Genomic DNA, 57671 nt, shown 5'->3' on the forward strand with positions numbered 1-57671 from the left:
CAAAGCTGAAAATCTAGAATAGCTGGATCAAAATATAAACGTGTCTCTTTCTGACCTAAACTGACCGGACAGCCATATACTCGGAAATATTCATCCTCAGAAGCACCTTCACTAAAATTAAAATCGATGAAGATGGGATGAAATTGCCCTTCGGTAATAAATTTAAAAAATCTAAGGATGCCCGAAATTGCACATTCGGAGAAGTGACGATTAACAAGATTATCAGCACCGATCTGTTGGCCATTGGTTAAATAACAACGCCCTTCTTCAATGACTAGTTTTGCATCAAAAGCATCACTAATGAGTCGCTGATAAGCCAAAGCCCGTTTTAGCCCTTCACCAAAAGTTTCACTACTAATAAATAGATGTTCAATGACCTGACCACGGTACAAAGGCAAATGCTCGCCTAAATGCAAACCGATATCTGGATCTTTACTGACTTCCTGAGCGGCAGTCCAAAAGGCGTACTGTGCACTTAACGGTGTACGTGCATTTGTATCAACCTGATTTAAAGCAACTCCCGCTTTGGTTAATATTTCTTCTGTTGGCAAACCCGCACGACGAATCGCTTGATAGCCAAAGCGTAATACAACTGATGCATCTGTTAGCTGACCCACGCAGTGCCCTTCCATGTAGATACTTCATTGATATTTAGGGCTGTTGACCTTTACGCAATTAACAGTCCCTAATAACTATGATTTTAGATTAGCGTTGATTGACCAAACTGACAACAGAATTACACTTCTTTTGTGAAAAAAATTACATCTTTTTTTATTAGTCATACTTTAACCAGATGCTTGAGTAGAAGTATGTGTATCTTGTTTTTTTTAAATAAATTGACTATAATTTGCGCCTTCCCAATTTGATCATCAGGTAGGCTATGGCCAATAAAGAGGAACTCATTGAGTTCGAAGGCGTTGTCACCGAAACGCTTCCTAATACGATGTTCCGTGTACGTCTTGAAAACGGTCACGAAGTTATTGCACACATTTCTGGTAAAATGCGTAAACACTATATTCGCATCCTTACTGGCGACAGTGTAAAAGTCGAAATGACTCCATATGACCTCACTAAAGGTCGTATTACGTACCGTGCTCGCTAATTAGTGAATGCAAAAAAGCCACTTTATGATGTGGCTTTTTTATTGCGTTGTTTATTCACTTAAGCGACTGGTTTTACATCCCACCGTTTGGCATTCACGCAATCTTTCTTGCAGCCAATGGTTTCTTTCCTGCGTTGTCTGTAAACGACATTGCACGTCTACGCTATTCCTATTTGAATCTGTACAATCTGCATCACGTTGACGTATCCACGCGAGCTGAGATTTCTTAAGAATATTTTTCTGCGTGGTATTTAACTTTACTCGTAGTGCTTGATAGTTTTTATTCAGATCTACATCCGCACTCGCATAAATTTTATTTGTACAGTAAATATCATCATAAGTATTACGCGCGCTATCACAGTTATCTGCATAGACCGCAGTCACTCCAAAGCTGCATAAAAAAGCAAAAACTATTTTTCTCATACTTTTCTTCCTTAAGTTTTCTATGAAATTATTATTAATAACGATTTGAATGTAATGATAAATCGCAAGACAAATTTACCTTCTATTTATCATAATCTTCCTTTTTTACTTTACAAGCATTCAAATCCAACCTATTGTTCTTTAATAATAAATATTTTTATTGAGATAAAAATGAATATAGATATCCGATATCAGATCGGCCTACTTTGTTTAATCATGATGAACGTGAGCGGTTGTACGAGCCATCCCCGCCAATCTATAGATTTACAAGAATATTTAAAGGGCTTTCTAGGCAAATCTTCTGCAACCATTCGGCAAGATATCAATCTACGAAGTCTTGGTTTTCAAGTCGCAAATACTCCACAGAAAACATCCAATCAACTCATCTATACCATTTTACGTCCATTAAATATTCCAATCCCGATGGTGACTAATGTCGACATGAGAGGAAATTCTGTCGCTATACAATCAGGTAATTTGGGTGGCAATTCTTACGATTTAAATTTTAACTGCAAAGTTATTTTTCAGCTTAAAAATGATATTGCCGAGTCTATTCAATATGAAGGCAAAGCCTGCTAAAGCATAAGCACAAAAAAACGCAGCGTTGAGCTGCGTTTTTTTAGCGAATAAGTTTTAAGCAAGCACGGCTACAACTGCTTCACCCATCTCGGCTGTACCAACTTTTGTCATACCTTCAGACATAATATCTGCTGTACGCAAGCCTTGATCAAGTACTTGACCTACAGCATCTTCAATTGCTTTTGCAGCAGCTTCTTCACGGAATGTATAACGAAGCATCATTGCAACAGAAAGAATTGTTGCCAATGGGTTCGCTACATTTTGACCAGCGATATCAGGTGCAGAACCATGACAAGGCTCATACATACCTTTGCCATTTTCATCTAACGATGCAGATGGCAACATACCGATTGAACCTGTAAGCATTGCCGCTTCATCAGATAAAATATCGCCAAACAAGTTACCCGTTACAATCACGTCAAACTGTTTTGGTGCACGTACAAGTTGCATTGCAGCATTGTCGACATACATATGTGAAAGCTGAATGTTCGAATAACTCGCTTGCTGCAAATCAGTAACTGTTTGCTTCCAAAGTTCTGTAACTTCTAAAACGTTCGCTTTATCAACCGAACAAACTTTACCACCACGCAAACCTGCAAGCTCAAAAGCAACTTTTGCAATACGCTTAATTTCACTTTCAGAATAAACGTCTGTGTTATAGCCTTGTTTTTCGCCGTTTTCGAGTTCACGAATACCACGTGGCTGACCGAAATAGATACCACCAGTAAGTTCACGAACGATCAGAATATCTAAGCCAGCAACAATTTCAGGCTTTAAGCTAGAAGCATCTGCTAATTGCGGATATAAAATCGCTGGGCGTAAGTTAGCAAACAAGTTGAGTTCACTACGAATTTTTAGAAGCCCACGTTCAGGACGAATAGAACGCTCGATCGCATCCCATTTTGGTCCGCCTACTGCACCTAATAAAATTGCATCAGCTTTTTTTGCTTGTTCACTCGTTACAGCTGGATACGGTTCACCATGCACATCAATTGCTGCGCCGCCCAATAAGCCATGTTCCCAAGTTAGCGATAAATTAAATTTTTCATTTACTGTATTTAATACTTTTTCTGCTGCCCCAACAATTTCAGGACCAATACCATCACCAGCTAAAATTAAAATCTGTTTAGACATGAACTTTTTCCATTTTCCAAAAAACAAGCAGTGTTATGACTACCGCGGTGTTAGTTTTTTCTGTTCAAGGAATTCGCCTAGCCCTGTTGTTACATCAAATGGTCGACAAAAACGGCGAATTACACGCCCATCTTGATCTAAATCGACACATAATGGATCTGGCACAGAAACATTCAACAAACTACCTGAACGATTAGTTTTGTCTCGGTACATTTTAAATGTATAGCGATGGTTGGCATTAAACTGGTGAATCACATGGATTGTTTCAGCCCGATCTGGAGAAATCGGATAGAAACGGATCACCACTTCATATTGTTTAGCGGGCACAGATAAATATAAGCTGTTAGTTTGACCAAGCACTGAACCGTGCAATCGTACAATTCCTTGATGAATTGCCTGATTACTAATTCGTCGTGTTTGCGCATCCACTACAGTAATATCATTTAGTCGTTCAAATTCACAACTCTTCGCGCCCGAACAATATATTGCTGCATTCTGCCCCAAATTTTCTTGTTCAGCCTGCTTAATACGGACAGTATCCACTACATTGTACGTGCTCTGACAAGCACTGAGTGTTATTGCGCACAGGCTCAACAAAAAGCTATGAGTAACGTTCCTCTTCATTGTTCAAGCCCAATCCTCATCTAGTGCATAATTTTAAGGTGTTTTTATGCTTTAGCATGTTAGCAAGAGTTTGAACACTACGCCATGGCTATGTTTAAAATGTACCAAAAGGTTAATTTAACTCTTGGAATACCCAAGGACGAACTTTTTTAGTTTTTTCTTCATAAGCACGAATTGCGTCGGCATTTTGAAGAGTTAAACCAATATCATCCAAGCCATTTAACAAGCAATGCTTGCGAAATGGGTCAACTTCAAATTTAAAAGCTTCACCTGTTGGCGTACGTACTTCCTGAGCAGCTAAATCAATTGTTAATTGATATCCTTCATTTGCCGCACATTCTTTAAATAACTGATCAACAATTTCTTCTGACAAAATGACAGGTAACATGCCATTTTTAAAACAGTTATTAAAGAAAATATCAGCAAAGCTTGGTGCAATAACAGTACGGAAACCGTATTCATTTAATGCCCAAGGCGCATGCTCACGGCTTGAACCACAACCAAAGTTAGTACGAGCAATTAAAACATTTGCGCCTTGATAACGTGGCTGGTTCAAAACGAAATCCGGATTTTTTGGACGAACTGAATTATCTTGTCCTGGATAGCCTTCATCTAAATAACGAAGTTCATCAAATAAGTTATCGCCAAAACCAGTACGTTTGATCGATTTCAAAAACTGTTTTGGAATAATTAAATCTGTATCAACATTGGCACGATCTAATGGTGCAACGATACCTTGTTCAACTGTATAAGCTTTCATGGTTTGCTCCAGACCGAATTAAAATGAACGAACATCAACAAAGTGACCTGCGATTGCAGCCGCCGCCGCCATTGCCGGACTCACCAAGTGAGTGCGACCACCATTGCCTTGACGACCTTCAAAGTTACGGTTAGACGTCGATGCACAGTGCTCACCCGGTTGTAACTTATCTGCATTCATTGCTAAACACATTGAACAACCCGGTTCACGCCATTCAAAACCAGCTTCCAAGAAGATTTTATCCAAGCCTTCTTTTTCTGCCTGCTGTTTAACTAAACCAGAACCCGGAACAATCATGGCTTGCTTAATGCTAGACGCCACTTTACGCCCCTTAACCACCTCAGCCGCAGCACGAATATCTTCAATACGAGAGTTAGTGCAAGAACCAATAAAGACACGGTCAAGTTGAATATCAGCTAATGCTTGACCTGCATTTAAGCCCATATATTGATAAGCACGCGTCCAGTCATTACGTTGAACGTCATCTTTCGCTTGTTCTAAAGTTGGAACAGCTTCTGTGACTGGAATAACCATCTCAGGTGAAGTTCCCCAAGACACTTGTGGCTCGATCTCTGCACCATTTAATTCAACGACTGCATCAAACACCGCGTCTTCATCTGAATGCAAAGTGTCCCAGTAAACAACTGCTTGTTCCCATTGCTCGCCTTTTGGTGCATAGCTACGACCTTTCACGTATTCAACAGTTTTGTCATCGACTGCAACCATACCGACACGAGCACCTGCTTCAATCGCCATGTTACATACCGTCATACGTCCTTCAATCGACATATCACGGAAAACTTGACCACCGAACTCAATTGCATAGCCTGTACCACCAGCAGTACCAATTTTAGCAATGATTGCCAACACAACATCTTTTGATGTTACGCCTTTGCCTAATACGCCATCTACACGTACTAACATGTTTTTAGATTTTTTCTGGATCAAACATTGTGTTGCTAACACATGTTCAACTTCAGATGTTCCAATACCATGCGCCAAGCAACCGAAAGCACCGTGAGTAGCTGTATGTGAATCACCACATACGACTGTCATGCCCGGCAAAGTTAAGCCCTGTTCAGGCCCAACGACATGCACGATCCCCTGACGGATATCATTAATATTAAATTCAACAATATTAAAGGCTTTGCAATTGTCATCTAAGGTTTGAACCTGAATACGAGACGTCTCATCTTCAATACCTGCGATACCTTGGTCACGTTCTTTTTTAGACGTTGGAACGTTATGGTCCGGCGTAGCAACGTTTGCACTTAAACGCCATGGTTGACGACCTGCAAGTTGCAAACCTTCAAATGCTTGTGGACTAGTCACTTCATGCAATAAATGACGGTCAATATAAAGTAAACATGAGCCATCATCACGCTGTGAAACAACGTGGTCATCCCACAATTTGTCATATAAAGTTTTGCCTGCCATGTCGTCTTGCTCCATTGGACTGGGTAATTCTAATCTTTCTTCGATTATAGCCAGAGTTTCACATAAATCTAATTTATCATTTTTATAAATTAGAAAACTTTTTGGAATCAATTGTAATCCCGTTTATAACTATCAAATTTAATAAATCGTTTTTTGTTAATGATTATCATTTGCATAATCAATTTTTAATCTTATACTCTCATCTCTATACTAAAAATATCTAAAGTGGCTAAAGAGAATGATCATGGCTAATATTCAAAAATTTGTTGTAAATAATCAACGTACATTAAAGAAAACCTTCAGTTATTACATTATGCATATTAGCGTAGCGATGATAGTTGCATACTTTGTAACAGGTAATATCTGGATGGCTTTAACCCTAAGTATGCTCGAACCAACCGTACAAGCATTTGCTTTTTTCTTCCATGAAAAAGTATGGGCAGCTAAAGATCGCCGCATAACTGCCTTAGCAGAAGAGGAAACAACAGCTTAGGCTAAGATTAGTGCGGTAATTCACAACTTTCTCACTGGTTTTGCTGCAAGCATGATACGATTTTGGCTCGGCAACTTTAGCCCCTCGATTTTTCTATTCCAAGTTGAGTTGTATTATGAATCTTGCAGCCTTTGAAGCTTTTGTGAAAGTTATGGAAACAGGGTCTATCTCTGTGGCAGCAGATCAATTATTTATTACTCAACCTGCTGTAACCAAACGGATTCACAGCTTAGAAGAATATTTTGGTGTAAAACTATTTGAGTCCGCAGGCCGAGGTGTTCAGGCAACTCATGCTGCACATTCATTACTACCTAAAGTTAAAAACTGGCTAAATGAGCTTGGAGACATCCATCACACCCTCAGTCATGAACAAACTCAGATACAAGGTCGTTTAAAAATTGGAACGAGTCATCACATCGGCTTGCACCATTTACCCGCGCCCCTTAAACACTTTGTTCAGCAATTTCCACAGGTCACCTTAGATGTGCATTTTGTTGACTCAGAGCAAGCGCATGAAAAAGTGCTGGCTGGTGATTTAGAGTTAGCATTTTTAACCCTTCCTCCTTCAGGTGACGAGCGCCTTAACTACATTACTATCTGGAATGATCCTTTAGTTTTTGTTGCTGCTCCATTTCATCCACTTGCACAAAAAGAGCATCTGACCTTACAAGACCTTATTGAATATCCAAGTTTGTTACCTGCTGCACAAACTTATACTGCTCAAATCACGTTAGCCGAGTTTGAAAAACAAGGACTTAAACCAAAAATCACCATGAGCAATAACCCTCTTGAGTCTATTCGCATGTTGGTGTCGATTGGTTTGGGTTGGTCAGTTTTACCAAAAACTTTGCTGAACCAAGATATGCAGCAACTTGATTTAGATGTCGAAATGAATCGTCAATTAGGCATGGTGTGGCATCCTGCACGTACTCAATCTAGAGCTATGCAAGAACTAATTAAAATGATGCAGGAATAATTGAATTAACGATTATATTTTTTTAAAAAGGATATAAATCAAAAAAGCAAAAGGCAGTAGTAAAAATAGAACGCCCCAACCGAAGAAAATCGCGGCAACGACAATGCCAATTAAAGTACCTGAAAATAATAGAAAAACAATGTAAATAAAAAGTTCACCAAGAAGTGTGAGGAAACCATTAATCAGTTCTTCACCCATTTGTTCAAAAAAATTACCTCTACGGGTTTTCTTTTCTTCAGCCTCATTCTGATTATCCATCATATCCTCACTCATCATCATGACCAATTTAAATCGCCCTTGCTCTCAATGCCACAAAAGCGATTCAAATCTTGAGGAATATCATGCCTGTGAAATTGACCAGTCCTGGATATCCCAATTATTTTCTTGAGCCAGTTTTTCAAGGCGATCATCAGGATTTACTGCAATCGCATGCGTTGCATATTCAAGTAAAAAACGATCGTTGATTGAATCTGAATAAGCCCAAGACTCAGACACGCTACGACCTTCCAACCACCCATCTAGACGTGCAAGCTTGCCCTTTTGATAACACGCTAAACCAGCAACTTTACCTGTATATTTCCCCTCAGCAACTTCAGCATTGGTTGCCAAAATTTCAGTAATTCCAAATTCACGGAAAATCGGCGCAGTAATAAAATCACTTGTTGCTGTAATTCCGACAATCGTATGGCCTAAATCTTGATGTTTTTTGATTGCATCAAAACCTTTAGGGCGCATTTGTGGGCGAATCACTTTTTGCATGAACAACTGATGAAGTTCAGTTAAATAATTATTGTCGTGCTTTGTTAAAAATCCAAAGACAAATTCGTTATAAGCATAAGGGTCAAGTTGCCCTGCTTTGTAATCTTCATAAAATTTATCATTCATCTGACGATGATGAACCGGATCAACCAAACCTTCATTGACTAAAAATTCACCCCACGAGTGGTCTGAATCGGTATTTAACAAGGTATGGTCTAAATCAAACAACGCCAGTTTCATGAAAATTCTCGTTTAAACTGAAATTTAAGAAAAAAAATGTAAATCTATCTCCGCTAGTCGATAGAAATTCGTTAAGATCGTAGCAATTTAAACATTTTACTTTGATCTTTTCGAGCTGGACATAAAAAAGTGTTTGTCCCCGCGATTAAAGTCAACGATATAGACAATATTTAGGTAGCCAAATGATCGATTCAGAAGGTTTCCGACCGAATGTCGGGATCATTTTGGCAAACGATGATGGACAGGTTTTATGGGCAAAGCGCATTGGTCACAATGCTTGGCAATTTCCACAAGGAGGCATTCAGTTTGGAGAAACTCCTGAACAGGCACTTTTTCGAGAACTGAGAGAAGAAATCGGCTTATTGCCCGAACATGTCCAGATTATTGCGCAAACCAAAGGATGGCTGCGTTATCGTTTGCCACATCGTTACATTCGGTCAGACTCTGACCCAGTATGTATCGGACAGAAACAAAAATGGTTTTTACTGAAATTAACTGCGCATGCAAAAAATATTCAGTTAAACCTCTCCGACCCACCCGAATTCGATGAATGGCAGTGGGTTAGCTATTGGTATCCTCTTGGACAAGTGGTGAACTTCAAGCGTGATGTTTATCGTAAAGCCATGGTGGAGTTGTGTACACAGTTGCCGATGCAACAATTACCCTAAAAATCATTTATCTAGCAAATGATTTTTATTAAAAGTGCTGTTATAAATACATTCATAGTCTAAAAAAATACTGGAGTATACATCCATGTCAAACATGCAACTCGACACTCTACGGCGCATTGTCCAAGAAGTTAATGCGTCCGTCAGTTTGCATGAATCATTAGACACCATGGTCAATCAGGTTGCTGAAGCCATGAAAGTGGATGTTTGCTCTATTTATTTACTCGATGAACGCAATCAGCGCTATGTATTGATGGCCTCTAAAGGCTTAAACCAAGAATCTGTAGGCCATGTTTCACTGCAACTCGGTGAAGGTTTAGTCGGTCTGGTCGGGCAACGTGAAGAAATTGTTAACCTTGACAATGCACCAAAACATGAGCGCTTCATGTATTTACCTGAAACAGGTGAAGAAATTTATAACTCATTCCTTGGCGTACCTGTCATGTATCGCCGTAAGGTGATGGGTGTTTTGGTTGTACAAAACAAACTTCCCCAAGATTTTAGCGAAGCAGCCGAGTCATTTTTAGTCACTCTGTGTGCCCAGCTTTCTGGTGTTATTGCTCACGCTCACGCAGTTGGAAATATTGACGTATTTCGTAAACCAAGCAATGGTCCTGCCTATAAAACCTTTCAAGGTGCTTCAGGCGCGGGCGGTGTTGCTTTAGGTCGCGCTATTATTTTATATCCACCTGCTGATTTAGCTTCTGTACCTGATCGTGAAGCAGAAGATATTAGTCATGAACTTCGACTTCTAGATCAAGCCATTTCATCAGTTCGTTCAGAGATTCGTTCTTTAGATGAAAAAATGCATGATTCTTTAATGGCAGAAGAACGCGCTTTATTTAGTGTTTTCTTAAGAATGCTAGATGAAAATGCGTTACCAGCAGAAATTAAAGAACTCATTCGTGACGGGCATTGGGCACAAGGTGCAGTACGCCGTGTGATTGAAAAACATACTGCCCTATTTGCACAAATGGAAGACGACTATCTACGTGAGCGAGTTTCTGATCTTAAAGATTTAGGCCGACGTATTTTAGCCTCGTTGCAAGAAGAAGACTCTAGCCACCGTGAACTGAGCCCAGACAGTATTTTAATTGGTGAAGAAATTAGTACTGCAGCGCTAGTCGAACTACCTGTAGACAATATTGCAGCGATTGTAACTTCAGAAGGTGCAGCCAACTCACATATGGTGATTGTGGCCCGTGCATTAGGTATTCCAACCGTAGTTGGCGTAACTGAACTTCCTGTTAACACGCTCGATGATGCAGAAATGATTGTGGATGCCTATCAAGGCCGTGTTTTTATAAATCCTCCACGCCGTTTACGCCAACGTTATAAAGAAATTCAAAAAGAAGATGAGCAGATCGCAAAAGATCTCAAACAATACGAGACCAAAGAAGCGATTACGCCAGATGGTGTATCTGTTCCACTTTATGTAAACACAGGCCTCATGATTGATGTGGTTCGCGGAGTACAACGCGGCGCTCAAGGTGTTGGTCTATATCGAAGTGAAATCCCATTCATGTTACGGGAACGCTTCCCAGGTGAAGAAGAACAACGCGCAATCTATCGTCAACAGTTGAGCCACTTCGCCAACAAACCAGTGGTGATGCGAACTCTGGATATTGGTGCCGATAAAGACTTGCCTTACTTCAGTATTGAAGAAGAAAACTCGGCATTGGGCTGGCGTGGTATTCGTTTCACGCTGGATCATCCCGAGATTTTTTCGTCGCAAATTCGCGCCATGCTCAAAGCCAGTATTGGTTTAAATAATTTACATATTTTATTACCAATGGTGACTACAGTCAGTGAAGTCGAAGAAGTACTTTACTTACTTGAGCGTGACTGGATGGCGGTGCAAGAAGAAGAGCAAGTTAAAATTACCAAGCCTAAAATTGGGATTATGGTTGAGGTACCAAGCGTATTGCTACAAATTGATGAGTTTGCTGAACTCGTCGATTTCTTCTCTGTGGGTTCAAACGACTTAACTCAATATTTACTTGCGGTTGACCGTAATAATCCACATGTGGCAAACGTTTACTCGCATTTCCACCCTTCTATTTTACGTGCTTTAACTCGATTGGTTAAAGAATGTCATGAGCACAAAAAACCAATCAGTATTTGTGGTGAAATGGCAGGTGATCCATTATCGGCAATTTTACTCATGGCGATGGGCTTTAATACCCTTTCAATGAGTTCGAGTAACATTTTACGAGTACGAAAAGCAATTTGTCATGTACCTATGACAGATGCGCAAAAATTACTTGGTGATGTTATGAAAATGAATAATCCGCTCATTGTAAAAAGCTGGCTTGAGTACTATTTTAAAACTCATGGCCTAGCCGACATGGTCAAATCGAATCGAATCGTAAATGTTTAGTATCTAAAGAAAAAGGAGAGCATCGCTCTCCTTTTTTATTTTAAATAACTTAATAAAACTGAATATAAAAAATTTCTTTTCAGTCTCGGTTGCACGCTACTTTTTGAACAAAATTACAATCGGTTTTTTAAATTAATACTGATAATTTAATCCATTTGAAAAATAAGTCTTCTACTTCTACTATATTTAAAGAGCGTTATTAAAAGATCTTAAGTTGTTCCAACAATTGAAGAGGTAATTCTATGCATCGTTATTTTCAAGCTTCAACTTATTTTTCCTCTTGTTTTTTAACCTTCATACAGTAAATTGGAGGAATAACAATTAAAGGAATCTGATGCATTATTAAATAAAAAATAATGAGCCAACATCTTAGTGAAAAGAATTTTTTAAACGGTTTCTCTCACCATTTGTTCACTCATTTCTTTATTTAATAAACATGAGTTTTTAAACCAGAAGTCCAGGAAAATGAGCCCTATTACTTTATCAAGAGCTCAATAATTATTACCCAGAGAGAATATAACCATGTCAGACGAATCAAAATGTCCTTTTTCAGGTCATAAATCAAAATCAGAAGCAACGGTCGGTGGTGGCACGCCTAGTTTACATTGGTGGCCAAAACAATTACGTGTTGACTTGCTGAATCAACATTCAGAACGTTCTAATCCACTCGGTAAAGATTTTAATTATCGTCAAGAATTTCAAAAACTCGACTACTACACACTCAAAGCTGATATCAAAAATGTATTAACAGATTCCCAAGATTGGTGGCCAGCCGATTGGGGAAATTATACGGGCTTATTTATTCGTTTAGCATGGCATGCTGCCGGTACATATCGTATGGGTGATGGCCGTGGTGGTGCTGGTCGTGGTCAACAACGTTTTGCACCATTAAATAGTTGGCCTGACAATGCAAGTTTAGATAAAGCACGCCGTCTGCTCTGGCCAGTTAAACAGAAATACGGTCAAAAAATATCGTGGGCAGATTTATTTGTTCTTGCCGGCAACATTGCGCTTGAGTCTTCTGGCTTCCGCACCTTTGGTTTTGGTGCAGGTCGTGAAGATGTTTGGGAACCAGACAACGATGTAAACTGGGGCGATGAAAAAGAATGGTTAGCTCATCGCAACTCTGAAGCATTGGACGGCAGCAATCTAGCGGCAACCGAAATGGGTCTAATTTATGTGAACCCTGAAGGTCCACAAGCCAGTGGTGATCCAAAATCGGCTGCACCGTTTATTCGTGCGACTTTTGGCAACATGGCAATGGATGACGAAGAAATTGTTGCATTGATCGCAGGCGGTCATACTTTAGGTAAAACTCATGGTGCTGCCTCTGCCGACCATGTTCAGGCTGATCCTGAAGGCGCACCAATTGAACAGATGGGCTTTGGTTGGTCAAACAGCTTTGGCACAGGTGTTGGTAAAGACGCGATCACTTCAGGCTTAGAAGTCATTTGGTCACAGACTCCAACACAATGGAGTAATTACTTCTTTGAAAACCTATTCAAATACGAGTGGGTACAAGAACGCTCACCTGCTGGTGCAATTCAATGGGTAGCAGCAGATGCTGAAGCGATCATTCCTGATCCATTCGATCCATCAATTAAACGTAAGCCAACAATGCTTACTACAGATTTGACCTTACGTTTTGATCCTGAGTTTGAAAAAATCTCTCGTCGCTTCCATAACGACCCACAAGCTTTCGCCAATGCTTTTGCCCGTGCATGGTTTAAATTAACTCACCGCGATATGGGTCCAAAAGCACGTTATTTAGGTCCTGAAGTTCCAGCTGAAGATTTAATTTGGCAAGATCCATTACCTGCTGCTAGCGCTGCACCATCAGCTGCCAGCATTACTGATGCAAAAGCAAAAATTGTTGCACTAGGACTATCTGCTGGTGAGTTGGTTTCTCTTGGGTGGGCTTCAGCGTCAACTTTCCGTGGTGGAGACAAGCGTGGTGGAGCAAACGGCGCACGTATTGCCTTATCACCGCAACGTGAGTGGGAAGTAAACCAAAAAGCTGTTGAAACTTTAACTAAAATTGAAGAAATCAAAGCCTCAACTCAACTGTCATTAGCTGATTTAATTGTGCTAGCCGGTAATGTTGGTGTAGAGCAAGCTGCTCAAGCAGCAGGTTTCAACATTAGCGTTCCATTTGCCTCTGGTCGTGTTGATGCATTACAAAGTCAAACTGATGTCGAATCTTTCCAATTGCTCCGCGGCCTTGCCGATGGTTTTAGAAACTGGAAAAAAGAGGGCGTCAATACAGCAACTGAAGCATTATTAATTGATAAAGCACAGCAACTGACTTTGACTGCACCAGAGTTAACCGCATTGGTTGGTGGTCTACGCGTACTAGGCACTAACTGGGATGGTTCGCAACACGGTGTATTTACTCATCAGGTTGGTGTTCTCAGCACAGACTTCTTCACGAACCTACTCGACATGTCTACGGTATGGGCACCTGCGGATTCATCAGGTGAAGTATTTGAAGGCAAAGACCGTAAAACAGGCACTGTAAAATTTACTGCAACACGTAATGATTTGGTGTTCGGTTCAAACTCAATCTTGCGTGCACTGGTAGAAGTTTATGCTCAGGCAGATGGTAAAGAAAAATTTGTTCAAGACTTTGTAGCGGCATGGACTAAAGTCATGAATCTTGATCGTTTCGACTTAGCTTAATTTACATCAGAATCAAAAAAGCCAGTTCAAATTGAACTGGCTTTTTTACTTAAATATAAAGTGATGTCCTTTTAGACAGTCAATTTATGCCCTTCTCGAATGCAATAAAAAGGATTCGCAAGTTTCGATGAAGCTTTAATTGCTTGAGCTAACGCATGTTCAGGATCTTCTCGATCTTCGTCGGTCAACTGAAAAGTTCGATAATGAATCGCAACAGAACGATGAGCTTGCAAATCTAAATGTGCATGCACAGCATCTTGAGGATTCATATGAACATAACTCATTAACTTGCGAGGTTCATAAGCTCCGATCGGAAGTAAAGCAACACGTGGTGCACCATAGCGTGCATGAATTTGCTTAAAATGCCCCGCATAACCCGTATCACCAGCAAAGAAACAATGGCCTGTTTTCGCTACAACCGAAAAGCCGCCCCAGAGCGCTTTATTCTGGTCGCGTAGACCACGACCGGAACCATGCTGTGCAGGTGTATAGATTATTCTTAATTCGTGATATGGAATTTCTTGCCACCAATCCATCTCAATCACATGAAACTCTTTGGGTAGATAGAACCCATTCCCGAGTCCAGTATAAATCGGCATTGCGAATTTTTTATGTAGCCATTCAAGCGTAGCCAAATCCATATGATCATAATGATTATGGCTGAGTAGAACACCATGAATCGTCGGTAATTGTTCTAACGCAAAACCTGCGGGACACACACGGCGCGGTCCACGACCCTGTGAAGGGCTTGCATAATCACACCATACTGGATCGGTAATAAAGTTATAAGGCCCAATCTGAATCAATACCGTCGCATGCCCAACAAACCAAACTTGCCAATCATCTAAATCCGCCTGAGGACGATTTTGAGGCAATGCCACAGCTGTGTTTACACGGGTATCGTATTCATTTTGAATATCAACGTTCCATGTAAAAGACTCACGCGTAACTAACCAACGTAATAGCTCTTTTGAGCCTCTAGCCGGCGATTTAGGCTGTTGGTTATAAAAACGTGTATCAGATTCACGCCCTGACTCGGGATGATAAAAAGGAGGTTTTATCCATGTATGCGTCCAACAGGACTGAGTCGGCAATTGATAAGTTAATGTCGGCTTGTCTTTCATGGGCTTTTCTATGTTTTAGCATCGGCAGAATGGATGTGTTCAGGTTTCTATCTTAACAATTAAAACAAATTAAGCTATGGCACTTACACTTATTTATCATATAAATATCCCTTTTATTGTGGTCACAGCCAACATAAGTTGAATTAGATTGCCATAAAAAATACATAGATGTGTTGGGTTTATGCGTCGATAATTACCATTCTTATTAAGAGCACTTGTATAACATAACAATCATTAGTCACGTGAAATGGTCACAGAGTTAGTCAATTTTGCCTTGGGAGATCTTACTTTTCTAACTTAAAATATTTTGACAGCTTATAGAACAAAATATTTAGTAACACTTAAAGCTGATTCATCCTGACAGAATTTATATTTTACAATATTAATTTACTCTTCTTCATTTTTGCATAATATGAGAATTTCCCATATTAATATTAAGAACATTTAAATATTTCTTTGATTAAGTAAAAATAATGTATTTAATCTCTAATAATTAATATATTTTATGAATTACTAGAACTTATATTTATATATTAAATGTTTAATGAAAATTAAAATTCCATTTATTTTATAAATACCTAAAGTACCTTCACGCTATATCCCTTTATGCTTTATACTTCACACAAATCATAGTAAGACATTTTTTGGATTAGTCTTATGGAACTACGCCACCTCCGATATTTCATTACCGTTGCTGAAGAATTAAATTTTAGTAAAGCCGCTCTTAAACTTTTTACTGCACAACCCTCCCTTAGCCAACAGATTAAAGATTTAGAAGAAGATGTTGGTGTACGACTTTTAAATCGCACTAAACGTAAAGTTGAGTTAACTGAAGAAGGTGTGGTCTTTTTAGAACATGCTCGTCTCACCCTTGCTCAAGCTGAAAAAGCAGTTGCTCTGGCACGACAGGTTTCTAAGGCTAAGCAGCAACTGTTACGTATTGGTTTTGTCCCCATTGCAGAAATGAAAATTTTCCCTTACGTTCTTCCTAATCTGCGATTACAACACCCCGATCTCATCATTGAATTATCTAACCTAAATAATACTGAACAACTTAAATCCTTGAAAAAAGGTGAGTTGGACATTACCTTTACGCGAGAAAACACAGATAGTGATGAAATCCAAAGCCAATTTGTTTTGACTGAACCCCTGATTTTTTTACTTCCAAAGAATCATCCACTTACTCAGTATGAACGAATTCCTGTCCATGCCTTACAAGGTGTTGACTTTATTATTCCTGCTGCCGAGCAGTCACAAACATTACATAACACCATTTTAAACTTTGCCAAAACTCACAATATTGACCTCAATATTGTTCAAAAAGCAGATAGCATGTTGTTTAATATTAACTCTATTGGCTCTGGATTAGGTTGTACAATTTTACCAGCCTACGTTGCACCTTTAGGCATCAAAAACACAGTAATTCGCCCGCTTGATATCGAGTTACCGACACTGGATTTATTCGTGAATTACCGTAAAAACTCACAGTCCTTAGGTGTCCAAAAATTCATTGACCAACTCACTAAAGTATTTCATCTGGATAAAAACTTAAATCACACCTAATCAAGAAAGCTATATTTTATTTTAAGCCTACGATTAATAAGAACACCTTTATAAAAGGTATAAGTAAATAATATTCTTTATTTATTTTATACTTTTTATAAATATTTTAGCTCGCGCTTTGTTCTATTTTATCCAATCGGTAAAATTAAATATCTATTAAATACAATTAAAAGTATTGGAATAAAATCTATATAAAACTAGATATTATTTTCACCATTTGATAAAAAATAATATATTTACCATCTAGTAAAAGGAGATTAGGAAAATGGTTGCAGTATTTCAACATCTTGGACGTAGTGTACTAAACCGCCCTCATTTCTTTATTGCTTTATTAATGGGATTTATTACAGCAAGTATTCTGACATGGTTAACCTCATGGAAATGGTCAACTGTTTTATTAGTCAGCTGGAATACCTCCATTAGTATATATTTACTACATATTTGGCAGCTCATGAAAAGTGCTGATCATTCACAAATGCAGCAGCAAGCTAAAAAACAAGATGAAAGCAAATGGGTCATTATGCTCATTGTTTTATTAGCTTTAAGCATGTGTCTAGTTGCTATTTTAATACAGCTCTCACAGCTTCCTTCTGATCATTCTGCAAAGTTAGGACATGTCGCTTTAGCTTTACTCACTATTGTTTCGGCATGGCTTTTTATGCATACCGTTTTTGCTCTACATTATGCCCATGATTTTTACATGGCTTTATCTAGAAATGAAGAAAACGGTGGTTTAGATTTCCCAGGAACAAAACAGCCCACCTATCCTGATTTTCTATATTTTAGTTATATCATTGGGACTTCTGCTCAAACTGCCGATGTTTCGATTACCACCAAACATATGCGTCTTTTAAACTTATTTCACGCAGTGTTGTCTTTTGGGTTTAATACCACCATTTTAGCGATCTGTATTAACGTTGCTGCTGGCTTTCTGACCAACTAAAACGTGTATTTAGAAAATAAAAAAGTCACCCAAATGGGTGACTCTGAACAGTATAGGTTTACAACAATGAGCCCATAGTGCTTTGTTTTAAGCCTTCGCGTTGTTTGATGGTTTCAAGATAACGCGTAATGGCTGGATGGGATTCAATAGCACCCATCTTCAATTGCCATAACAGCATTGCGCCAACACTTACATCTGCGGCAGTAAATTGTTCACCACATACATACGGATTTGCTTCACTGAGCCCTTGTACTAAAGCTTGGTAAGCATCGTTGTAATCACCATAACCCACAAACATTTTTTGCTCAGGAGATACGTCAATTCCAAGCGCTTTATTAACACCAGCAGCTTCCCATGGACCAGCCATCACAAATAACCAGCGGTAGTAAAGGCCGCGTTTTGGATCATCGAGTGCAGGAGCTAAACCTTTATCGAAAAATTTATCAGCAAGATAAGCACAGATTGCACCTAGCTCATAAATCACCACATCGCCGTCCACCAATACTGGCACTTTTCCAAAAGGATTAATTTTTAGATATTCTGGTGTTTTCATTTCAGTCTTATATTCGACTTCAATACGTTCACAATCAACACCTAATTCGACTAAAAGCCAGTCGACCACAACACCACGTGATTCTTTGTTAGTATAAAGTTTAAGGCTCATTTTTATGGCTCCTTGTTTATCGTGGAACCTAGTCTACAAAACCTCTTTGTCAGTTTTTGTCAGTAGTCTTCGATTCTTGTGCCCACCACTTCTGAAATAATTGTTGCTTAAATGATGGATATAATTCTTGGCTTAAACTCAGCTGCTGAATACGATCAAGTCTAAAATGTCTAAAATCCTGCCTGAGTTCACACCATGCAGCCAATAAAATTTTGTCATTAAAATATCCCAAGGCAAAAGGCCACAAGGTTCGAACACTACTTCGTTGCTGCTCATCATGATAATGCAGCGAAATTTTGACTTGCTGCCGAATGGCTAAACGCACCTGTTCGACTCGATTTTCATCTACAGGCAGCCACGTATTAAACGCTCTTAAAGTCGTTTGCTGTAATAAATATTGACGATGCTCAGGCAAAACAGAATTCAATTTAGCTAATACAGATGTAGATGCCGATTGTAACGATTGATCTGGCACACTCTTCAACCAATACAATGCCAAAAAAATAGCTTCGACTTCATTTTCATTGAGTGTCATTGGCGGCAGTACAATATCTTCTTTAAGCTGAAAACCTATACCTGCCGATGCCTCAATGGCGACCCCCTGCTCACGTAAGCTATCGATGTCCCGATAGACACTCCGGACACTAATTCCCATACGCTCAGCGAGAACTTGTGCTGTGATTGGATAACGGGCTTCACGAAGTTGTTGTAAAAGATTTAATAGACGAATAGAACGACGCATTTTTCTCTTCTTATTGTTATTAGACATAGAATAAGAGGGAATAAATTCCCCCTTCTTATATTATTCTAAATTATGCAACATCTACCGTAGATAACTTTGCATACTCTCTTAAAAAGTTGTGCAGGTCAGGTACATCTTTGGCAATGGTTAAAGGCTGGAACTGTTGTAGAACTTCGATCGAATGCACGCCATAGCCCACACCAATTCGTGGCATGTTTAACCGCTGAGCCATCTCAAGGTCATAGCTACTATCACCAATCATTACCGCACGCTCAACACTCACTCCAGTGACTGTTAAGATTTCTTGCAACATGAGTGGATCTGGTTTTGATCGAGTTTCATTGGCTGCTCGAGTCACATCAAAAAGATGAGTACTCTGTGTTTTTGCGATTACACGATCTAACCCACGACGGTTTTTACCCGTCGCGACTGCAAGTTTTAAATCTTGTGCTTTTAAATCATTTAATAGCTCAGCAATACCATCGAACCATGCATCATTTGTAGAGTTCGCAATATAGTGATCGCCATATGCTTTTAAAATTGAATCATGTAACTCAGGTGCTTCTGGAAATAGGGTTTGCATAACTTCCGGCAAACCTAAACCAATAATGCTTTTTGCTGCTTCATCTGTTAAAGACAATTCATGCTGCTCTGCGGCATGTTGCAAGCTAGCAACAATCTGTCCAACAGAGTTATATAAAGTCCCATCCCAGTCGAAAATAACTAATTCAGTTTTTAAACTCATTTTGCCACTCTCAAAGCCTTTAATAACTGGATCATGTCTTCTGGCAACGGTGCTTCAATCGGTGGATAACCCGGAATATCTAAACGCATTGCGTGTAAACATAGACGGCGTGCTTCAGGACCAGTGTACGCAGTCGCGTGTCCATATTTGTCATCGCCAATCAATGGATGTCCAATGCTTAAACCATGCACACGGATCTGATGAGTACGACCTGACAAAGGTGAAGCATGGATCAATGTTGCATTTTTAAAGCGCTCTGCGACAACCCATTCAGTTTTACTTGGCTTGCCATCTTTAGTCACACGGACACGACGCTCGCCATTTGCCAGCTCATATCGCAATAAAGGCGCATCAATTAACTGCTTATCTAAGCTCACTTGACCTTTAACAATTGCAGCATAGGTTTTACGAATTTTATGCTCACGCAACATATCTTGTAATTGTTTTAATGTGCTACGTTTTTTACTAATCATGACCAGACCTGAAGTATCACGGTCAATACGATGAATAAGTTCTAAATATTTTTTGCCTGTCGCTGCACGTAGTGCCTCAATCAAACCATATGCCATACCACTGCCCCCATGGACAGCAATACCTGAAGGTTTGTTAACAACTAATAGACCTTCATCTTCATACACCACACGGCTTAATAAGCCTTGTGCTACACTATCACTGACAGGAGCGGCTGTTTCATCTTTTTGTTCGTAACGAATTGGAGCAACACGAATCTGGTCGCCAATCTCAAGTTTAGTCTCAGCTTTTACACGTTTTTTATTTACTCGAACCTGACTTTCACGAATCAAACGATAAATACGACTTTTAGGTACACCTTTTAAACGCGAGAACAGGAAATTATCAATTCGTTGTCCTGCTTGATGTTCATCCACCTCAAACCAAGTGACACTTTGCCATTGCTGTGTAGAATTCATACTAATATTTAAACCTGAATTTTTGCTAAATTTGATTAAAAAATGACCGTTTAGCTTAGTTTTTTCACAAGAAATCTAAGCTTAGCCCATAGGCAGATGCTGCAAGGTTTGATATAGTCAGCGCACGGATACCGCCGTAAGTGAACATCTAATAGGGAATTTCCCTGATTGAAACCTCAATCAAAATGATGCTTTCACCATCAGCTCGGATAGGTCCTAAAGAATTATGCCGACGCCGAAGGCTTATTATATCGGCAAAATGACAAACTGTTGCGTTTAATTCAGTTTGTTCAAAAAAATATGTTACCAACTCTAGTTGGTTATGGAACGTAAACTGATACACATCAGACAAATCGCTCCTTAATGTTGCCTTCAGGCTAAAGCGTTGATGCATTGGAACTGCCGAAAGCACCGATACGATGAACATTCCGTATCAAACTTCTAAAAAGAAGTCACTTCGCGCACAATGACAGTGAAAGTCATTAACCAATGCACCGCTCACCCGCCAGTGAAGCACTAAGGAAGTCCGATTTAAAGGTTGAAGCAGTATTGCCTACATCACAGACGAGAATCGAAGTTCAGGCTAAATGTAGCCGGTAACAGATGACTCAGACCACAAATATTTTGAGATCTGGGAAATGATCCGTCATGTTCGATGTTCGTTCAGCACCTTTAAGTTTGTGCGATATGTTTGTGTGGGTCACTATTAGGTGTCACACCCATGAAACGTATGTTGATTAATGCAACTCACGCAGAAGAAGTCCGCGTTGCACTTATCACTGGTAATCGTCTTTACGATTTTGATTTAGAAAATCGTACCCGAGAACAGAAAAAATCCAATATCTATAAAGGCCATGTAACCCGCGTAGAACCTTCTTTAGAAGCTGTGTTTGTTGAATATGGCGCAGGCCGTCAAGGCTTCTTGTCTATGCGTGAAATTGCAAATAGCTATTTCCAAGCAGACCCGCGACAAACTTCAAACATTCGTGAACTCATCACTGAAGGTACTGAATTACTTGTTCAGGTTGAAAAAGAAGAACGTGGTAATAAAGGCGCAGCCCTTTCTACATTCATCTCACTTGCAGGACGTTATTTGGTTCTTATGCCAAACAACCCGAAAGGCGGTGGTATTAGCCGTCAAATTTCAGGTTCTGTACGTGAAGAATTAAAAGAAATTTTAGCTTCTTTAAATTTACCTCGCGGCATGAGTGTTATTGTGCGTACCGCAGGTATTGGCCGTACTCAAGAAGAATTACAGTTAGATTTACAGCATTTGCTTGACCTTTGGGCACAAATCCAAGGCACAGCAAGTTCTGGTCCGTCTCCAATGCTTGTTCATCAAGAAGCTGGCGTAGTCACTCGCGCTATTCGCGATTACTTACGTGATGACGTTGCAGAAATCTTAATTGATAGCGAACAGGCCTATAACGAAGCGTATAACTTTGTTAAAGCAGTTATGCCACGTCAATTAGACAAACTTAAAACTTATACTTTAAACGAGCCATTGTTTGCTCATTTTGGTATTGAAAGCCAAATTCAAACTGCTTACGAGCGTGAAGTAAAACTTCCTTCTGGTGGTTCAATCGTAATTGACCAAACTGAAGCTTTAGTTTCAATCGACATTAACTCTGCGAAATCAACTCGTGGACATGACGTTGAAGAAACTGCGCTTAATACAAACTTAGAAGCAGCAGAAGAAATTGCTCGCCAACTTCGTCTTCGTGACATTGGCGGTTTAGTTGTGATCGACTTTATTGACATGACTAAAGAACGCAACCAACGTATGGTTGAAGCAAAACTTCGTGAAGCAACACAAAGCGATCGTGCACGCATCCAGTTTGGCCAACTCTCTCGTTTTGGCTTAATGGAAATGAGCCGTCAACGCTTACGTCCATCACTTGAAGAAGCAACTGGATATGTTTGCCCACGCTGTCATGGCACGGGTATGGTTCGTGACTTACGTTCACTTTCGCTTTCAATTATGCGTAAAGTAGAAGAAATTGCACTTCGTGAACGTCATGGTGAAGTACAAGTAGAAGTTCCTGTTGAAATTGCAGCGTTCTTACTCAATGAAAAACGCCACAGCCTTGTTTACCTAGAACAAACTTCTAGTGTTCGTGTGACTATTTTACCTCATCCGCACTTAGAAACACCTCACTATGAAATTCAGTACAATCCAGATGGTTTTGCGCCATCTAGCTATGAGCGTACTGAAGCAACTCGTTCAAGCGAGAAAGAGTTAGGTTATGAATCTTCTGAATGGCATTTAGAAGAAGCAGATCATGGCCATGCTCATGCAGCTCCTGCTGCAAACAACAATGCTGGTCAAAAGAAAGTAAATCAATCAGCTCAACCTGCTGCGGCTCAACCAAGCACTCAAAAAGCAGCAAGCCCTTGCGCATGGTTAGAAAACCTTTTTGTTCAAAAACAAGCTAAAACCGTTGATCAAGCTCGTTCGGCTCAAAATGCTGCTGCGACCATTGAACAAATGGTAAATACTGGCGCTGTAAGTCGTGGCCAGTTTGGACAAGTCGTAGTACCAGCAGTTGCTGAAGTTGTTTCAGCGCCATCTAACAATGCTTATATTTCGCAATCTCCTGCTAAACAGGACGTTCGTGAGAATGTTGAAAAAGACGATAAAGTACAACAACGTCCAAACAACAAAAAACGTAAGCACAAAGAGCAACGTGAACAACATCACCATACTCAAGAGCCACAACAACAACTGCAGCAACAACCACAGCAGCAGCCACAACAGGTTCATGAAGAAGTTGTACAGTTATCACGTCAAGAACAACGTGAGTTAAAACGTCAACAAAAACGTCCGCACTCTGATCAGCCACATCCACAACATCAAAATGATGGACAACAAACTGAAAATGCTGTGCCGCGTCGTGACCGTAATAACCAACAACGTCCGAACCGTCCAAATCGCCACCGCGATCCAAGCGTATTGAATGAAAATCAAAATGCGCCGGCGGCACCAGTAGTTGTTGATGAGAAACAAATCAAGGTTAATTTGATTGATGCTCCAAAGCATGAAGTCATGAATACAGCCTTAGTGATCAATGTTGATCAGGCACAAAGCGAAATTATTGCTTTAACTCCTGAGCAACATGTTGAACGTACTGAAACAGCACCTGTTGTTGAAGTCGCTCAAGAGTCAGCTCCAGCACCTGTTGCTATTGTAGAAGAGACTGTAACTGCTAAAGTTGTAGAAGAAACTACGACTCCTCCAGCAGACAACAAAACTCAACCGCAAATTCAACGTGCGAGTAATGACCCTCGTATGCGTCGCCGTGAACAACGCAACGCAAAACGTGCTAAAGCTGCGGTACCTTCTATTGCCCCATCGCAAATTCCAGCTTTGGCGCAATATACGATTGGTAGCTTGATTCGTCATGTTTATGGTGAAGACTGCACAGTATTGATTGAACAGTTTGGCTTAGTTCCAACATTTAATCGTGCATTGCTGAAATTTGCCGAACAATACGCAAGCACTCTAGCAACTGAAGTCGTGTCTGATGCTGAAGACAAGAAGCCTGTTACTCGTGACGCAGAGCTTCCAAGCAACAAACCGTCACAAGAAGTAGAGCCTGCGCCTGTACTTGCATTGACGCCACAAAAAGAGCAAACACCACGTGTTGCTAATGATCCACGTGAGCGTCGTCGTTTAGCAAAACTTGCTGCTGAACAAGCTTTTGAGCAAGTTAAACAACAACACTCAGCACCAGAAGAAGCTGCTCCTGTAGCTCCGGTTGTTGAAGAAACTGTTGTTGCTCCTGTTGCTGAAGCGCAAGCACCTGTTGAGTCAAAACAACAACCGCTTGAGCTTGATCAGGTGACTGAAGTAGCACAAAGTGAAACAACTGTAGAAGAAGCGCCAGCGACAACTGTTGTTGAAGCTCCTGTTGTGAAACAACCGAAAGCATCGACAAGAACAAAAGCAGCTACAGAACAAGCAGTAGCACCAGCAGAAGCTACTTCAGAGGTTGAATCAGACGATTCTAAGGCAGATCTGGACAAACCAAATCGCCCTCCTCGTCGTCCTCGTGGTCGTCCACCAAAGAAAGCAAATCCTGTAGCTGAGTAAATCATTTGCTCAATTGCAGCTAATTTAAACAAACCTAGTCATTTCGATGACTAGGTTTTTTTTGTTATTTTTAAACAATTAGGTTGATTGCACTAGAAGAAAAGTTTTAAAAGCATGGTGAACCATGAAAAATACTGTACTTTTGCCAACGCAACCTTTTTTGGATTGATCGAAAAATAAATAGGATTGATATGAGCCAGACAACACAGACCGATATCATTACGCTTGGTGATGTTGCAACAAGACTTCCTAGCTTCATCCCCAAGGTACCCCATATCCTGAATGGTCTTAAACAGGCTTACTTAAGAACAGCAAATACACCAACAGGATTGGGTGTAGCTTTTGAAAAAGCTGTTAAGCGAAATCCGCAAGGTATTGCATTACTATTTGAAGATCAAAGTTACTCATATGAAGTTTTAAACGAATGGGCTAACCAGATTTCTCATTACTATCTCTCTCTTGGGGCACGTAAAGGTGACGTAATCGCCGTAATGGTTGAGAACCGTTCTGAACTTATCGCCACGATTGTAGGCTTAGCTAAAATTGGGGTAACGATTGCGCTTGTTAATACCTCTCAAGTAGGTAAGGTCCTCGCTCATAGTATCAATCTTGTAAAACCGATTGCCGTAATTGCAGGTGAAGAAGTTCGAGCTGTAATTGATGAAATTCGTCAGGACCTCAATGTTCCCAAAGACCGTTTCCATTGGTTTGCAGATCAGGCTACACGTCAAGATGCGGGAACAGCACCTCAAGGTTATGCCAATCTTGCAATAGAAATTGATAAATTTCCAAAATTCAACCCATCAACTACGCAATCTGTTCATGGAAATGATGGCCTGTTTTATATTTATACATCAGGCACTACAGGCTTACCAAAGGCTGTTATTTTCAAACACAGTCGCTGGACGCTCGCATATGGTACCTATGGTCACATTTTAAACCTTGGCCCAGATGATGTGATGTATGTAACTTTACCGCTTTACCATGCAACAGGTGTCGTAGTTTGCTGGTGTGGTGTGATTGCAGGAAGCTCTACCCTTGCAATTCGACGTAAATATTCAACCAGTGCATTCTGGAAAGACGTTCAGAAATTTAATGCCTCTGCAATTGGCTATGTTGGAGAGCTTTGCCGTTACTTAATGGATGCCCCTACTACAGAAATTGACCGTGCCCACCGCGTAACCAAAATGATCGGTAACGGCATGCGTCCAAACATCTGGGATAAGTTCAAACAACGTTTTGGTGTGCAAGAAGTTCTTGAGCTTTATGCATCAAGTGAAGGCAATGTCGGGTTTAGTAATATTTTTAACTTTGACAACACCGTAGGTTTCTCTCCTACGCCATACGCCATTATTGAGTTTGATAAAGAGAAAAACGAACCGGTACGCGATAAAAAGGGCTGGTGTAAAAAAGTTAAAGCAGGTGAAATTGGTTTGCTAGTGGGTAAAATTACCAGTCGCTCACCTTTTGATGGCTATACGGACCCAGAAAAGAATAAATCTGTGATTATGAAAGATATCTTTAAAAAAGGTGACTCATATTTCAACACAGGTGATCTTGTTCGTAATATTGGTTTCCGTCATGCCCAATTTGTTGACCGCTTAGGCGATACCTTCCGCTGGAAAGGCGAAAATGTATCTACGACTGAAGTTGAAAACATGGTTTGTGAATATGACAAGATTGCTGAAGCGGTGGTCTATGGTGTAGAAATTCCAAATACCAACGGTCGTGCTGGGATGGCAGCAATCACACTTGCTGATGGTGCCGAGTTAAATGAGTCTGATTTAACCCAAATGGTTACTATATTTAAAAAATGCCTACCCGCTTACGCAGTACCCGTGTTTTTACGTGTGCAAGCTAAAGTTGAAACAACAGGCACTTTTAAATATCAAAAGAATAAATTGAAGGAAGATTCGTTTAATCCAGGCAAAACTTCTGAACGTTTACTCGCTTTATTACCTGGTGCGAACAGCTATTGTGACGTCACAACTGAAATTTTTGACAACATTCAGGCATATAAATACCGTTTTTAGTTCATTTTTTAGCTAAACAAGAGGAAATCGTGCTTTTTATAGGCAATCATGCAAATGTTTTTGATTTACCTCTTGTGTTAGTTGAATAACTTGCTAAAATACGCGACATCAAAACAAAGGTGGTGTTAGAAAACTTTTAGTTATCTTGCACTTCACATTCAAACAGTGTTTGAATGTTTGTTCAGGGTCGTTAGCTCAGCTGGTAGAGCAGCGGACTTTTAATCCGTTGGTCCCGCGTTCGAATCGCGGACGACCCACCACTTATCTGTTTTGAACCTATTTGGGTCGTTAGCTCAGCTGGTAGAGCAGCGGACTTTTAATCCGTTGGTCCCGCGTTCGAATCGCGGACGACCCACCAAATTCTAAAAAGCCTCTCACTGCGAGAGGCTTTTTTTATTGTTATCTTATTTTAATTTCATGACTAAAAGATGACGATGCATTTCTTATATAAAATGTCTTTAACCCAGTTCATAAAGATTTCTAAACGTTTAGGAATATAACTTCGGTTCGGATATAAAATATTGAGTGGCAAAGATTGAGGCGTATGTGCACTTAGTACTTCAATCAGGGTTCCTTGCTCTATTTTATCCTGAACATCATAGTATGGAAGTTGAATAATCCCTAAGCCAGCACAAGCCGCTGCAACATAGGCTTCTGTATTATTTACACTTAAAGCACTATCGATCATCACTGTTCCATCTTGATATAAAAATATACCCTGTTTTTCCCCCACAGCGCCCGCATAGTTAATGAGTTTGTGCTGAGATAAATCTTCCAATTGTTCAGGAACACCGTACTGTTCCAAATAATGAGGACTTGCACAGTTCACCATAATCAAGTTGCCAACAAACTTCGCGATCAAACTACTATTCTCTAGCTGCCCCACCCGAACAACGCAATCAATCCCTTTTTCAATCAAGTCAGTGATGTCATCAGAGCTATTCAGCTGTAAATGGATATCAGGATAACGATTATAAAAATCGGGAAGTTCAGGAATAACCACTTGATGTACGATTCGGCTGGGCATTGAAATTTTTAGCGTGCCACGGTAATGCTGCTTTTGTGTCTGTATTAGCTGCTCAAGCTGTTCATAGTCAAATAATAGATTTTGACATTCAGGCAATATTCTTTGCCCATCTTGAGTGAGGCTTACTTTGCGCGTAGTGCGGTGAAATAAACGTACTCCATAGTGAGTTTCTAATTGTTGAATTGCACTCGTCACTGTAGAGCGAGGTAAATCAAGCTGATTTGCTACCTCACTAAAGCTTTGTCGTTTAGCGACTTCTGAAAAAATAAAAAATTGCTGTAACCGATCCATTTTATTGTTCGTATTTTCTGAATAGTTAAACCAAACTAGCATAATTGATCAAAAATTACCGCCAATCTAGACTAAAAACACATTAGAACAAATCAGCATAGGAACATTCATCATGGCAACTCATACGCTTAAAGGTAAAGTTGTACTGATTACAGGCGGTGCAAAAAACTTAGGTGGTCTCATTAGCCGTAAATTTGCAGAACAAGGCGCAAAAATCGCAATTCACTACAATAGCGCTGAAACTCAAACAGATGCAGAACAGACTCTCGCAGAGGTAACAGCTTTGGGTGTAGATGCTGTTTTAATTCAGGCAGACTTAACGGATATTGATAATATAGAAAGACTCTTTATAGACACTAAGCAGCATTTTGGCAGAATTGATATTGCCATTAATACAGTTGGAAAGGTTTTAAAGAAATCGTTTTTAGATACCACAGAACAAGAGTTTGATAGCATGAGTGATATCAACTCAAAAATTGCCTATTTCTTTATTCAGTCGGCTGGTCGTCATTTAAATGACGGCGGAAAAATCTGTTCAATCGTTACGTCTCTTCTTGCAGCCTACACTGGGCTGTATTCAACCTATGAAGGCTTAAAAGCTCCGGTTGAGCATTACACTCGCGCTGCATCCAAAGAGTTTGGTGATCGCCAGATTTCTGTGACTGCTGTTGCACCAGGGCCTATGGATACACCATTCTTTTATGGACAGGAATCTGCAGAGGCAGTGGCTTACCATAAATCAGCTTCAGCTTTAGGTGGCCTCACCAAAATTGAAGATATTGAGCCATTAGTCCGTTTTCTGGTAACCGATGGTTGGTGGATTACCGGTCAAACAATTTTTGCAAACGGCGGCTACACCACTCGCTAAAATCAAAAAAGCCGCATTTGATAATGCGGCTTTTACATTGTTTTATTATAAAAACTCTTCTAGTACCGAGTTCAAGAAAATATGCCCCTGCTCTGTACAAGCTAAACGAGAACTATCCTCTACTAGTAGTTTTCTAGCTCGTAGTGAAGTGAGTACATCATTTAAATGATCTAAGCTTACGCCTGTACGCTGTTCATATAACTCAGCTTTTACACCGTCATTTAGACGTAAAGCATTCATCATAAATTCAAAAGGAAGCTCTTCTGCCTCAATCTTTTTCATTTGCAGATGTTCGGCTGGAACCTTAGCTAAATAGTCTTTTGGCAAACGAGTTTTTTGGAAACGATACACACCATCTGGTCGTGTCACTTTGCCATGTGCACCTGCACCAATCGCAAGATAATCACCAAATTCCCAATAATTCAAATTATGTGCTGAAGGCAGCTCTTTACGCCATGCCGAAACTTCATAATTTATAAAACCATTTGCCTTAAGATATGCCTCACCCTGCTCTTGAATATCTTCAAGCATTTCATCTTGCGGTAGAACGGGCTGGGTACGAAAGAAAACGGTATTTGGTTCAATGGTAAGCTGATACCAACTAATATGTGTTGCGCCACTTTCTACAGCAAGCTTGAGATCATAGAGCGCCTGCTCTAGCGTTTGCTCAGGCAAACCATGCATTAAGTCTACATTCACTCGCTTAAAGCCAGCCTGCTTTGCTTGTTGAATCGCTTCAATTGCATTGTTTGCAGAATGAATACGTCCAAGCTTTTGCAAATGATCAGTATCAAAGCTCTGGACACCTATCGATAAGCGGTTAATGCCTGCCTCTAAATACCCTGCAAACGGATCATGCTCTACCGTTCCCGGATTTGCCTCTAAAGTAATTTCGCAGCCATCTTCAAACTTAAGCAATGACTTAAGTTCTGCAAATAACCAAACATAACCCTGTGCCGAAATCAATGAAGGTGTCCCACCACCAATAAACACACTATGAATTGAACGCCCCTGTGCCATCTCTAGTTGAGTTTCAAAGTCAGCGACCAACGCTTTTAAATAGGTTTGCTCAAGTTCTGACGAAAGTGCTCCGTCTGGTACGGCATGCGAGTTAAAGTCACAATATGGACATTTACGTACGCACCAAGGCATATGGATATATAAAGATAACGGAACAGAAGCAGGGTTTAATACGGCCAAGGAGCAGGTCCAATTTACACAATATTTCTATTTTAACATGACTGCATCAATGGGCTTATGAAAACATACCTTAATTGCTTTAGACTAAATTTAAACATTCTTAAATACTGATAAAAATGATGAAATTCTCTAGCCAACTTTTCCTGTTTTTGCCCTTAGCTATGGGAATTGGTGTTGCCATGGCTTTTCAGACTGCAATCAATGCTCAACTGCGCGAGCAACTACATTCACCCTTACAAGCAGCTTTATTATCATTTTTCATTGGTACTATTGTTTTAGCAGTTATGGTTTTCTTTCAAAGTGCCGAGAAGCCCACTTTAAGTGAAATATCAAATATTCCATGGCTTCTTTGGACTGGAGGATTCCTTGGGGTTTATGCAATCAGCATGAGCATTTATACTGCACCTAAGCTTGGTTTTTTAACCTTTACAGGGCTAGTCGTTTTTGGGCAAATCGTTATTTCTATGTTACTTGATCATTTTGGTTGGTTGGGCACAGAAAAGACACCTGTTACATGGCAACGATTTCTTGGTGGAGTCATCATCTTTGTCGGTGTGGTACTCACTTTGCAGCGTTAGCTTCATTTTTTATATTTAAAAAGAGTACCTTTTGTGTCGAATGTCACATCTTTTCGGTCTGAATTAAAACAACTCTTCCACTTAATGCTACCGATTTTAATTACCCAGTTTGCTCAAGCAGGATTCGGGTTAATTGACACTATTATGGCTGGGCATTTATCTGCAACCGATTTAGCAGCAATTGCTGTAGGGGTCGGTTTATGGGTTCCAATCATGCTCCTGTTCAGCGGCATTATGATTGCAACTACACCCTTAGTAGCCGAAGCAAAAGGCGCAAGAAATACAGAGCAGATCCCTGTCGTTGTTCGTCAGTCATTGTGGGTTGCTGTCATTTTAGGTGTACTGGCAATGCTCATTTTGCAGCTTATGCCGTTTTTCTTACATGTTTTTGGCGTACCAGAGAGCTTACGACCTAAAGCAAGCTTGTTCTTGCATGCAATTAGTTTAGGTATGCCAGCTGTGACCATGTATGCAGCTTTACGTGGCTATTCAGAAGCATTAGGCCATCCACGCCCTGTCACAGCTATTAGCCTATTAGCTTTAGTTGTATTGGTCCCTCTTAACATGGTTTTTATGCATGGATTAGGACCAATACCTACATTAGGTAGCGCTGGCTGTGGTTTTGCAACCTCCATTTTACAATGGCTCATGCTAATTACTTTAGCTGGTTATATTTATAAAGCTTCGGCTTATCAAAACACGTCTATTTTTGGCCGATTTGATAAAATTAATATGGCTTTAGTTAAAAGAATTTTACAGCTTGGTCTACCAATCGGTTTAGCTGTGTTCTTTGAGATTAGTATTTTTAGTACAGGTGCATTGGTCCTTAGCCCACTTGGTGAAGTGTTTATTGCTGCACACCAAGTCGCAATTTCCGTTACCTCTGTGCTGTTTATGATTCCGCTTTCACTAGCCATTGCCTTAACCATCCGTGTCGGTACTTATTATGGTGAAAAAAACTGGGCTTCAATGTACCAAGTTCAAAAGATTGGTCTCAGCACAGCAATATTTTTTGCCATATTAACCATGACTTTTATTGCTCTAGGCCGTGAACAAATTATCTCGATTTATACCCAAGACTTAAACGTAGCTCCTGTTGCGATGTATTTACTCTGGTTTGCAATGGCATATCAGTTGATGGATGCATTACAAGTAAGTGCCGCAGGCTGTTTAAGAGGCATGCAAGATACTCAAGCACCAATGTGGATTACGCTCATGGCATATTGGGTGATTGCTTTTCCTATTGGGCTTTATTTAGCACGTTATACCCATTGGGGCGTGGCTGGTGTGTGGCTAGGTTTGATTATTGGTTTAAGCATCGCTTGTGTTTTATTACTTTCAAGACTTTATTTAAATACCAAACGTTTAAGCCAAACCTAATAAAAAAGCCGATGAAACATCGGCTTTTTTTTCACTATGCAGACTTTGCCCGCGGGCTTGCTCCAATTTGCCAAACAAAGGGTAAATCGGTACGGTTCACTTCCCAATCGCCAATGACCTTTTCTTTATAGATGAGCGGATTATGTGAAGATACCGTTCGTGCATTACGCCAGAAACGGTCGAGTTGTTTAACCTGACTACTTGCCGATGCACCTAAAGCGTTAAATAACTGGCTGGTTAAATCCAGTACCAAATTAGAAATCACCACCTGCCCTTGCGCCGACTCAAGCTCAGCATCTACATTAAACTGATGTTCTTTCACCTCTAACTCACTAAAGTGACTTTCATAAGCCTTCTGTAATGCTTCTGCTGTTTTAATCGTAATTGCTAGACTTCCATAGGCTTGAGCAGAGGCCTTACCTACCACCTGTAAAACTTGTGGGTCATGACGAACAAGGTCACCATTACCATGACTAAAAATACGCTTTCGCTCACGTATTTCTTGGCTAAAAGTTTCGACCGCGGCATGCGCAATCCCTGTTAGGGTTGCAAGGTGGACAACCTGATAAAAAGCGGTCTGATATTTAAAACGCTGATCAAATGGAATAAGGTGCGAAGCTGGTAAATGAACCTGATGCACTTTTAAAGTACCACTGCCCGTTGTCTTTTGACCAAAGCCATCCCAATCATCAATCACACTTACCCCAGTTTCATGGCGATAAATAGCAGCAATCACATGACGGTCATTCACTTCATCGTAAGCAAATAAATCGATCCAGTCAGCAAAGATACTTCCTGTTGAATAGTACTTTTCACCATTCACCACCAAGTTACCCGAAGCATCTTTGGTTACTCGTGTAACGACATCACCAATCTGTACATTTCCAACTTCGGTCCATGCGTTTCCAACTAAATCACCTTGTACAAAACGCTGAAACCAGACTTCTTGCGAATGCTCTTTATGGGCAACTAAACGGTCTTCAACAAAAGCAAAGTGTCCACGCAACGCTTGCACAATATTCGAGTCTGCTTGTGCTAACTCAGCTAGAAGCTGGAAAAGTTGCGGCAATGATACCCCATCTCCACCATATTTAACGGGTACCCGTACTGCACCTAATTTGAGTTCTTTTAACCACTGAATCGGTTCAAAAGGTAAGATTCGTTCTTTTTCTCGTTGAATTGCACCTTGGGCAATTTTTTCAAAAACTGGACGAAATCTACTTGCTACTTTTTCATAATCGGCGCCTACCGATAGCTCTTCTAACTCAATTTGGGTAATTGTCATCTTTATTCTCCTAATCTTATTTTTTCTTCACTTTAGCTCCATGCATGACGCGGTGGATGGATGCCATTGAGGTAGTAATTACCGACAATGTGATATTTCCAACGTACAGGATCATGCAAGGTGTGAGTACGCGCATTACGCCAATGGCGGTCCAGATTAAGCTCTGACAAAGTAGAACGTGTTCCAGACAACTCAAAAAGCTTATTCGCAGCTAAAATCGCAACTTCTGTAGTGAGTACTTTTGCTTCAGCAACCAGTAATGTCGCTTGATTTACATGTTCTTCTGTTGTGTCAGCAATCGCCTGATCAATCGCATCTCCTGCTAAATCTAATACCGCTTCTGCTGCACGCAGTTTTATTTTTAAATCACCAATGTTTGCAATCGTATAGGGATCATCACTCGCTTTTTCCAAACCTGAATCAACCCATGCACGGCTATGATTTTTGACATAGTGAATTGTTTCTTCAATTGCACCACGCGCAATGCCTGCATCGACAGCAGCTTGAATAAATTGTGAAATTGCACCTGCTGGTGTAGGACGTTCGAAAGCCTGATAAATCGGAACTAAATACTCTTCACGTACTGGAACTTGATTAAGTTCAACAGTACCGCTGGCCGTGGTTCGTTGCCCAAAACCAGACCAGTCATTAATAATATTCACCCCTGAAGTTTCCCGAGGAACGAGTGCAGCATAAGGCTGGCCTTCTTCATTCACCGCGACAATCGGAACCCAATGTGCAAGCAATGCGCCAGTTGCAAAAAACTTCTTCCCATTAATTTCATAACCGTGCTCGGTCTTTTTTAATGTGGTAGTGAGGTCAGCCACCGTTTTGCTATGTTTTTCTGAGAAGGCATTCCCAAAACGAATCCCTCTCAACACTAAGTTAAAGAAGAACTGTTGTTGTTCTGGGCCTGCATCAAGACGTAAATGTTCAATAAAAGCCAAGTGATTTTGGGGAAGCTGTGCAAGAGATGGATCAACACTCGCAATTGTTTTGATAACCTCAGCCAAAGTTCGATATTTGACTTGTGCTCCACCAAATTGCTTGGGAACCGTAATCGCCCATAAGCCGCTTTGTGAGAACTGTTGAATCTCATTTAGGGGTAAACGGCGCTCCTTGTCTCGATCGGATGCCTCTTGTGCAAACTCTTGAGCAAGATGTTTCGCAACCTCAATTGCTTCTTCATCAGAACGAATAATATGCGCATCTTTTGACTGCTCAAACACAGATAAAGGAACCGCCTGAGACCGCCCATGGGCTGAACTTAAACTTGTCATAACTTTTGTTGTCTCTATTTTTATTTAACCTGTCATTCACATTAGCACCAAAAAAACAGACACTTTATAGATATTAAAGCTTTGTTTATGAAATGGATTTTCACAAGCTTTTCATATTTTTTACTATAAAAATAACATTTTGTTTTTCGAAAATTTTCTTACATGAGATAAACAATTTCATATAGGCTTTTTAAGCTTTGTCACCTATGATCAAAACTAGGCAATATTATGTTGTAGTCAATGAGGTATCGAAGACATGGCAAAGAATGCAAGTTCACCAGGCAAACGATTTATGAAACTTGCAGGAATGACCGCGAGCATTGCAACGAAAACCGTTTCTAACTCGATTCGAAACTTGACCGCAGATGAAGAACAAAAGCTGGCTTCAAAAACTAAGTTATTTCAGGATATTGGTTTGCAAATTGCCGACACCTTAGGCGAAATGAAAGGTGCCGTCATGAAAGTCGGCCAAATTGCATCGCAATATAAAGATATTTTCCCACCCGAAGTTGCTAAAGCAATTTCAAAGCTACAACGCCAAGCACCAGCCATGCCTTTTGCCGCTATTCAGCAGCAAGTTGAACGTGAGCTTGGAAAACCGCTCAATGTTGCCTTTAAATCTTTTGATCAAGAACCTTTTGCAGCTGCTTCAATTGGCCAAGTCCACAAAGCTACTCTACCTAGCGGCGAACAAGTTGTGGTTAAAGTGCAGTATCCTGGTGTTGATGAAGCCTGTGAAAGTGACTTAAAACAAGTGCGTTTAGCCCTTCGTTTAATGGGTGTACTTAAAATTGATAAAAAGCTACAAGATCAACTTTTTGCAGAGATTCAAGATAGTCTTTCAGCAGAACTTAACTATGAAATCGAGGCTCAAAACCTTGAAGTTTTCAAAACATTCCATAGCCAGTTAGATGACAAAATTATTATCCCGACTGTTTATAAAGATTACTCTTCAAGACGTATTTTAACCTTGAGCCTCGAGCAAGGTGACAGCATTGAAACTGCCAGTGCATGGCCTCTTGAAATTCGAAATACGATTGGAAACCGCTTAATACGTGCATTAGGTCAGGAAATGTTCTTTTTAAAACGTTTTCACTGTGACCCTCACCCAGGTAACTTTGCTTTCCGCCAAGACGGTAGTGTCATTATTTATGACTATGGCAGTGTTAAAACACTTTCAAATGAAATCGTGCAAAACTTTAAGCGCTTGGTGAATGCAGCTCGTCATGAAAATATCGAGCTTATTGAAACAGAATTACTTGAACTACACTCCCTTGCTGAAAAAGGTAAGTTCCCGAGTGATCTATATAAACTCTGGATTGAAGTGTTATTACGTCCGCTTAATACCACCTATGATTTTGCCGAGAACTCATCACATCATGATGGCATGTTGCTTGTGAAAAAATCTTTGAAATATTGGGATGTCTTTAAGCCTTCACCAGATACGCTTATGGTCAACAGGACCATTTCAGGACACTACTGGAACCTCATTCACTTAAAAGTTCATGACAATCTTAGTGATTTATTTGAAGAACTCGTCCCGCCTTCTAACTAATTAAATTTTAAGTCAGTGTAACCTTTATGGGGTACATTGACTTATTAATTGTTATGTTATAACATTTCTTTAATCAAAAATAATTTAGGACAATCTCTCATGCGTAAAGATATTCATCCTGCTTATCAACAAGTGTTATTTCATGACACCAATGCAGACGTGTACTTCTTAATTGGCAGTACTCTTCAGTCTAAACAAACCAAAGAATATCAAGGAAAAGTCTATCCTTATGTAACCCTTGATATTTCAAGTGCATCTCACCCTTTCTACACAGGTGAAGTACGTCAAGCAAGTAACGAAGGCCGCGTTGCAACCTTTAATAAACGCTTCGCTCGCTTTAATCGTAAGAGTTAATCTTACGTTAAGATTTGACCAATACACTTAAATCATTGGAAGCCTAAGACTATCTCCTCCACTTAGGCTTCTTTTTTTATGTGTATTTTTTCGATCTTTTTATGTTGTGTATAAAAGAGAACTTATCCACAACTTGTATAAAAACTCTTCTTATTCTGCCCACAACTCATCATTTTTTTTGCATTCACCGAGCTTTCAAAGTTGCTATTCGATGCTATGCTTGAACCCTCATTTAATAGGAAGTTTAAGATAATGGCACAAGAGTTACTTGCACAATTACAAGCAGGCACAGCAAAATTTTCAGACGTTTTAGCTCATATTGAAGCACGTTACCAACATACTCCAACGGCTTTTCAAAATGGTGCACAGCATAATGCTGCGACTGAAAATCAAGGCAGTGCAAAAGTTTTCTCTTTTGCCAAGTTACAAGGTTTAGACCAAGCACAAACTTTAAGTTTATTTGCAGAACACTACGCATCTGTATTGGCTACCCCTGAGGGCACTGACCATCAAAATATTCGTCAGTTTATGCAAAATGGTTGGGATGGTGTGAAGTTTGAAGGTCAGGCTTTGGCTGAAAAAGCTTAATCATTTTTTAGCACAGCCTCAAATTATGAGATTTTCTAAAGCCTATTAATAGGCAATACCTCACTTTTGAGGGCAAAAGTGACAAAACCCTTTGTTGCGCTGATGCTACATCCATGTAGCACAGCGAAACGACGGCATCCATGCCGTCTATCACGATAGTAAATGACTAATTATTAATGAAATTATTTGATTAATCTCTTATATTCGATACTGGGAAAGTCATCAACAGCCTGACTCAAATCAGCCATATAATGTTTTTGCGACATATTTGATAAGTGTAAACAGATAACAGGTTCTGTTGATGAAAATGGTTTTGCCTACTTTTGCCAAAACCCTTGCGAAGCCGCGCTTCTCAGGTCGAGCCGACGGCTAATCCAGACATAAAACTTTATTGAAAAGACTCAGCAGTAAACATTTCAACCAAAACAAACACTCAATGTCCTGCCACCCAATAATAAGTCGCCAACCCCAAACACGTAAAAATTAATGATCCAATTAAATGAATGGAAATCCCCAATATCGCCATTCCCAACTTACCACTTTGTAATAAAGTCACAATCTCAATCGAGAACGTTGAAAACGTAGTTAAAGCACCACAAAAACCCGTAATCACAAAGAGCTTATAGTTCGGGCTTAAATCACTTTGAGCAAAGTAGGCAATCGCAAAACCAATAATAAAGCCACCAACCAAATTAACAGTGACAGTACCGAGTGGAATTTGCGGATAGATCGGGTTCAGTTTTAAACCTAAAAACCAACGTAACCACGCCCCTAGAACTGAGCCTAAAGCAATTGAAAGTAGAGAGTAATACATAAGACCACCCCTTTAGATAGACGCTAAAAGAGCAAAAAATAATGAAGGAAAATATGACATGGCGTACTCCAAAAATAAGCAGAGTACGCAATAACCTACGTACCCAGCGATATATAAATACATGAGGGTAACGTAGGCATCATTAGCCAATACGGCGGTTTTTCAGGGGAGGAATGCCATCTCCCCGTTTTAAGTATATTAGATCATCTTGAATTTGATTTAAACATACTTTGTAAAATCATGGGCGTTCATCGTATTGCGGTAAATCGTCACAAATGCTTTCCCACTCTGCTTTTGAAGCAGCAAAAATATGCATTGTCGGCTTTTGGTCTAATGGCGTATCCAGTGACCCAATTCTTACACGATACAGTTCAGGCTGCGCATCACGCGAGCTAATCAAAGGTGAACCACATTCGCTACAGAACCAGCGGTACACACCTTCCACAGCGAATTTTTTGACTAAGTTTTCACCTTGGGTGATTTTAAAATCTGTACTTTTAACAGGAGCATTCGTGGCAAATGCTGTTCCATTGGATTTTCGGCAGCGTTGACAATGGCATTGAATAATATCTCCGATATCGCCTTTAATTTCATAGCGAATACCTTGGCACAAACAACTTCCTTGATAGACTGGTGATGCTTGAGACATGTTCTCGTAAATCCTATTATTATTGATCGCTCAAAAATAACACTTTTCACATATCAAACATAGCGCCAAATTAGTTGTTATTTTTCTAAGAATGAATGTACACCTTCACCAGCCGCTCGCCCTGTGGCAAAGCATGCAGTAAGTAAGTATCCGCCCGTAGGGGCATCCCAATCCAGCATTTCACCACAGCAAAACACACCTGAGATTTGTTTGAGGCTCAAATGTTCAGTTAATGCTTTTTGCTTAATACCACCAGCACAGCTAATCGCCTCTTCGATGGGTCTGAAGCCCTCCAACTTGATTTGAAGTGCTTTAATTTGCTGGGCCATAGTCTCTGGTTGGCTCCATAACGCTTTATCAACCACTTCTCTAATTAAGTTAATTTTGGCCGTGTCTAAACCTGCTTTACGCCAGATATTGGTGAGCGATTGTTTTTTACCACTTTCTAATTTTTTAACTAACTGTGTAAGCTCTACATCAGGCAATAAATCTAAAAACAAATTTAAGCTTTTCCCTTGTTTTTGTTGTTCTCGTAAAGCTCGTCCAAGTTTATAAATGACACCACTTTCTAAACCATAGTGAGTAATCACAATATCGCCATGAGTAACTTGGCTAGGCTCAACCCACGCATTAATACGCTTTAAAGGTTCACCAAAACAGCTTTCCATAAAAGCTGACCAAGTGTGCAATACCCCTGCATTACTTGGCTGAAAAGGTTCAATACTGAATTGATCCATCCATTGCTGCCATGCACCATCACTACCTAATTGTGACCACGACACCGCACCGCAGGCCAATACAACCGCATCGTATTGCTGGGTAAAAGTTTCAGTGCTTTGATTATTTTGGTTTTCTAAAGTCACCGAAGTACCTTGCAAATCAATACAACGATGTCGATAAAAGAATTTAACTTGTTGCTCTGCCAAACGTTTTAGCCAAGCACGCAGTAAAGGAGCCGCTTTCATTTCGACAGGAAAAATGCGACCTGAGGTGCCCACATAAGATTCAATTCCTAGACTTTTCATCCAGTTTTGAATCCAGACAGCATCCCATTTTTCAACCCATGGTTTGAGCCATTCTGCATGGTCATAACGTTCAATAAACTGTGCTAAAGGTTCAGCATGCGAGATGTTTAACCCAGTTTTACCTGCCATAAGAAACTTACGTGCGGCTGAAGGCTTTTGTTCATATACATCAATTTCATAAGCGTATTGGCTTAGCACCTCAGCAGCCATAAGACCTGCTGGGCCTGCCCCAATAATGGCAACCCGCTTATTCGCCATGTGTTTGACCTTGTAATGGCGCAAACTCATCAAATCGAGTTTTATAACCTTCAGGCTTGGTCATAATGAGCTGCTGACAAAGCTCACCGCGTTCTAAATACTTAATCTCAAAATGGGTACGTGCAGATGTTTGAGCAATTTTTTCTTTTTTGTAAGGCAGCTTCCATACATTTAATAACTGCTGCTCTGCTTCTTCAATATATTCAGGAATATTACTTGCCAGAGTAATGGTTCCATCTGTTTGCAGACGCGAGATTAAGAACTCAAAAAATGGCATATTCAACCAGCGCTGTGCTGGATTATGTGGTTCTGGATTTGGGTAGAGAATAAAGAAATGTTCAACTTGAGCAGAGTGCAAAGCATGCACTACCCAAGGTAAAGCATCTGCATGTACAGGCACCAAGTTATCTCTTGGCTCCAAACCATGCTGTTTTTGCATTGCTAAGTATTTTTCTCGGGTTCGTTCAATTGCATACAACGTGTGCTGTGGCTGTTGCCCACTAAATAGCAAAGCATGTTTACCCTTACCCGCTCCAATTTCTACACAAATCGGGGTGTTTTCAATCGGGGTAAAATCGCGAGGCGCTTGCATACGTTGTGCTTGAAATTGACGAATCGGCATAATCACATCAAACTAAATAAAAATCGGCATAAGTCTAACAAGTCACCTGACTTTTGCCTAATCTATTTCTCTTCACTTTGAGGATATCGCTTTATGCCACGTACATTTCCCTGCCCACGTTGTGGTGAACCAAGTGTTTGGGAAGGCAATGAATTTCGTCCATTTTGTTCTGAACGTTGTAAATTAATTGATTTAGGCGCTTGGGCAAACGATGAATATAAATTGCCTACCCAAGATGCTCCTCAGCAAAACAAGGGTAGTCAAAATGAAGATGATTATGAGGATTAACCTGCTTTACCCGCAACAAACGGGTTAAATTGCTTTTCATAGCCAATGGTACTCATTGGACCATGTCCAGAAATAAACTGAGTATCATCTGGCAAACTAAAACATTCACGTTTAATCGATTCAATCAACTGCTCATGGTTACCACGTGGGAAGTCTGTTCGCCCAATCGAACCTTTAAACAGAACATCGCCTGTCCAAAGTAAGCCATGGTTTTTATTATAGAAAACCACATGTCCTGGTGTATGTCCCGGTGCAAAGCGTACTTCAAACTCATCTTCACCCAGTTTTAGTACTTCACCACCTTCAAGCCATTGATCGACTTTGACAGGTTGTGGAATCGGAAAGCCATAACGTGCTGATACTTCCTGAATCATATCTAGCCAGAACTGATCTTCTTTGTGTGGACCAATAACCGGAACGCTCCATTCTTTGGCAAGCTCGCCTACCGCTCCTGCATGATCTAAATGCCCATGAGTGAGCCACAGAGCCTTCACTTTTAGACCTAAGGCTTCAACTTCTTTTTTCAAAACAGCAGCATCGCCACCTGCATCAATCAAAACTGCTTCTTTCGTTTCACTGTCCCAAACAAGGGAACAATTTTGAGCAAATGCAGTAACGGGAACAATTTTGACTTGCAGCATAAGAACCTCTGGCTAAAACGCAATTAACGGTGGGCTAAGGTATGGGTAAGGGCATCAAGATTAGCCTGAACTAAACCTGCAAGCAAATCAATATGAGCTTGATCGCTGTTTAGAGCTGGAATATAAGCATAGCTACCACCACCTGCTTCTTGAAACAATTCTGCATTTTGAATGGCTAACTCTTCAAGTGTTTCTAAACAATCGGCAGAAAAAGCTGGACTTACTACCTGAACAGACTTAACACCTTGCTTCGCCCAATCTTGTAAAAGCTGGTCTGTATAAGGCTTAACCCATTCTTGTTTTCCAAAACGTGACTGGAAGCTAATTGCCCATTCATCATCTTTTAAATGTAAGGCTTCAGCGACTAACTTTGCTGTAATACGACAACGATCTGCATAAGGGTCGCCTTTATCTGCATACGGCTGTGGAATCCCGTGAAATGACATCAACAGTTTTTCAGGTTTACCATGCTGCTCTTGGTAGGCTAAAACGCTTTCTGCCAATGCTTGAATAAACATAGGATGCTGATAATAGTCTTTAATGATGGTCAGACCCGGCAAGTTCCGCTGAGCTGGAATCCACTTGGCAAATGCATCATATAACGGCGCTGTAGACGTTGCAGAATATTGAGGAAATAAAGGCAATAAAATGACATGTTCTTGTGGGTTAACCGTCAATTTTTCTAAAACTTTATCAATACCCGGATTACCGTAAGTCATTGCGGGTAAAACGGTTAAATCAAACTGTTTATTTTCTTGTTCTAAATAAGCCTGTACACGTTTGGCTTGTTCAAACACAATTTCGCGCATTGGCGAGTCTGCTGACCATACTGAAGCATAGGCATGCGCCACTCTTTTCGGGCGAAAAGGTAAAACAAACAGATTTAAAATAATCCACCAGATCAGTTTCGGTATTTCAATCACACGTGAATCAGATAAAAACTGTTTTAAAAAACGGCGCACCGCAGGCACAGTCGCCTCATCTGGTGTGCCTAAATTCGCTAAAATGACAGTAACTTTCGGTTTTTGTTCAAACGACATGAGTAAATGCCTTTCAGTTCATCTTATGACACTAATGTAACAGTTTTCAGTGTCATATATAAATTGAATCGCTCTAAGCTTTTAATCGAACGCCTCGATGGTTCCATTTATAACTCAGCAATATCTTTTGAGCTTTGGTGGTTAGTTTCCATAGGCCATATGATTGTTCAGTTTGCGTTGGGACAATCCAGCCTTGTGATTGCATTTGATTTTTAATTCGAAACAGTGCCTTGTGATTAATCTGGGCACAAGCTACCGCATGTGCACGAGGTAATTCCTGACGGGCATCTTCTAAGCCTGCCTGATTTAAATATTCATTCAGACAAATTCCAAAATTTTCTTCTGGCACAGCTGTTTCAAAGCGCTTTGCCAGCACGCTCAACAACTGAGACCATGTCATTTGTCGTTGTCGTTTAAGCTCTTTAAAGTTGCCATCCTGAAATGCTTGAATCTGATATTCAAATGCAAAAATATCTTGTGGTTCAACTTCCTTTAACTGAGTTGATGGCTCGGTTACTCGCTGTTCTAAATGCAAAATTTTACTTCTTAAGAGTCTAATTTCATCTTCTAACTGCTGAGCTTGATGAGCAGGAACCCAGCCTTGTCCCATATGTTGCTCAACCATTAAAGGTATATTTAAACGGACAGCCAACTCCAATTCGCGTGGAGTTTTAAAGTAAAAAATATGCTTTGCTTCGTGTAATAACTTTTTTCTAAATGCGAGAAATTTATCTTTAAGTTGTGGATGTGTTTCTTGTAAATCTATTTCACGACTTTCAGGCTGTTCATGCATGAACACAATAATAGGTTTAGCCTGACTTAACGCGTATTCATATTCTAAAGACAGATAACTCACACCAGAAATCGATTGTTCTCCATACTGACTTCCTAGAAGTAAGATTACATAATCACATTCATCAATTTGTCGACGTGCAAGTGTGGTTGTTAAAGGTGTTCGATGTTCTAGTCCCCAAGCAAAGAAACCCATCCCCACCAAGGTTTGAGACAAAACCATTCTCTCTGGCTGCATATCGCGGCCAGACGTTGAAATAAAAATCTGATAGCGTGTATCGAGCATAACAATACCCTTTCGCCCCACGATCTGTATGTGACTTAAAATCAGCCAAGATCATGAACCGCCCCAAATAAAATAATAAATATAAAAAAACACTATTTTCTAAATGATGCTAAAAGATCAGTTCAGATTATGAAGTGTCCAAGTTAACTCTTGTGGAATCATATGTTGTAAAACTGGTTGCAATGCCTCGGCATTATTACCGCTGACATAACATTCAATACGTGCAACATTCTGACCTATTTGGTCACATAATAACGCATTTTTTATTAAAATACGGGCTGTTTGTCGAGCAACGGCTACCCCTGAGTCAACCAGTGTGAATTGGTTATCAAAAAGATGATGAATTGCCTCATTTAAGAAAGGATAATGCGTACAACCGAGCACTAAATAGTCTGCACCTTGCTCAGCGGCAGGCTGTAAAACCTCTTTTAATGCGTTTAAACAAGTCTCACCCATTTGCTGTCCCGCTTCTACACAAGGAACAAGTTCAAGGTTAGTTAACGTCATCACTTTAACACCCGCTGGAACAGCAAACTTCTCGACAACATCTTTAATGAGCTGCCCACGAAAAGTAGCAGGTGTTGCCAACACGGCAACCACTTTAGAACGTGTCTGTAATACGGCAGGTTTTAATGCTGGAACTAAACCAACGATTGGAAAGTGTTCGCCATAATGCTCACGTAAATGGTCAAGACTAAATGCTGAAGCTGTATTACAGGCAACCACCGCAATTTTGCAACCTTGGCGATATAACCAATCGACTGCGCGAGCCGTGAGTTCTCTAATTTCGTCATCAGAGCGTGGACCATAAGGAACGTAGGCTGTGTCGGCATAATACACAATACGTTCATTCGGCAAATATCTGGCAATTTCCGCTGCAACTGACATTCCGCCAATTCCCGAATCAAAAATACCAATTGGGGCATCTGCTGATGCTTTAGGCATAGGTTCTAGATCGGTAAATAGAGGCTGTATGGCGGTCATAGCTGTACTGAAGTGTCAGAAAATTTCACTTCCTAAAGCTTAAACCTCAAGTGCCTAATTGCAAGAGCAAATTACCACTTTTTAACTCTAAAACGGTTTCACCATTCTCTTTTTCGATGAGTGTTCCATAGTTCACTAAGTGATAAAAAGACTGGCGTTGAATAAGCGCATTAATTCCAAAACGCACATGCACATAAGGACGTAACTCCCCTGCATATTCACGCATAAAAATTGGATGTTCTGCATCAACCAAAATCACATCTTGATTGGTCGTGGTCAGTTGTAAAAATTGATCACCTGAAATTTCAACTTGATCGACCTGATTGACTAATAAAGGTTCATCTTCAACCTCAATTTCAATTTGTTCTACGGGGGTTTTCAGGTAGAATTTCCCTTCTTCTTTCCATAGGACTTTGGTAAATAGATCTAATAGGGCTTGGCGCTTAATTAATTGACCTTCGTGCCACCATTCTCCATTGGCTTTAACCGTCAAATCCATTTTGCCGCAATGCTTTGGATGCCACTGCTCTAAAGGTGGAATTGACCTTTTGTGACTTTGCTGTACACCTTTTAAGTATTGTGCAATGTTCATTAAGTTTTTATCATCAGATAACGGTATTTTTCCCATATCCGATGGGGAATTATTTTGATTTACCATAGTTTATGCCTTGCTGACGAAAAAATATGACGACTCAGCCAATTGGCTAGATCATGGTTTAAAACTATACTAGCCAAAACGATAAAAGGCACAATAGCATATTTGCGCCTATGGATTAAAACACTCACGGCAGCACCGAATTTCTGAATATGACGGTTGCCACCTTTAAGTATTGAGGAGTCCTACATGGAACACATCGAACGTGAATCGATGGAGTTTGACGTTGTCATCGTAGGTGCAGGACCTGCCGGTCTGTCTGCTGCGATTAAGATCCGTCAATTAGCGATTGAAAATAACTTACCTGATCTTTCTGTTTGTGTAGTTGAAAAAGGCTCTGAAGTAGGTGCGCATATCTTGTCTGGTGCTGTGCTTGAGCCACGTGCCATCAATGAACTTTTCCCGAACTGGAAAGAAGAAGGCGCGCCTCTTAATGTACCAGTCACTGAAGACAAAACTTTCTTCTTACTTTCAGACACTACCTCAAAAGAAGTACCTCACTGGATGGTACCGAAGACATTGCACAATGACGGCAATTATGCGGTTTCACTCGGCAATGTGGTTCGCTGGTTAGGTCAAAAAGCTGAAGAACTAGAAGTTTCTATCTTCCCTGGCTTTGCTGCATCTGAAGTGCTTTACCATGAAGACGGTACTGTAAAAGGTATTCAAACTGGCGACATGGGTATTGGTAAAGATGGCGAGCCAACGCATAACTTTACTCCGGGCTATGAACTTCACGCTAAATACACTCTCTTTGCTGAAGGTTGCCGTGGTCACTTAGGTAAACGCCTCATTGCGAAATACAACCTTGATAAAGATGTTGATCCACAACACTACGGTATCGGGATTAAAGAGCTTTGGGAAATTGACCCAGCAAAACATAAAGAAGGCTTGGTCATGCATGGTGCAGGCTGGCCATTGGCTGAAACTGGTTCTTCTGGTGGTTGGTTCTTATATCATATTGAAAATAACCAAGTTAGCTTGGGTATGATTATTGATCTATCTTATGAAAATCCACACATGTATCCATTTATGGAAATGCAGCGTTGGAAAACTCATCCACTGATTAAACAGCATTTAGAAGGTGGTAAACGTATTTCTTACGGTGCACGTGCTGTAGTGAAAGGCGGTTTCAACTCATTACCTAAATTGACATTCCCAGGCGGCTGCTTAATTGGTGATGATGCTGGCTTCCTGAATATGGCTAAAATCAAAGGCTCACACACTGCCATGAAATCAGGCATGTTATGTGGTGAAGCTGTATTTGAAGCGATTGCTGCCGGTGTAGAAAAAGGCGGTGACCTTGCGATTGCACGTGTTACTGAAGGTGAAGATTTATTCACTAAAGAATTAACTTCATACACTGAAAAATATAATAATTCTTGGTTAAAAGAAGAGTTATATAACACCCGTAACTTTGGCCCAGCAATGCATAAATTTGGTCAATGGATTGGTGGTGCATTTAACTTTATCGACCAAAACGTCTTTAAAGTGCCATTCACTTTACATGACTTGAAGCAAGACTTCGCTGCATTGAAAACTGTTGATGCAACTAGCTTTAAGCCAAACTATCCAAAACCGGATGGCAAACTTACATTTGACCGTTTATCTTCTGTATTTATCTCAAACACTGTACATGAAGAAAATCAGCCAGCTCACTTGAAGCTTACTGATCCGTCAATTCCAGTGAACGTAAACTTACCGAAATGGGATGAGCCTGCACAGCGCTACTGCCCTGCTGGTGTTTATGAAATCATGGAAGATAATGATGGCTCTAAACGCTTCCAGATTAATGCAGCAAACTGTGTTCACTGTAAGACTTGTGACATTAAAGACCCATCTCAAAACATCACATGGGTAACGCCAGAAGGCGGTGGTGGTCCAAACTACCCAAATATGTAATTCCTTAAAAAAACTCCCCTCACTTGAGGGGAGTTTTTTTATTAGAATATCTTCGATTTTTTACTAAATACCATAACTGTTGGTCCAATGGCTGTATGTGCAGCACCATAGTCCTGATGAATCTCAATTCGATAATCATCACATTGATAGATATATTTATTGTTCTTTTGCACCCAGCCTTTTTGGGGAACCTTAAATGTATTGAGAATTCTGTTTTTAAAAAGATCTAAATCCGTCTCATAACTTGCCATAGGGCCATCAAGAAAACTTAAACTGAATGAATTGATTACTTCAGTATCTAGATCATAAGCAATATGATTAACCCAACTGACGCCTGCTTTTTTGATCTGTGGATCAACTCCATCGGCAAACTCTAGTTGGTAATTATTTCCTCCTAACACCACTTGTTTCACTGTAGGGTGAAGCTTTTGAAACTCACGTATATTTTGTCCAACTCTTAAACCTGCGACATTCATGGTTTGTACAGGAATTTCACAGGGTTTTGCGCATGCAATTGAACTGAACAAAATACAAAAGGTAAACCCTAAGCATAAAGGAGTACTTTTCATCTTTATGTCCTGCAATGAGGTATGTTGATTGTTTTAGTTTTTATTAGACTCAAGCCCATGATGCTAAAGCTTTGGACATTTGCTTTAGCCCTTTTTCACCAAGTAATGAAATTCTTTATGACCATTTTCATCTAAGCGTTCTTCTTGCAAAAGCAACTCATGGCCTAAATGCATACAAAACTTAGGAATATCCCACGAAGTCGAATTGTCTGTTGCGAAGACCTCAACCACATCCCCAGATTTAGATTTACGGATGGCTTGATGCAACATCATGACAGGTTCCGGACAACGTAAACCACGCGTATTGAGTTGTACAGTAGGTGAAATGGGTTGCTCTGACATAACAAACTCGAACAAATAGAATTTTCACATTTTAGCATAAACAAATTACTGCGCTGTTAACTGTAACTGGCTTTTACATAACAATATACGTTTTGTCTTTTAGCTTGTTTTATAGATGCATAAGCATGTTTTCTTCGGTATGATTCAAAGTATTCATTTGATAGATTGAGTCTTTAGGAAAGATCATGCAAGAGGAACCAAGTCCGTCGTGGGGAATGCGCGGCTTACGAAAATGGTTAGGCACAGCACCAGAAACCCGTGATGAATTATTAAAATTAGTCCAAAATTCACGTCGCTTTTTAGAACCAGATACTGTTGCCATGCTTGAAGGTGTTCTTGACCTTCCAGCTACAAAAATTCGTGAAGTCATGACACCACGAACAGCAATGATCAGTTTGCAAGAAGATGACCAGTTACTTGATATTCTTGATGTACTGGTCGAGTCTGCTCACTCACGCTTTCCAGTCTTTTCTTCTGATCAGCCTGATAATGTTGTCGGGATTTTGCTCGCAAAAGATTTACTGCCATTTCTAACCGAACCGAATACCAAAGTCGATATTCGAGTTCTTATGCGTCAACCGTTATTTGTTCCAGAAAGTGCGCGTTCCGATCAGGTTCTACGCATGTTGAAACATACTCAGACTCACATTGCCATTGTGATTGATGAATATGGTTCAACAGCGGGTCTTGTTACGCTCGAAGATATTCTTGAAGAAATCGTTGGCGAAATTGAAGATGAACATGACACTGCTGATGAAGATGCTCAGTACATTGTTCCTGACAATGACCACACAGTAGCAAATGCATGGATGGTGCAAGCACTTACACCAATCGAACATTTCAATACTGTTTTAGATGCTGATTTTTCTGACGATGAAGTAGAAACTGTCGGCGGTTTATTGCTTCAAGAGATTGGTCTAGTAAGTGATTTACAAGGTCAAACTGTTGAGCTTGGAAATTGGTTATTTACAATCGTTGAAGCAGATGCCCGCACTATTCATCTGATTCGAGCTGTACGTCAATGAGAGCATACTTTGAAAAGCTGTTAGATTCATCGCAACAACAAAAACAGCTTCCTTTAATTTTTCCTTTACTCATTGCTTTATTTTCAGGTGCCGTATTCAGTTTTTCACTGGCACCTTATTATTGGTGGTGGTTGGCAATTTTATCTCCAGCCCTACTCTATGCATCGCTACATAAACGTTCGGCCAAACAAGCATTTGCTATTGGCTGGAGCTATGGCTTTGGTTTATGGTTTGTGGGGGCTTTTTGGCTCTACACTTCCATCCATGTATATGGCGATACCAATGCTTTTCTAAGCGTGGGTATGATTGCTATTATGGCCCTGCTTATGGGCTTATTTACCGCACTTCAGACTTGGGTGTACCGACGTTTCTTCCCTGAAACACCCCTGACTTTTGCACCGCTCTGGATTGTTTTCGAGTGGGCAAAAACTTGGGTATTTACAGGTTTCCCATGGTTGTTTGTAGGTTACGCTTTTACTGAACGTTTACTCGATGGTTATGCACCATTATTTGGTATCTATGCAATTTCCTTCGTCGTCATTGTATTAGCATGTGCTTTAGTTGAAGTTCTGCGCAAGCGTATTTTCTGGGTTATCCCGTCTGCCCTATTAGTTTTGGGCGCATGGGGAGCATCATATATACAGTTTGTAAAACCTAAAGCCGCTAAGCCACTTAGCGTTTCGCTCATTCAAGGTAACATTCCACAAGATTTAAAATGGCTGACTGAATATCAAGTTAGAACATTAGAAATTTATGCAGGTTTGACTCAATCTGAATGGGGCCGTGACCTGATTGTATGGCCTGAATCTTCAATTCCGCTCTTCCAAACTGATATTGAACCGTTTTTGGATGCAATGGATGCACAAGCTAAAAAGAACCACACTGCATGGGTAACTGGTGTTCCTTACTGGGATGTTACCAAATCTCATGAAGTCGGTAGCCCACTGTATTACAACAGTATTATGGCTTCTGGTAGCGATTCAAGCGGTCTCTATAAAAAGCAGCGCCTTGTTCCGTTTGGTGAATATATTCCACTATCAGGCTTACTCTCATGGGTATTACCAGCCATGCAAAATGATATTAGCATGAGTGGTTTTTCACGTGGCGAGAGCAACCAGAAACCACTCATGATTAAAGGGCATGCGCTTGCTGCTGCGATTTGTTATGAAGTGGCTTATCCGAACCTTACCCGACGCAATGCAGAAGGCAGCGACTTTTTAGTGACTGTATCTAATGACGCTTGGTTTACGGGTACTGCTGGGCCGTGGCAACATTTACAAATGGTACAGATGCGCGCTAAAGAAAATGGCCGCTGGTTTATTCGTGCAACCAACACAGGCGTAACAGCGTTTATTGATCAAAATGGTCATATCACTGAACAAGCACCGCTCGATAAAGAGTTTGTCTTAAGAGGCGATTTACCTGCCATGCAAGGTCAAACCCTTTATAACCGTTTAGGTGATTATCCAGTGTTAGGATTTGCAGTATTACTGCTGATCTTAGGTTGGGTGTACCGTCCACGTAAAGTTGACGTTTCTTTTAAATCCCGCCGCTAAATTACAATAACTTTGTACCCAGAGGCACTTCAAACTCTGGGATACAAAGTGCTACATCACCCTCTGCATTATGAAACCCTGTCACCAAACATTCTGACTGGATAGGTCCGATTTGTTTTTTAGGGAAATTCACTACAGCAACAACTAACTTACCAATCAAATCTTGTGGTTCATAGAGCTTGGTAATTTGAGCACTTGATTTACGGATACCCAATTCTTCACCAAAATCTACATGCAGAATATAGGCAGGTTTACGTGCCTTTTCGAAAACTTCAGCTTCAATAATTTTACCAACGCGAAGCTCTACTTTTAAAAAATCATTCCACTCGATTTGTTCCATTTACTTTTTCTCATATTGTTAAACTCTTAAACTAAAAACATATAATATTCAAAAATAAAATATTACTTTATTTTTAGTTTGAAAATTTCATGTTAAATTAAATCCGCTGATTAAAAAGCCGTAAACGTTTACGTTAATCAACGTTCCAACATACCCCTAACAATGCATGAAGCTATTTGTTCAAAATATTTTGATACTTTGAATGGTACAGGCGTTTGTTTGTTTACGGAGTCAAAATGCAAAACCAAAAAACTTTCTATAATTTTAAGAAACTTCCAAGTCGCTATGCAGCTATTGTTTTACCCTTTCTTCTATCGATCATTATGACTTTTGTAGTGTCCATGGTCAGCACTTTAAGAAGTTTAGGATTAGAAGAATTTTCCCTTTATGTATGGATGTCTGCATGGGCAATTTCTTGGCTAATTGCTTTTCCAACGCTACTCTTAGTCTTGCCTGTCGTCCGTAAAATCACTGCACTATTGGTAGAACCTGTTTAAAACAATAAAACGTAGATATTTAGTCTACGTTTTTCTAAAAATTTAGTTTTAAAACATCATTAAAAAGCGATCGATAATTGCAAAGATAAATAAGCAACTAAACTCGATAAAAAGACCATGGGTACATAACGATAAGCTTTAAAAAGTAATTGCTCATATTGAGTAGATATTTGTTTAGCTTGCCAGACACTCGCTTTTAATGCAGTAAAAAAGCTCACCATCAACCATGCACTGACAATACTTAATGCGAAGAAACCAATCATAATTTGGCTACTTCCCTCTGTACTCAGCCATAGCTTTAAGAAAACTTCAGCGATTGGCAATAAGCCCAAAATCAACAGGACAGACTTGAGCATTACCCAATGGAACTGAGTCAGTTCATCTAATATGAGAAATGCTTTCATTTAATCTCTCCTTTTTAATGGAATAAAGTGCTTTTTATTTATTATGCAAAGCTTTCTTTTAAATATATAGCTTATTTTTCTCTACATTTTAACTTTCTTGTAACTATTAAATATGGGAATAATTCTTATTATAAATCTCAAATATGATTATTAATTTTAATTTATATTTTTCATGTATTTATTATATTTTTCTGCTTGAGAGAGATTATCAATTCGAATTTATCGGGTTGTCTTTTTAACTGAATTGATAATCTCTATTATATTTTCAATTAAGGTTGATAATAAATATCCGCGTCATTACCTTCACCACCATCTTTACCATCTGCTCCAAATGAGTACAAATCAAAAGCGCGACCATCAGCCCCTGGAATGACATATTGAACATCATTTTTCCAGCTGTCTTTAGGATAACCACCTTTTACATAGCCACCCGGCATCCAGTTTTTCGCTGTTGCAGGTTGATTAACTAAAGCATCTAGTCCACCTTCTTGCATGGTTGGGAAGTGTCCGTTATCAAGCTTGTACTGATCTAAAGCACCTGCCACACCTTTTAATGTAATTTGGGTAGTATCAATTTTAGCTTTTTCACTACGCCCCATGACATTTGGTACGATTAACGCTGCTAACACGCCTAAAATTACAATCACGACCATGACTTCAATGAGCGTAAAGCCTGAGGCACGTTTCATTCGAGCACCGCTCGAACGTGCCGCAAGTCCGAAAGCTACGCTTGAGGAGCAAACATCTGATGCAGAGCTATGCTCGGAATGGCACGTTGGCTCAAACTGATTTGAAACCGCAGATTCACTATGTTGTTCCATCGCTGTTTCGCTTTGAATATTTTTTACTTTCATCATTATCTCTAATATCAAAGTTATTAAATCATATTGTTCATATTTACGATTGGTAGCATAACCGCGATTACAATAACCAGTACGATGCTTGCCATTAGAACCAGCATAAGTGGTTCAAGTAATGCCAGTAAGGTTGAAATAAATGTTGTAACCTCACGGTCTTGCATGGTCGATGCACGTTCTAACATGCGGTCCAGTTCGCCTGATGCCTCACCACTTCGAATCATTTGTACCATCATTGGTGGAAAATAACCACTACGCTCAAGCTGTGTACTCAAGTTACCACCTTCTGTCACACGCTCAGCTGCATGGGCAATTGAATCACGTATGACCCAGTTACTAGTCACTGCTGCACCAATTTTTAAGGCATCCACCAAAGGCACGCCGGAACGCGTCAAAATAGATAAGGTACTGGCAAATCGTGCAGAATTAATACCACGTGACAGTTTACCGAATAATGGCAATTTGAGTGTTAATCGATCAAAAGCGTAATGCCCAGCAGTGGTTTTTAAAAATCTTACGAATGCGACCACTCCCACAACTGCAAAAATAATAATAAACACCCAAGCATGCCGAATAAAATCACTGGCTTTCATTAAAGCAACTGTAATCCACGGTAGAGCATCTTTACTTTGGTCAAATGTTTTTACAATCTCTGGCACAACATAAGTCATTAAGCCCATCACAATACCAAAAGACATCAGCATTAAAATGATCGGGTAAATCATTGCACCCTGAACTTTCTTTTGCATTGCAGAACGGTTTTCGGTGTAATCCGAGAGCTGATCTAAAATTAGATCTAAATGCCCCGAACGTTCACCTGCGGCGACCGTTGCAATATAGAGGTCAGGAAACCGTCCAGATTGTTGCATCCCTTGTGCGAGAGAATGCCCTTCTAAAACGCGAGAACGGACAGATAATAAAAGGTTTTGCACATGCGGTTTTTCACTTTGCCTACTCACGGCACGCAATGCTTCTTCTAGAGGAATTGCGGCTGCAACCAAAACAGAAAGCTGTCTGGTCATGAGTGCCAAATCATAAGCACTGAACTTTTTTTGAAATAACCCCTGACTCTGATGTTTATCTTTTTGTTCAACAGGGTCAACGCTAATTGGTGTCCATGCTTTATCGCGTAATTGTTGGCGAATCTGGCGTGCTGAGTCTCCCTCAAGCACTCCTTTTTGCTGCTTCCCTGAAGCATCAATGGCAGTAAATTGATATGCAGGCATGGTAATGTTCTAATTTTCCAAAAATAATAGTCGCTGCTGTTGCATCTATGCTACGCAATCATTCATATTCGTTCTATAGCCTGTGTAGAATACCCAAGTCCTCTTCACGACGCTATGCCGTTTTTTAAAATTGACGAAATGAGCCTCTATGACCATAACGCCAAAGCCTGATTCAGTTGTTTATCGTGTGCGTGTAGCCGTACCTGTGCATCTGTACGACACTTTTGACTATACACTCACCGAAGCACAATATGAACGGGCTCACGTAGGCTCACGCGTCGCCATTTCATTTGGACGCCAAAACCTGATCGGCATCATTACTGAAAAAGTAAATCCACATGAGCCATTTACGGGCAAATTTCAGCTTAAAGCCATTTCTGAACTTTTAGATGAAGAACCTATTTTAGATGAACAACTTTTAAGTTTATTGACATGGTCCGCACAATATTACCAATTTCCAATTGGTGAGGTCATGCAAACGGCTATTCCAGCTTTATTGCGTCAGGGTAAACCGATGGATGTTTTATTCCATCTATGGAAAATCACTCCCTGTGACGATGTCGAAACTCTGCTTAAACGCTCGGTGAAGCAACAAGATGCCTATCAGATTTTGAAATTACATCCTGCTGGAACTACAGAAAATATTCTAAATTTAAGTGGTGTAGAAACAGCAACGCTTAAAGCGCTTCAAAAGAAAGGGCTGGTAGATTGTACGCTCGAACCACACGACTTTAGCCCTACCCCTGTTCAATTGGCACAAATGCCGCTCACGCTAAATGAAGATCAAAAGCAAGCGACTCAACATGTCATTAAAGCCCAGCATCAATACCAAGCATTTTTGCTAGATGGTTTAACAGGTAGCGGTAAAACTGAAGTTTATTTGCACATCATGCATGAGGTACTAAAACAAGGTAAACAAGTACTGGTGTTAGTACCTGAAATTGGTCTAACCCCTCAAACTATTTCCCGTTTTAAGTCTCGTTTTAACTGCGACATTGCTTTATTACACTCTGGCTTAAATGACTCTAAACGCCTGCAAGCATGGCAACAGGCACAGACCGGAAAAGCCTCTATTATTTTAGGAACACGCTCTGCCATCTATACACCTCTGCCACGTTTGGGCCTCATCATTTTAGATGAAGAACATGATCTGTCTTATAAGCAACAAGAAGGCTTCCGCTACCATGCGCGTGATGTCGCACTGTATCGCGGCCACTTGCAAAGCTGCCCTGTTATTTTAGGGTCCGCAACACCAAGTATTGATAGTTATTATTTGGTTGAAACTGGCAAATTAACTGGACTGCAACTCAACAAACGTGCTGGACATGCACTTTTGCCTAAAATGCATTTGATAGACCTTAAAATTGTTAAAAAACAGCATGGAATTAGCCAGCCCCTTATTGAACAAATCAAACATACATTAGCTAGAAAAGAACAGGTTTTAATCTTTTTAAACCGTCGTGGCTATGCACCTGTACTGGTTTGTGAAAGCTGTGGTTGGCAAGCAAATTGTCCACATTGTGATGCACATTTTACTTTGCATACTCAGCCTTATTCTTATTTACATTGCCACCACTGCGGAACCATTCATCGCCTACCCGATCATTGCCCTGAATGTCAGCAAAAAAGCTTAAAAACTTTAGGTGCAGGAACAGCTAAAGTTGAAGAGCACTTACAAGAACTATTTCCAGATCATGATGTAATTCGGGTCGATCGTGACAGTACCAGTCGTGTCGGAAGCTGGCAAAAAATTTATGATCGTATTCATCAAAACAAACCAACAATTTTACTCGGCACTCAAATGTTGGCAAAAGGCCATCATTTTCCACATGTCACATTAGTTGCCATTTTAGATATTGATGCAGGTTTACTCAGTGTAGACATCCGTGCGCCAGAACGTACGGCGCAGCTGATTGTGCAAGTCGCTGGTCGTGCAGGTCGTGGTGAACACAAAGGCCATGTTTATTTACAAACCTTAAGGCCTGATCATCCACTACTAACCACACTCATCGAAAAAGATTATCGCGCGGTTGCCAAACAAACGCTGGCTGAACGTAAAGTTGCTTTGCTGCCGCCTTATCGCTATGCAGTACTGATACGTGCAGAATCCAAAGATCGTGACTATACCTTACAATTTTTAAATGAAGCTGCCGAGCAACTTCGTCAAGTGGCTGGTGAGATTGTGGATATTTGGGGGCCTATTCCAGCGCCGATGGAACGTAAAGCGGGACGCTACCGTGCCCACATGGTGATTTTATCTGCCGATCGTGCTCGCCTACATTTTTACTTAAGACAATGGTGGTCTCAATTGGTTCATGCCCCAAGACAGCATCAACTCAGGCTATCAATTGATGTCGATCCGCAAGAATTTAATTAGATGATTTGAATATCATGGTGTGAAGAAGCCTTTTTGGCTTTACACTTAAAAAAGACTAATACATTCGAGGCAATGAATGTCATTCCTACTGCAAGCAACAATCTTTCTTGGAGCTTCTCTGATTTTAGTCCCTCTTGGCAAACGCCTAGGGATAGCAACAGTTTTAGGTTATTTATTTACAGGCATTCTTCTAGGTCCTAGTGTTTTAAATATTGCACATGACCCTGAAGCGATTATGGAACTTGCCGAATTCGGTGTCATTTTATTGATGTTCCTGATTGGTTTAGAACTAAGACCACAGCGGTTGTGGGAAATGCGTGACTCTATTTTTGTAATGGGAAGTCTGCAAGTCCTCATTAGCGGTGGCGTACTTATGCTGATCATACTATTACTCTTTAAGCAGCAGCTTTCTGTCAGCTTTGTCATTGGTTTTGCCCTTGCGCTATCTTCTACCGCTTTTGTATTACAGCTTCTGACTGAAAAGCAGCAGCTCAACACGACTTATGGTCAGCAGTCTTTTTCGATTTTGCTCTTTCAAGATATAGCAGCGATTCCCTTACTTGCCATCATTCCATTATTGGCAGGAACAGAATCAACCCATCATGGGATTGCTTATTTTGCGGCTATTATTGCAACCTTTACGGGCCTGTTTCTGTTTAGTCGCTATGTGATGCGTCCATTCTTCCGCTTTGTTGCCAAAAGTGGCGCGACTGAACTTATTACAGCAGTAGGATTATTTATTATTCTTGCCGTTGTCTTGCTTATGGATACCTTAGGAATTAGCACCACATTAGGCGCGTTCCTTACAGGTGTATTATTAGCAGATTCAGAATTTCGTCACGAAGTTGAAGCGAGTATTGCACCATTTAAAGGTTTACTGCTTGGCTTATTCTTTATGACCGTGGGTATGACTACTCAGCTGTCACTACTCATTGAAATGCCTTGGCTCATTATTGGTGGAGCAGTCGGCTTATTACTCATCAAAACACTAATATTGACTGCCATTGCCCGCTATAAAAAATACAG

The 57671-nt window shown here is 40.2% G+C and carries 56 protein-coding genes, 2 tRNA genes and 1 riboswitch (2 of these 59 only partly in view); of the genes, 26 read left to right on the plus strand and 32 right to left on the minus strand.

Going from position 1 to position 57671, the window contains the following annotated elements; all coding sequences use genetic code 11:
- A protein-coding gene (locus F935_RS13195; RefSeq protein ID WP_005302061.1) for an AraC family transcriptional regulator crosses the window boundary here: on the minus strand, positions 1 to 617 show its 5' portion. It extends 394 nt beyond the left edge of the window; the window shows 617 of its 1011 coding nt (coding positions 1-617); its start codon is at positions 615 to 617; its stop codon lies beyond the left edge, outside the window.
- A 263-nt stretch (positions 618 to 880) separates the two neighbouring features.
- On the opposite strand from F935_RS13195, the gene infA reads away from it, so the two are divergent.
- Entirely contained in the window at positions 881 to 1102 is a 222-nt protein-coding gene (infA, locus tag F935_RS13200; RefSeq protein WP_001284370.1) for a translation initiation factor IF-1, read from the plus strand.
- A gap of 51 nt (positions 1103 to 1153) precedes the next feature.
- On the opposite strand, the gene F935_RS13205 is transcribed toward infA, so the two are convergent.
- Positions 1154 to 1525 (minus strand): lysozyme inhibitor LprI family protein, encoded by a 372-nt coding sequence (locus F935_RS13205; RefSeq protein ID WP_016139363.1) that lies wholly within the window; start codon positions 1523 to 1525, stop codon positions 1154 to 1156.
- A 171-nt stretch (positions 1526 to 1696) separates the two neighbouring features.
- Here F935_RS13205 and F935_RS13210 point away from each other — a divergent pair, with 171 nt between their 5' ends.
- The gene (locus F935_RS13210) at positions 1697 to 2104 is read left to right on the plus strand and encodes a hypothetical protein (protein WP_016139364.1); all 408 of its coding nucleotides are present in this window, start codon (positions 1697 to 1699) and stop codon (positions 2102 to 2104) included.
- Between the two features lie 54 nt (positions 2105 to 2158).
- Here the strand turns inward: F935_RS13210 and leuB are convergent, their stop codons facing one another.
- From leuB to leuC, 4 genes are all read right to left on the minus strand, one after another.
- Positions 2159 to 3238 carry a 3-isopropylmalate dehydrogenase gene (leuB, locus tag F935_RS13215; RefSeq protein WP_016139365.1) on the minus strand — a complete coding sequence of 360 codons (1080 nt, stop codon included), beginning with the start codon at positions 3236 to 3238 and terminating at the stop codon, positions 2159 to 2161.
- A gap of 39 nt (positions 3239 to 3277) precedes the next feature.
- On the minus strand, positions 3278 to 3862 hold the full coding sequence (locus F935_RS13220; RefSeq protein ID WP_016139366.1) for a hypothetical protein: 585 nt from the start codon (positions 3860 to 3862) through the stop codon (positions 3278 to 3280).
- Positions 3863 to 3974: 112 nt separating this feature from the next.
- Complete coding sequence (gene leuD, locus F935_RS13225) at positions 3975 to 4622, minus strand: 3-isopropylmalate dehydratase small subunit (RefSeq protein WP_016139367.1); 648 nt, start codon at positions 4620 to 4622, stop codon at positions 3975 to 3977.
- Between the two features lie 18 nt (positions 4623 to 4640).
- Entirely contained in the window at positions 4641 to 6059 is a 1419-nt protein-coding gene (gene leuC, locus F935_RS13230) for a 3-isopropylmalate dehydratase large subunit (RefSeq protein ID WP_035366280.1), read from the minus strand.
- 238 nt (positions 6060 to 6297) lie between these two features.
- On the opposite strand from leuC, the gene F935_RS13235 reads away from it, so the two are divergent.
- Both F935_RS13235 and F935_RS13240 read left to right on the plus strand, forming a co-directional pair.
- Complete coding sequence (locus tag F935_RS13235; protein WP_171068112.1) at positions 6298 to 6552, plus strand: DUF2061 domain-containing protein; 255 nt, start codon at positions 6298 to 6300, stop codon at positions 6550 to 6552.
- Positions 6553 to 6667: 115 nt separating this feature from the next.
- Positions 6668 to 7528, plus strand: coding sequence for a LysR family transcriptional regulator (locus F935_RS13240; protein ID WP_016139370.1), 861 nt, complete (start codon positions 6668 to 6670; stop codon positions 7526 to 7528).
- A 12-nt stretch (positions 7529 to 7540) separates the two neighbouring features.
- Here the strand turns inward: F935_RS13240 and F935_RS13245 are convergent, their stop codons facing one another.
- Both F935_RS13245 and F935_RS13250 read right to left on the minus strand, forming a co-directional pair.
- On the minus strand, positions 7541 to 7786 hold the full coding sequence (locus F935_RS13245; RefSeq protein WP_016139371.1) for a hypothetical protein: 246 nt from the start codon (positions 7784 to 7786) through the stop codon (positions 7541 to 7543).
- A gap of 81 nt (positions 7787 to 7867) precedes the next feature.
- A complete protein-coding gene (locus F935_RS13250; protein ID WP_016139372.1) occupies positions 7868 to 8527 on the minus strand; it encodes an HAD family hydrolase in 660 nt (219 codons plus the stop codon).
- A gap of 182 nt (positions 8528 to 8709) precedes the next feature.
- Between F935_RS13250 and F935_RS13255 the strand changes: the two genes are divergently transcribed.
- The 3 genes from F935_RS13255 to katG all read left to right on the plus strand — a co-directional run bounded on the left by F935_RS13255 (position 8710) and on the right by katG (position 14254).
- Positions 8710 to 9195, plus strand: a complete 486-nt coding sequence (locus F935_RS13255) for an RNA pyrophosphohydrolase (protein WP_004794866.1) — start codon at positions 8710 to 8712, stop codon at positions 9193 to 9195.
- A gap of 85 nt (positions 9196 to 9280) precedes the next feature.
- Positions 9281 to 11575 carry a phosphoenolpyruvate--protein phosphotransferase gene (ptsP, locus tag F935_RS13260; protein WP_016139373.1) on the plus strand — a complete coding sequence of 765 codons (2295 nt, stop codon included), beginning with the start codon at positions 9281 to 9283 and terminating at the stop codon, positions 11573 to 11575.
- A gap of 522 nt (positions 11576 to 12097) precedes the next feature.
- On the plus strand, positions 12098 to 14254 hold the full coding sequence (katG, locus tag F935_RS13265) for a catalase/peroxidase HPI (RefSeq protein ID WP_016139374.1): 2157 nt from the start codon (positions 12098 to 12100) through the stop codon (positions 14252 to 14254).
- A 71-nt stretch (positions 14255 to 14325) separates the two neighbouring features.
- Here the strand turns inward: katG and F935_RS13270 are convergent, their stop codons facing one another.
- Positions 14326 to 15378 (minus strand): MBL fold metallo-hydrolase, encoded by a 1053-nt coding sequence (locus F935_RS13270; RefSeq protein ID WP_016139375.1) that lies wholly within the window; start codon positions 15376 to 15378, stop codon positions 14326 to 14328.
- Between the two features lie 657 nt (positions 15379 to 16035).
- On the opposite strand from F935_RS13270, the gene hcaR reads away from it, so the two are divergent.
- Complete coding sequence (gene hcaR / locus F935_RS13275; protein ID WP_016139376.1) at positions 16036 to 16941, plus strand: DNA-binding transcriptional regulator HcaR; 906 nt, start codon at positions 16036 to 16038, stop codon at positions 16939 to 16941.
- A gap of 265 nt (positions 16942 to 17206) precedes the next feature.
- The gene (locus F935_RS13280; RefSeq protein WP_016139377.1) at positions 17207 to 17884 is read left to right on the plus strand and encodes a DUF1345 domain-containing protein; all 678 of its coding nucleotides are present in this window, start codon (positions 17207 to 17209) and stop codon (positions 17882 to 17884) included.
- Positions 17885 to 17942: 58 nt separating this feature from the next.
- Here F935_RS13280 and F935_RS13285 read toward each other — a convergent pair whose 3' ends face one another.
- The 4 genes from F935_RS13285 to F935_RS13300 all read right to left on the minus strand — a co-directional run bounded on the left by F935_RS13285 (position 17943) and on the right by F935_RS13300 (position 20964).
- Positions 17943 to 18548, minus strand: a complete 606-nt coding sequence (locus F935_RS13285; protein WP_016139378.1) for a glutathione S-transferase family protein — start codon at positions 18546 to 18548, stop codon at positions 17943 to 17945.
- Positions 18549 to 18597: 49 nt separating this feature from the next.
- Positions 18598 to 19290, minus strand: a complete 693-nt coding sequence (locus tag F935_RS13290) for a helix-turn-helix transcriptional regulator (RefSeq protein ID WP_016139379.1) — start codon at positions 19288 to 19290, stop codon at positions 18598 to 18600.
- A gap of 70 nt (positions 19291 to 19360) precedes the next feature.
- Positions 19361 to 20035, minus strand: a complete 675-nt coding sequence (locus F935_RS13295) for an HAD-IA family hydrolase (RefSeq protein ID WP_016139380.1) — start codon at positions 20033 to 20035, stop codon at positions 19361 to 19363.
- Positions 20032 to 20964: an RluA family pseudouridine synthase gene (locus F935_RS13300; RefSeq protein ID WP_016139381.1), complete on the minus strand. Its 933-nt coding sequence runs from the start codon at positions 20962 to 20964 to the stop codon at positions 20032 to 20034. The genes F935_RS13295 and F935_RS13300 overlap by 4 nt, the downstream gene beginning before the upstream one ends.
- A 721-nt stretch (positions 20965 to 21685) precedes the next feature.
- Between F935_RS13300 and F935_RS13305 the strand changes: the two genes are divergently transcribed.
- The 4 genes from F935_RS13305 to F935_RS13320 all read left to right on the plus strand — a co-directional run bounded on the left by F935_RS13305 (position 21686) and on the right by F935_RS13320 (position 27448).
- On the plus strand, positions 21686 to 25057 hold the full coding sequence (locus F935_RS13305; protein WP_016139382.1) for an Rne/Rng family ribonuclease: 3372 nt from the start codon (positions 21686 to 21688) through the stop codon (positions 25055 to 25057).
- Positions 25058 to 25248: 191 nt separating this feature from the next.
- Positions 25249 to 27090 (plus strand): long-chain-acyl-CoA synthetase, encoded by a 1842-nt coding sequence (locus tag F935_RS13310; protein ID WP_016139383.1) that lies wholly within the window; start codon positions 25249 to 25251, stop codon positions 27088 to 27090.
- A gap of 184 nt (positions 27091 to 27274) precedes the next feature.
- Positions 27275 to 27350, plus strand: a tRNA-Lys gene (locus F935_RS13315).
- A gap of 22 nt (positions 27351 to 27372) precedes the next feature.
- Positions 27373 to 27448, plus strand: a tRNA-Lys gene (locus F935_RS13320).
- 63 nt (positions 27449 to 27511) lie between these two features.
- Here the strand turns inward: F935_RS13320 and F935_RS13325 are convergent.
- A complete protein-coding gene (locus F935_RS13325; RefSeq protein WP_035366528.1) occupies positions 27512 to 28408 on the minus strand; it encodes a LysR family transcriptional regulator in 897 nt (298 codons plus the stop codon).
- A gap of 112 nt (positions 28409 to 28520) precedes the next feature.
- Here F935_RS13325 and F935_RS13330 point away from each other — a divergent pair, with 112 nt between their 5' ends.
- Complete coding sequence (locus F935_RS13330; RefSeq protein WP_016139385.1) at positions 28521 to 29276, plus strand: SDR family oxidoreductase; 756 nt, start codon at positions 28521 to 28523, stop codon at positions 29274 to 29276.
- A 45-nt stretch (positions 29277 to 29321) separates the two neighbouring features.
- On the opposite strand, the gene hemW is transcribed toward F935_RS13330, so the two are convergent.
- Positions 29322 to 30476: a radical SAM family heme chaperone HemW gene (gene hemW / locus F935_RS13335; protein ID WP_016139386.1), complete on the minus strand. Its 1155-nt coding sequence runs from the start codon at positions 30474 to 30476 to the stop codon at positions 29322 to 29324.
- A 116-nt stretch (positions 30477 to 30592) separates the two neighbouring features.
- Here hemW and F935_RS13340 point away from each other — a divergent pair, with 116 nt between their 5' ends.
- Entirely contained in the window at positions 30593 to 31054 is a 462-nt protein-coding gene (locus F935_RS13340) for a DMT family transporter (RefSeq protein WP_016139387.1), read from the plus strand.
- Positions 31055 to 31087: 33 nt separating this feature from the next.
- Positions 31088 to 32434, plus strand: coding sequence for a multidrug efflux MATE transporter AbeM (gene abeM, locus F935_RS13345; protein WP_016139388.1), 1347 nt, complete (start codon positions 31088 to 31090; stop codon positions 32432 to 32434).
- A 34-nt stretch (positions 32435 to 32468) separates the two neighbouring features.
- On the opposite strand, the gene F935_RS13350 is transcribed toward abeM, so the two are convergent.
- The gene (locus F935_RS13350; protein ID WP_005301987.1) at positions 32469 to 33719 is read right to left on the minus strand and encodes an acyl-CoA dehydrogenase family protein; all 1251 of its coding nucleotides are present in this window, start codon (positions 33717 to 33719) and stop codon (positions 32469 to 32471) included.
- 32 nt (positions 33720 to 33751) lie between these two features.
- Positions 33752 to 34999: an SfnB family sulfur acquisition oxidoreductase gene (locus tag F935_RS13355; protein WP_016139389.1), complete on the minus strand. Its 1248-nt coding sequence runs from the start codon at positions 34997 to 34999 to the stop codon at positions 33752 to 33754.
- A gap of 256 nt (positions 35000 to 35255) precedes the next feature.
- Here F935_RS13355 and F935_RS13360 point away from each other — a divergent pair, with 256 nt between their 5' ends.
- The 3 genes from F935_RS13360 to F935_RS13370 all read left to right on the plus strand — a co-directional run bounded on the left by F935_RS13360 (position 35256) and on the right by F935_RS13370 (position 37496).
- Positions 35256 to 36554 (plus strand): ABC1 kinase family protein, encoded by a 1299-nt coding sequence (locus F935_RS13360; protein ID WP_016139390.1) that lies wholly within the window; start codon positions 35256 to 35258, stop codon positions 36552 to 36554.
- 99 nt (positions 36555 to 36653) lie between these two features.
- Positions 36654 to 36908 (plus strand): type B 50S ribosomal protein L31, encoded by a 255-nt coding sequence (locus F935_RS13365; RefSeq protein ID WP_005301976.1) that lies wholly within the window; start codon positions 36654 to 36656, stop codon positions 36906 to 36908.
- 252 nt (positions 36909 to 37160) lie between these two features.
- Positions 37161 to 37496 carry a HopJ type III effector protein gene (locus F935_RS13370; protein ID WP_004794912.1) on the plus strand — a complete coding sequence of 112 codons (336 nt, stop codon included), beginning with the start codon at positions 37161 to 37163 and terminating at the stop codon, positions 37494 to 37496.
- A 433-nt stretch (positions 37497 to 37929) separates the two neighbouring features.
- On the opposite strand, the gene crcB is transcribed toward F935_RS13370, so the two are convergent.
- From crcB to F935_RS13390, 4 genes are all read right to left on the minus strand, one after another.
- Entirely contained in the window at positions 37930 to 38310 is a 381-nt protein-coding gene (gene crcB, locus F935_RS13375; RefSeq protein ID WP_016139391.1) for a fluoride efflux transporter CrcB, read from the minus strand.
- Positions 38311 to 38436: 126 nt separating this feature from the next.
- Positions 38437 to 38503, minus strand: a riboswitch (Fluoride riboswitch).
- Positions 38504 to 38548: 45 nt separating this feature from the next.
- On the minus strand, positions 38549 to 38959 hold the full coding sequence (locus F935_RS13380; RefSeq protein ID WP_016139392.1) for a GFA family protein: 411 nt from the start codon (positions 38957 to 38959) through the stop codon (positions 38549 to 38551).
- A gap of 77 nt (positions 38960 to 39036) precedes the next feature.
- A complete protein-coding gene (locus F935_RS13385) occupies positions 39037 to 40242 on the minus strand; it encodes a TIGR03862 family flavoprotein (protein WP_016139393.1) in 1206 nt (401 codons plus the stop codon).
- On the minus strand, positions 40232 to 40870 hold the full coding sequence (locus F935_RS13390; RefSeq protein WP_080645612.1) for a class I SAM-dependent methyltransferase: 639 nt from the start codon (positions 40868 to 40870) through the stop codon (positions 40232 to 40234). The genes F935_RS13385 and F935_RS13390 overlap by 11 nt, the downstream gene beginning before the upstream one ends.
- Positions 40871 to 40957: 87 nt before the next feature.
- Here F935_RS13390 and F935_RS13395 point away from each other — a divergent pair, with 87 nt between their 5' ends.
- A complete protein-coding gene (locus F935_RS13395) occupies positions 40958 to 41152 on the plus strand; it encodes a DNA gyrase inhibitor YacG (RefSeq protein WP_016139395.1) in 195 nt (64 codons plus the stop codon).
- Here the strand turns inward: F935_RS13395 and F935_RS13400 are convergent.
- The 5 genes from F935_RS13400 to F935_RS13420 all read right to left on the minus strand — a co-directional run bounded on the left by F935_RS13400 (position 41149) and on the right by F935_RS13420 (position 45553).
- Positions 41149 to 41793 carry an MBL fold metallo-hydrolase gene (locus F935_RS13400; protein ID WP_004794923.1) on the minus strand — a complete coding sequence of 215 codons (645 nt, stop codon included), beginning with the start codon at positions 41791 to 41793 and terminating at the stop codon, positions 41149 to 41151. The genes F935_RS13395 and F935_RS13400 overlap by 4 nt on opposite strands.
- Before the next feature lie 23 nt (positions 41794 to 41816).
- Entirely contained in the window at positions 41817 to 42833 is a 1017-nt protein-coding gene (gene hemH / locus F935_RS13405; protein WP_016139396.1) for a ferrochelatase, read from the minus strand.
- 73 nt (positions 42834 to 42906) lie between these two features.
- Positions 42907 to 43911, minus strand: a complete 1005-nt coding sequence (locus tag F935_RS13410) for a DUF4062 domain-containing protein (RefSeq protein WP_016139397.1) — start codon at positions 43909 to 43911, stop codon at positions 42907 to 42909.
- Between the two features lie 117 nt (positions 43912 to 44028).
- Complete coding sequence (murI, locus tag F935_RS13415) at positions 44029 to 44895, minus strand: glutamate racemase (RefSeq protein WP_016139398.1); 867 nt, start codon at positions 44893 to 44895, stop codon at positions 44029 to 44031.
- 46 nt (positions 44896 to 44941) lie between these two features.
- Positions 44942 to 45553, minus strand: coding sequence for a DUF1285 domain-containing protein (locus F935_RS13420; protein WP_004794931.1), 612 nt, complete (start codon positions 45551 to 45553; stop codon positions 44942 to 44944).
- A 186-nt stretch (positions 45554 to 45739) separates the two neighbouring features.
- Between F935_RS13420 and F935_RS13425 the strand changes: the two genes are divergently transcribed.
- On the plus strand, positions 45740 to 47452 hold the full coding sequence (locus F935_RS13425) for an electron transfer flavoprotein-ubiquinone oxidoreductase (RefSeq protein ID WP_016139399.1): 1713 nt from the start codon (positions 45740 to 45742) through the stop codon (positions 47450 to 47452).
- A 41-nt stretch (positions 47453 to 47493) separates the two neighbouring features.
- On the opposite strand, the gene F935_RS13430 is transcribed toward F935_RS13425, so the two are convergent.
- Both F935_RS13430 and tusA read right to left on the minus strand, forming a co-directional pair.
- Entirely contained in the window at positions 47494 to 48021 is a 528-nt protein-coding gene (locus F935_RS13430; protein ID WP_016139400.1) for a hypothetical protein, read from the minus strand.
- 84 nt (positions 48022 to 48105) lie between these two features.
- Positions 48106 to 48363, minus strand: coding sequence for a sulfurtransferase TusA (gene tusA / locus F935_RS13435; RefSeq protein ID WP_002053527.1), 258 nt, complete (start codon positions 48361 to 48363; stop codon positions 48106 to 48108).
- Between the two features lie 185 nt (positions 48364 to 48548).
- Here tusA and F935_RS13440 point away from each other — a divergent pair, with 185 nt between their 5' ends.
- Positions 48549 to 49388, plus strand: coding sequence for an HlyC/CorC family transporter (locus tag F935_RS13440; protein WP_004794939.1), 840 nt, complete (start codon positions 48549 to 48551; stop codon positions 49386 to 49388).
- On the plus strand, positions 49385 to 50944 hold the full coding sequence (gene lnt / locus F935_RS13445) for an apolipoprotein N-acyltransferase (RefSeq protein WP_016139401.1): 1560 nt from the start codon (positions 49385 to 49387) through the stop codon (positions 50942 to 50944). Before F935_RS13440 ends, lnt begins: the two co-directional genes overlap by 4 nt.
- 1 nt (position 50945) lies before the next feature.
- On the opposite strand, the gene F935_RS13450 is transcribed toward lnt, so the two are convergent.
- A complete protein-coding gene (locus F935_RS13450) occupies positions 50946 to 51284 on the minus strand; it encodes a tRNA-binding protein (RefSeq protein WP_016139402.1) in 339 nt (112 codons plus the stop codon).
- Positions 51285 to 51520: 236 nt separating this feature from the next.
- Between F935_RS13450 and F935_RS13455 the strand changes: the two genes are divergently transcribed.
- Positions 51521 to 51781, plus strand: a complete 261-nt coding sequence (locus F935_RS13455; protein WP_016139403.1) for a DUF2798 domain-containing protein — start codon at positions 51521 to 51523, stop codon at positions 51779 to 51781.
- A gap of 59 nt (positions 51782 to 51840) precedes the next feature.
- Here F935_RS13455 and F935_RS13460 read toward each other — a convergent pair whose 3' ends face one another.
- The 3 genes from F935_RS13460 to gspF form a co-directional block, all read right to left on the minus strand.
- Positions 51841 to 52185 carry a hypothetical protein gene (locus F935_RS13460; protein WP_016139404.1) on the minus strand — a complete coding sequence of 115 codons (345 nt, stop codon included), beginning with the start codon at positions 52183 to 52185 and terminating at the stop codon, positions 51841 to 51843.
- A 269-nt stretch (positions 52186 to 52454) separates the two neighbouring features.
- Positions 52455 to 53039: a type II secretion system major pseudopilin GspG gene (gene gspG, locus F935_RS13465; RefSeq protein ID WP_016139405.1), complete on the minus strand. Its 585-nt coding sequence runs from the start codon at positions 53037 to 53039 to the stop codon at positions 52455 to 52457.
- A 23-nt stretch (positions 53040 to 53062) separates the two neighbouring features.
- Positions 53063 to 54268, minus strand: a complete 1206-nt coding sequence (gene gspF / locus F935_RS13470) for a type II secretion system inner membrane protein GspF (protein ID WP_016139406.1) — start codon at positions 54266 to 54268, stop codon at positions 53063 to 53065.
- 148 nt (positions 54269 to 54416) lie between these two features.
- Here gspF and F935_RS13475 point away from each other — a divergent pair, with 148 nt between their 5' ends.
- Positions 54417 to 56645 (plus strand): primosomal protein N', encoded by a 2229-nt coding sequence (locus F935_RS13475; protein WP_016139407.1) that lies wholly within the window; start codon positions 54417 to 54419, stop codon positions 56643 to 56645.
- 76 nt (positions 56646 to 56721) lie between these two features.
- Positions 56722 to 57671: the 5' portion of a monovalent cation:proton antiporter-2 (CPA2) family protein gene (locus tag F935_RS13480; RefSeq protein ID WP_016139408.1), read on the plus strand. The gene runs 895 nt beyond the window's last position; 950 of the gene's 1845 nt are visible here — the first part of the coding sequence; it begins with the start codon at positions 56722 to 56724; its stop codon lies off the right edge, out of view.

The sequence above is a fragment of the Acinetobacter calcoaceticus ANC 3811 genome (assembly GCF_000399665.1).
Classification (GTDB): domain Bacteria; phylum Pseudomonadota; class Gammaproteobacteria; order Pseudomonadales; family Moraxellaceae; genus Acinetobacter; species Acinetobacter calcoaceticus_B.

Excerpts from the sequence above, each read along its gene's own strand:
- infA (WP_001284370.1), top strand. The coding sequence starts at position 881 with ATGGCCAATAAAGAGGAACTCATTGAGTTCGAAGGCGTTGTCACCGAA.
- F935_RS13205 (WP_016139363.1), bottom strand. The coding sequence starts at position 1,525 with ATGAGAAAAATAGTTTTTGCTTTTTTATGCAGCTTTGGAGTGACTGCG.
- F935_RS13210 (WP_016139364.1), top strand. The coding sequence starts at position 1,697 with ATGAATATAGATATCCGATATCAGATCGGCCTACTTTGTTTAATCATG.
- leuB (WP_016139365.1), bottom strand. The coding sequence starts at position 3,238 with ATGTCTAAACAGATTTTAATTTTAGCTGGTGATGGTATTGGTCCTGAA.
- F935_RS13220 (WP_016139366.1), bottom strand. The coding sequence starts at position 3,862 with ATGAAGAGGAACGTTACTCATAGCTTTTTGTTGAGCCTGTGCGCAATA.
- leuD (WP_016139367.1), bottom strand. The coding sequence starts at position 4,622 with ATGAAAGCTTATACAGTTGAACAAGGTATCGTTGCACCATTAGATCGT.
- leuC (WP_035366280.1), bottom strand. The coding sequence starts at position 6,059 with ATGGCAGGCAAAACTTTATATGACAAATTGTGGGATGACCACGTTGTT.
- F935_RS13235 (WP_171068112.1), top strand. The coding sequence starts at position 6,298 with ATGATCATGGCTAATATTCAAAAATTTGTTGTAAATAATCAACGTACA.
- F935_RS13240 (WP_016139370.1), top strand. The coding sequence starts at position 6,668 with ATGAATCTTGCAGCCTTTGAAGCTTTTGTGAAAGTTATGGAAACAGGG.
- F935_RS13245 (WP_016139371.1), bottom strand. The coding sequence starts at position 7,786 with ATGGATAATCAGAATGAGGCTGAAGAAAAGAAAACCCGTAGAGGTAAT.
- F935_RS13250 (WP_016139372.1), bottom strand. The coding sequence starts at position 8,527 with ATGAAACTGGCGTTGTTTGATTTAGACCATACCTTGTTAAATACCGAT.
- F935_RS13255 (WP_004794866.1), top strand. The coding sequence starts at position 8,710 with ATGATCGATTCAGAAGGTTTCCGACCGAATGTCGGGATCATTTTGGCA.
- ptsP (WP_016139373.1), top strand. The coding sequence starts at position 9,281 with ATGTCAAACATGCAACTCGACACTCTACGGCGCATTGTCCAAGAAGTT.
- katG (WP_016139374.1), top strand. The coding sequence starts at position 12,098 with ATGTCAGACGAATCAAAATGTCCTTTTTCAGGTCATAAATCAAAATCA.
- F935_RS13270 (WP_016139375.1), bottom strand. The coding sequence starts at position 15,378 with ATGAAAGACAAGCCGACATTAACTTATCAATTGCCGACTCAGTCCTGT.
- hcaR (WP_016139376.1), top strand. The coding sequence starts at position 16,036 with ATGGAACTACGCCACCTCCGATATTTCATTACCGTTGCTGAAGAATTA.
- F935_RS13280 (WP_016139377.1), top strand. The coding sequence starts at position 17,207 with ATGGTTGCAGTATTTCAACATCTTGGACGTAGTGTACTAAACCGCCCT.
- F935_RS13285 (WP_016139378.1), bottom strand. The coding sequence starts at position 18,548 with ATGAGCCTTAAACTTTATACTAACAAAGAATCACGTGGTGTTGTGGTC.
- F935_RS13290 (WP_016139379.1), bottom strand. The coding sequence starts at position 19,290 with ATGCGTCGTTCTATTCGTCTATTAAATCTTTTACAACAACTTCGTGAA.
- F935_RS13295 (WP_016139380.1), bottom strand. The coding sequence starts at position 20,035 with ATGAGTTTAAAAACTGAATTAGTTATTTTCGACTGGGATGGGACTTTA.
- F935_RS13300 (WP_016139381.1), bottom strand. The coding sequence starts at position 20,964 with ATGAATTCTACACAGCAATGGCAAAGTGTCACTTGGTTTGAGGTGGAT.
- F935_RS13305 (WP_016139382.1), top strand. The coding sequence starts at position 21,686 with ATGAAACGTATGTTGATTAATGCAACTCACGCAGAAGAAGTCCGCGTT.
- F935_RS13310 (WP_016139383.1), top strand. The coding sequence starts at position 25,249 with ATGAGCCAGACAACACAGACCGATATCATTACGCTTGGTGATGTTGCA.
- F935_RS13325 (WP_035366528.1), bottom strand. The coding sequence starts at position 28,408 with ATGGATCGGTTACAGCAATTTTTTATTTTTTCAGAAGTCGCTAAACGA.
- F935_RS13330 (WP_016139385.1), top strand. The coding sequence starts at position 28,521 with ATGGCAACTCATACGCTTAAAGGTAAAGTTGTACTGATTACAGGCGGT.
- F935_RS13340 (WP_016139387.1), top strand. The coding sequence starts at position 30,593 with ATGATGAAATTCTCTAGCCAACTTTTCCTGTTTTTGCCCTTAGCTATG.
- F935_RS13350 (WP_005301987.1), bottom strand. The coding sequence starts at position 33,719 with ATGACAATTACCCAAATTGAGTTAGAAGAGCTATCGGTAGGCGCCGAT.
- F935_RS13355 (WP_016139389.1), bottom strand. The coding sequence starts at position 34,999 with ATGACAAGTTTAAGTTCAGCCCATGGGCGGTCTCAGGCGGTTCCTTTA.
- F935_RS13360 (WP_016139390.1), top strand. The coding sequence starts at position 35,256 with ATGGCAAAGAATGCAAGTTCACCAGGCAAACGATTTATGAAACTTGCA.
- F935_RS13365 (WP_005301976.1), top strand. The coding sequence starts at position 36,654 with ATGCGTAAAGATATTCATCCTGCTTATCAACAAGTGTTATTTCATGAC.
- F935_RS13370 (WP_004794912.1), top strand. The coding sequence starts at position 37,161 with ATGGCACAAGAGTTACTTGCACAATTACAAGCAGGCACAGCAAAATTT.
- crcB (WP_016139391.1), bottom strand. The coding sequence starts at position 38,310 with ATGTATTACTCTCTACTTTCAATTGCTTTAGGCTCAGTTCTAGGGGCG.
- F935_RS13380 (WP_016139392.1), bottom strand. The coding sequence starts at position 38,959 with ATGTCTCAAGCATCACCAGTCTATCAAGGAAGTTGTTTGTGCCAAGGT.
- F935_RS13385 (WP_016139393.1), bottom strand. The coding sequence starts at position 40,242 with ATGGCGAATAAGCGGGTTGCCATTATTGGGGCAGGCCCAGCAGGTCTT.
- F935_RS13395 (WP_016139395.1), top strand. The coding sequence starts at position 40,958 with ATGCCACGTACATTTCCCTGCCCACGTTGTGGTGAACCAAGTGTTTGG.
- F935_RS13400 (WP_004794923.1), bottom strand. The coding sequence starts at position 41,793 with ATGCTGCAAGTCAAAATTGTTCCCGTTACTGCATTTGCTCAAAATTGT.
- hemH (WP_016139396.1), bottom strand. The coding sequence starts at position 42,833 with ATGTCGTTTGAACAAAAACCGAAAGTTACTGTCATTTTAGCGAATTTA.
- F935_RS13410 (WP_016139397.1), bottom strand. The coding sequence starts at position 43,911 with ATGCTCGATACACGCTATCAGATTTTTATTTCAACGTCTGGCCGCGAT.
- murI (WP_016139398.1), bottom strand. The coding sequence starts at position 44,895 with ATGACCGCCATACAGCCTCTATTTACCGATCTAGAACCTATGCCTAAA.
- F935_RS13420 (WP_004794931.1), bottom strand. The coding sequence starts at position 45,553 with ATGGTAAATCAAAATAATTCCCCATCGGATATGGGAAAAATACCGTTA.
- F935_RS13425 (WP_016139399.1), top strand. The coding sequence starts at position 45,740 with ATGGAACACATCGAACGTGAATCGATGGAGTTTGACGTTGTCATCGTA.
- F935_RS13430 (WP_016139400.1), bottom strand. The coding sequence starts at position 48,021 with ATGAAAAGTACTCCTTTATGCTTAGGGTTTACCTTTTGTATTTTGTTC.
- tusA (WP_002053527.1), bottom strand. The coding sequence starts at position 48,363 with ATGTCAGAGCAACCCATTTCACCTACTGTACAACTCAATACGCGTGGT.
- F935_RS13440 (WP_004794939.1), top strand. The coding sequence starts at position 48,549 with ATGCAAGAGGAACCAAGTCCGTCGTGGGGAATGCGCGGCTTACGAAAA.
- lnt (WP_016139401.1), top strand. The coding sequence starts at position 49,385 with ATGAGAGCATACTTTGAAAAGCTGTTAGATTCATCGCAACAACAAAAA.
- F935_RS13450 (WP_016139402.1), bottom strand. The coding sequence starts at position 51,284 with ATGGAACAAATCGAGTGGAATGATTTTTTAAAAGTAGAGCTTCGCGTT.
- F935_RS13455 (WP_016139403.1), top strand. The coding sequence starts at position 51,521 with ATGCAAAACCAAAAAACTTTCTATAATTTTAAGAAACTTCCAAGTCGC.
- F935_RS13460 (WP_016139404.1), bottom strand. The coding sequence starts at position 52,185 with ATGAAAGCATTTCTCATATTAGATGAACTGACTCAGTTCCATTGGGTA.
- gspG (WP_016139405.1), bottom strand. The coding sequence starts at position 53,039 with ATGAAAGTAAAAAATATTCAAAGCGAAACAGCGATGGAACAACATAGT.
- gspF (WP_016139406.1), bottom strand. The coding sequence starts at position 54,268 with ATGCCTGCATATCAATTTACTGCCATTGATGCTTCAGGGAAGCAGCAA.
- F935_RS13475 (WP_016139407.1), top strand. The coding sequence starts at position 54,417 with ATGACCATAACGCCAAAGCCTGATTCAGTTGTTTATCGTGTGCGTGTA.